This is a genomic window from Streptomyces sp. NRRL F-525, assembly GCF_000716605.1.
Classification (GTDB): domain Bacteria; phylum Actinomycetota; class Actinomycetes; order Streptomycetales; family Streptomycetaceae; genus Streptomyces.
The window spans coordinates 1-57,671 of the sequence record NZ_JNXE01000050.1 but is presented as its reverse complement, the minus strand read 5'-3'; the positions used below and the strand labels follow the sequence as shown (position 1 = coordinate 57,671).

46 protein-coding genes and 3 pseudogenes (1 of these 49 running past the window's edge) are annotated in these 57,671 nt (G+C 70.0%); 27 read left to right on the top strand and 22 right to left on the bottom strand.

Annotation, left to right across the window (positions count from 1 at the left end):
- The 4 genes from OO69_RS43510 to OO69_RS43495 all read right to left on the bottom strand — a co-directional run.
- Window positions 1-720: the 5' portion of an enoyl-CoA hydratase/isomerase family protein gene (locus tag OO69_RS43510; protein ID WP_033286520.1), read on the bottom strand. The gene continues 78 nt to the left of window position 1, outside the view; the window shows 720 of its 798 coding nt (coding positions 1-720); the start codon lies at window positions 718-720; its stop codon lies beyond the left edge, outside the window.
- Complete coding sequence (locus OO69_RS43505; RefSeq protein WP_033286519.1) at window positions 717-2,942, bottom strand: acetate--CoA ligase family protein; 2,226 nt, start codon at window positions 2,940-2,942, stop codon at window positions 717-719. Before OO69_RS43505 ends, OO69_RS43510 begins: the two co-directional genes overlap by 4 nt.
- Window positions 2,943-3,053: 111 nt before the next feature.
- Window positions 3,054-4,286, bottom strand: a complete 1,233-nt coding sequence (locus tag OO69_RS43500; protein WP_051801671.1) for a flavin-containing monooxygenase — start codon at window positions 4,284-4,286, stop codon at window positions 3,054-3,056.
- A gap of 216 nt (window positions 4,287-4,502) precedes the next feature.
- Window positions 4,503-6,119: a subtype B tannase gene (locus OO69_RS43495; RefSeq protein ID WP_033286518.1), complete on the bottom strand. Its 1,617-nt coding sequence runs from the start codon at window positions 6,117-6,119 to the stop codon at window positions 4,503-4,505.
- A gap of 232 nt (window positions 6,120-6,351) precedes the next feature.
- On the opposite strand from OO69_RS43495, the gene OO69_RS43490 reads away from it, so the two are divergent.
- From OO69_RS43490 to OO69_RS43460, 7 genes are all read left to right on the top strand, one after another.
- On the top strand, window positions 6,352-6,801 hold the full coding sequence (locus OO69_RS43490; RefSeq protein WP_033286517.1) for a hypothetical protein: 450 nt from the start codon (window positions 6,352-6,354) through the stop codon (window positions 6,799-6,801).
- The gene (locus OO69_RS43485; RefSeq protein ID WP_033286516.1) at window positions 6,801-7,226 is read left to right on the top strand and encodes a Zn-ribbon domain-containing OB-fold protein; all 426 of its coding nucleotides are present in this window, start codon (window positions 6,801-6,803) and stop codon (window positions 7,224-7,226) included. The genes OO69_RS43490 and OO69_RS43485 overlap by 1 nt, the downstream gene beginning before the upstream one ends.
- Window positions 7,227-7,238: 12 nt before the next feature.
- Entirely contained in the window at window positions 7,239-7,838 is a 600-nt protein-coding gene (locus tag OO69_RS43480) for a GNAT family N-acetyltransferase (protein WP_033286515.1), read from the top strand.
- Entirely contained in the window at window positions 7,835-8,713 is an 879-nt protein-coding gene (locus OO69_RS43475) for a GNAT family N-acetyltransferase (protein ID WP_033286514.1), read from the top strand. The genes OO69_RS43480 and OO69_RS43475 overlap by 4 nt, the downstream gene beginning before the upstream one ends.
- 10 nt (window positions 8,714-8,723) lie before the next feature.
- Window positions 8,724-9,410 (top strand): pyridoxine/pyridoxamine 5'-phosphate oxidase, encoded by a 687-nt coding sequence (locus OO69_RS43470; protein WP_078652841.1) that lies wholly within the window; start codon window positions 8,724-8,726, stop codon window positions 9,408-9,410.
- Window positions 9,411-9,754: 344 nt separating this feature from the next.
- A complete protein-coding gene (locus OO69_RS43465) occupies window positions 9,755-11,110 on the top strand; it encodes a DUF11 domain-containing protein (protein ID WP_106971220.1) in 1,356 nt (451 codons plus the stop codon).
- Between the two features lie 79 nt (window positions 11,111-11,189).
- Window positions 11,190-12,389 carry an acyltransferase family protein gene (locus OO69_RS43460; RefSeq protein WP_033286513.1) on the top strand — a complete coding sequence of 400 codons (1,200 nt, stop codon included), beginning with the start codon at window positions 11,190-11,192 and terminating at the stop codon, window positions 12,387-12,389.
- Here the strand turns inward: OO69_RS43460 and OO69_RS43455 are convergent.
- Window positions 12,287-13,459, bottom strand: a complete 1,173-nt coding sequence (locus OO69_RS43455) for a thiolase C-terminal domain-containing protein (protein ID WP_033286512.1) — start codon at window positions 13,457-13,459, stop codon at window positions 12,287-12,289. The two genes, OO69_RS43460 and OO69_RS43455, sit on opposite strands and share 103 nt — an antisense overlap.
- 76 nt (window positions 13,460-13,535) lie before the next feature.
- On the opposite strand from OO69_RS43455, the gene OO69_RS43450 reads away from it, so the two are divergent.
- Together OO69_RS43450 and OO69_RS43445 are read left to right on the top strand one after the other, a co-directional pair.
- Window positions 13,536-14,726: an acyl-CoA dehydrogenase family protein gene (locus tag OO69_RS43450; RefSeq protein ID WP_033286511.1), complete on the top strand. Its 1,191-nt coding sequence runs from the start codon at window positions 13,536-13,538 to the stop codon at window positions 14,724-14,726.
- Window positions 14,723-15,208, top strand: coding sequence for a nitroreductase/quinone reductase family protein (locus OO69_RS43445; protein WP_033286510.1), 486 nt, complete (start codon window positions 14,723-14,725; stop codon window positions 15,206-15,208). Before OO69_RS43450 ends, OO69_RS43445 begins: the two co-directional genes overlap by 4 nt.
- 45 nt (window positions 15,209-15,253) lie before the next feature.
- Here OO69_RS43445 and OO69_RS43440 read toward each other — a convergent pair whose 3' ends face one another.
- The gene (locus tag OO69_RS43440) at window positions 15,254-15,889 is read right to left on the bottom strand and encodes a TetR family transcriptional regulator (protein WP_019075507.1); all 636 of its coding nucleotides are present in this window, start codon (window positions 15,887-15,889) and stop codon (window positions 15,254-15,256) included.
- Between the two features lie 134 nt (window positions 15,890-16,023).
- On the opposite strand from OO69_RS43440, the gene OO69_RS43435 reads away from it, so the two are divergent.
- From OO69_RS43435 to OO69_RS43425, 3 genes are all read left to right on the top strand, one after another.
- Complete coding sequence (locus tag OO69_RS43435; RefSeq protein WP_078652840.1) at window positions 16,024-16,758, top strand: VOC family protein; 735 nt, start codon at window positions 16,024-16,026, stop codon at window positions 16,756-16,758.
- Between the two features lie 189 nt (window positions 16,759-16,947).
- Window positions 16,948-19,287 (top strand): PQQ-binding-like beta-propeller repeat protein, encoded by a 2,340-nt coding sequence (locus OO69_RS43430; protein ID WP_033286508.1) that lies wholly within the window; start codon window positions 16,948-16,950, stop codon window positions 19,285-19,287.
- Window positions 19,288-19,323: 36 nt separating this feature from the next.
- A complete protein-coding gene (locus tag OO69_RS43425) occupies window positions 19,324-19,827 on the top strand; it encodes a hypothetical protein (protein WP_033286507.1) in 504 nt (167 codons plus the stop codon).
- A gap of 3 nt (window positions 19,828-19,830) precedes the next feature.
- Here OO69_RS43425 and OO69_RS43420 read toward each other — a convergent pair whose 3' ends face one another.
- Genes OO69_RS43420 through OO69_RS43410 form a run of 3 tightly spaced genes read right to left on the bottom strand, consistent with a single transcriptional unit; the run spans window position 19,831 to window position 22,202 of the window.
- Window positions 19,831-20,622, bottom strand: coding sequence for an enoyl-CoA hydratase/isomerase family protein (locus OO69_RS43420; RefSeq protein WP_033286506.1), 792 nt, complete (start codon window positions 20,620-20,622; stop codon window positions 19,831-19,833).
- The gene (locus tag OO69_RS43415; RefSeq protein WP_033286505.1) at window positions 20,619-21,035 is read right to left on the bottom strand and encodes a Zn-ribbon domain-containing OB-fold protein; all 417 of its coding nucleotides are present in this window, start codon (window positions 21,033-21,035) and stop codon (window positions 20,619-20,621) included. Before OO69_RS43415 ends, OO69_RS43420 begins: the two co-directional genes overlap by 4 nt.
- Before the next feature lie 18 nt (window positions 21,036-21,053).
- Entirely contained in the window at window positions 21,054-22,202 is a 1,149-nt protein-coding gene (locus OO69_RS43410) for a lipid-transfer protein (protein ID WP_033286560.1), read from the bottom strand.
- Window positions 22,203-22,315: 113 nt separating this feature from the next.
- Here OO69_RS43410 and OO69_RS43405 point away from each other — a divergent pair, with 113 nt between their 5' ends.
- A complete protein-coding gene (locus OO69_RS43405; protein ID WP_033286504.1) occupies window positions 22,316-23,908 on the top strand; it encodes a FadD3 family acyl-CoA ligase in 1,593 nt (530 codons plus the stop codon).
- A 70-nt stretch (window positions 23,909-23,978) separates the two neighbouring features.
- Here OO69_RS43405 and OO69_RS43400 read toward each other — a convergent pair whose 3' ends face one another.
- Complete coding sequence (locus OO69_RS43400) at window positions 23,979-24,176, bottom strand: hypothetical protein (RefSeq protein WP_033286503.1); 198 nt, start codon at window positions 24,174-24,176, stop codon at window positions 23,979-23,981.
- 243 nt (window positions 24,177-24,419) lie between these two features.
- Window positions 24,420-27,375, bottom strand: a pseudogene (locus tag OO69_RS49090) (BTAD domain-containing putative transcriptional regulator).
- Window positions 27,376-27,585: 210 nt separating this feature from the next.
- On the opposite strand from OO69_RS49090, the gene OO69_RS43390 reads away from it, so the two are divergent.
- The 3 genes from OO69_RS43390 to OO69_RS43380 all read left to right on the top strand — a co-directional run bounded on the left by OO69_RS43390 (window position 27,586) and on the right by OO69_RS43380 (window position 30,518).
- Window positions 27,586-28,839: an amidohydrolase family protein gene (locus OO69_RS43390; protein ID WP_051801669.1), complete on the top strand. Its 1,254-nt coding sequence runs from the start codon at window positions 27,586-27,588 to the stop codon at window positions 28,837-28,839.
- Window positions 28,836-29,759, top strand: coding sequence for an LLM class F420-dependent oxidoreductase (locus OO69_RS43385; protein WP_033286502.1), 924 nt, complete (start codon window positions 28,836-28,838; stop codon window positions 29,757-29,759). The genes OO69_RS43390 and OO69_RS43385 overlap by 4 nt, the downstream gene beginning before the upstream one ends.
- A 108-nt stretch (window positions 29,760-29,867) precedes the next feature.
- Entirely contained in the window at window positions 29,868-30,518 is a 651-nt protein-coding gene (locus OO69_RS43380; protein ID WP_033286501.1) for a response regulator transcription factor, read from the top strand.
- Window positions 30,519-30,559: 41 nt separating this feature from the next.
- Here the strand turns inward: OO69_RS43380 and OO69_RS43375 are convergent, their stop codons facing one another.
- Window positions 30,560-31,354, bottom strand: coding sequence for a hypothetical protein (locus tag OO69_RS43375; protein WP_033286500.1), 795 nt, complete (start codon window positions 31,352-31,354; stop codon window positions 30,560-30,562).
- 61 nt (window positions 31,355-31,415) lie between these two features.
- Entirely contained in the window at window positions 31,416-32,150 is a 735-nt protein-coding gene (locus tag OO69_RS43370; protein ID WP_199811144.1) for a hypothetical protein, read from the bottom strand.
- 201 nt (window positions 32,151-32,351) lie between these two features.
- Between OO69_RS43370 and OO69_RS43365 the strand changes: the two genes are divergently transcribed.
- The 4 genes from OO69_RS43365 to OO69_RS43350 all read left to right on the top strand — a co-directional run bounded on the left by OO69_RS43365 (window position 32,352) and on the right by OO69_RS43350 (window position 37,629).
- Window positions 32,352-33,128, top strand: coding sequence for an SDR family NAD(P)-dependent oxidoreductase (locus tag OO69_RS43365; protein ID WP_033286498.1), 777 nt, complete (start codon window positions 32,352-32,354; stop codon window positions 33,126-33,128).
- A gap of 87 nt (window positions 33,129-33,215) precedes the next feature.
- Window positions 33,216-34,334, top strand: coding sequence for an LLM class flavin-dependent oxidoreductase (locus tag OO69_RS43360; RefSeq protein ID WP_078652839.1), 1,119 nt, complete (start codon window positions 33,216-33,218; stop codon window positions 34,332-34,334).
- Window positions 34,335-34,420: 86 nt separating this feature from the next.
- Window positions 34,421-36,157, top strand: coding sequence for an N-acyl-D-amino-acid deacylase family protein (locus tag OO69_RS43355; RefSeq protein ID WP_420707961.1), 1,737 nt, complete (start codon window positions 34,421-34,423; stop codon window positions 36,155-36,157).
- Window positions 36,154-37,629, top strand: a complete 1,476-nt coding sequence (locus OO69_RS43350; RefSeq protein ID WP_051801665.1) for an aldehyde dehydrogenase family protein — start codon at window positions 36,154-36,156, stop codon at window positions 37,627-37,629. Before OO69_RS43355 ends, OO69_RS43350 begins: the two co-directional genes overlap by 4 nt.
- A 15-nt stretch (window positions 37,630-37,644) precedes the next feature.
- Here OO69_RS43350 and OO69_RS43345 read toward each other — a convergent pair whose 3' ends face one another.
- The 3 genes from OO69_RS43345 to tnpA form a co-directional block, all read right to left on the bottom strand.
- Window positions 37,645-38,082 carry an SMI1/KNR4 family protein gene (locus OO69_RS43345; protein WP_033286495.1) on the bottom strand — a complete coding sequence of 146 codons (438 nt, stop codon included), beginning with the start codon at window positions 38,080-38,082 and terminating at the stop codon, window positions 37,645-37,647.
- 19 nt (window positions 38,083-38,101) lie between these two features.
- Complete coding sequence (locus tag OO69_RS43340; RefSeq protein ID WP_033286494.1) at window positions 38,102-38,494, bottom strand: nitroreductase/quinone reductase family protein; 393 nt, start codon at window positions 38,492-38,494, stop codon at window positions 38,102-38,104.
- A 145-nt stretch (window positions 38,495-38,639) separates the two neighbouring features.
- Window positions 38,640-39,068 carry an IS200/IS605 family transposase gene (gene tnpA / locus OO69_RS43335; protein ID WP_078652838.1) on the bottom strand — a complete coding sequence of 143 codons (429 nt, stop codon included), beginning with the start codon at window positions 39,066-39,068 and terminating at the stop codon, window positions 38,640-38,642.
- A gap of 12 nt (window positions 39,069-39,080) precedes the next feature.
- Here tnpA and OO69_RS49085 point away from each other — a divergent pair.
- A pseudogene (locus tag OO69_RS49085) lies at window positions 39,081-40,167 on the top strand (RNA-guided endonuclease InsQ/TnpB family protein).
- Between the two features lie 93 nt (window positions 40,168-40,260).
- Window positions 40,261-41,094 carry an endonuclease/exonuclease/phosphatase family protein gene (locus OO69_RS43325; protein WP_033286493.1) on the top strand — a complete coding sequence of 278 codons (834 nt, stop codon included), beginning with the start codon at window positions 40,261-40,263 and terminating at the stop codon, window positions 41,092-41,094.
- A gap of 1 nt (window position 41,095) precedes the next feature.
- Here OO69_RS43325 and OO69_RS43320 read toward each other — a convergent pair whose 3' ends face one another.
- Entirely contained in the window at window positions 41,096-42,625 is a 1,530-nt protein-coding gene (locus tag OO69_RS43320; protein ID WP_033286492.1) for a CehA/McbA family metallohydrolase, read from the bottom strand.
- 250 nt (window positions 42,626-42,875) lie between these two features.
- Here OO69_RS43320 and OO69_RS43315 point away from each other — a divergent pair, with 250 nt between their 5' ends.
- Window positions 42,876-45,461: a bifunctional FO biosynthesis protein CofGH gene (locus tag OO69_RS43315; protein ID WP_033286491.1), complete on the top strand. Its 2,586-nt coding sequence runs from the start codon at window positions 42,876-42,878 to the stop codon at window positions 45,459-45,461.
- Between the two features lie 93 nt (window positions 45,462-45,554).
- Window positions 45,555-46,106 carry a hypothetical protein gene (locus tag OO69_RS43310; protein ID WP_033286490.1) on the top strand — a complete coding sequence of 184 codons (552 nt, stop codon included), beginning with the start codon at window positions 45,555-45,557 and terminating at the stop codon, window positions 46,104-46,106.
- On the opposite strand, the gene OO69_RS43305 is transcribed toward OO69_RS43310, so the two are convergent.
- Window positions 46,099-46,599, bottom strand: a complete 501-nt coding sequence (locus OO69_RS43305) for a DUF2165 domain-containing protein (protein ID WP_033286489.1) — start codon at window positions 46,597-46,599, stop codon at window positions 46,099-46,101. The genes OO69_RS43310 and OO69_RS43305 overlap by 8 nt on opposite strands.
- 67 nt (window positions 46,600-46,666) lie before the next feature.
- Between OO69_RS43305 and OO69_RS43300 the strand changes: the two genes are divergently transcribed.
- Both OO69_RS43300 and OO69_RS43295 read left to right on the top strand, forming a co-directional pair.
- Window positions 46,667-49,441 carry a tetratricopeptide repeat protein gene (locus tag OO69_RS43300; protein WP_420707962.1) on the top strand — a complete coding sequence of 925 codons (2,775 nt, stop codon included), beginning with the start codon at window positions 46,667-46,669 and terminating at the stop codon, window positions 49,439-49,441.
- A 252-nt stretch (window positions 49,442-49,693) separates the two neighbouring features.
- The gene (locus tag OO69_RS43295) at window positions 49,694-50,815 is read left to right on the top strand and encodes an ADP-ribosylglycohydrolase family protein (RefSeq protein ID WP_033286488.1); all 1,122 of its coding nucleotides are present in this window, start codon (window positions 49,694-49,696) and stop codon (window positions 50,813-50,815) included.
- A gap of 6 nt (window positions 50,816-50,821) precedes the next feature.
- Here OO69_RS43295 and OO69_RS43290 read toward each other — a convergent pair whose 3' ends face one another.
- On the bottom strand, window positions 50,822-52,411 hold the full coding sequence (locus OO69_RS43290) for a sodium:solute symporter family protein (RefSeq protein WP_033286487.1): 1,590 nt from the start codon (window positions 52,409-52,411) through the stop codon (window positions 50,822-50,824).
- Window positions 52,412-52,546: 135 nt separating this feature from the next.
- A complete protein-coding gene (locus OO69_RS43285) occupies window positions 52,547-53,335 on the bottom strand; it encodes an SDR family oxidoreductase (RefSeq protein WP_033286486.1) in 789 nt (262 codons plus the stop codon).
- Window positions 53,336-53,416: 81 nt separating this feature from the next.
- Here OO69_RS43285 and OO69_RS43280 point away from each other — a divergent pair, with 81 nt between their 5' ends.
- Window positions 53,417-54,256, top strand: coding sequence for a hypothetical protein (locus tag OO69_RS43280; RefSeq protein ID WP_033286485.1), 840 nt, complete (start codon window positions 53,417-53,419; stop codon window positions 54,254-54,256).
- 17 nt (window positions 54,257-54,273) lie between these two features.
- Here OO69_RS43280 and OO69_RS43275 read toward each other — a convergent pair whose 3' ends face one another.
- Together OO69_RS43275 and OO69_RS43270 are read right to left on the bottom strand one after the other, a co-directional pair.
- Window positions 54,274-56,130: a hypothetical protein gene (locus tag OO69_RS43275; protein WP_033286484.1), complete on the bottom strand. Its 1,857-nt coding sequence runs from the start codon at window positions 56,128-56,130 to the stop codon at window positions 54,274-54,276.
- A 198-nt stretch (window positions 56,131-56,328) separates the two neighbouring features.
- Window positions 56,329-57,671: pseudogene (locus OO69_RS43270) on the bottom strand (D-alanyl-D-alanine carboxypeptidase); the annotation flags it as partial.

Below are 57,671 nucleotides of genomic sequence, written 5' to 3'. Positions count from 1 at the left end.
GATCTCCTGCGCCGCCGCCTCCGCCGCGAACGCGGTCGTACGGTCGCTGTCCAGGGACGCGTTGACGAGCTGCTTGGTGAGGGCGAGGGCGCGGGTCGGCCCGGTGGCGAGACGCTCCGCCCACTCCCGGGCCGTCTTCTCCAACTCCCCGTCCGCTACGACCCTGTTGACGAGGCCGATGCGTTCCGCGTCCGCCGCGCTCACCGCGTCGCCGAAGAACATCAGCTCCTTCGCGCGCTGCGGGCCGATCAGGCGCGGGAGGAGATACGCGCCGCCGCCGTCCGGGACCAGGCCGCGGCGGACGAACACCTCGATGAACCGCGCCGATTCCGCGGCCAGGACGAGATCGCAGGCCAGGGCCAGGTGGGCGCCGAGGCCTGCCGCCGTGCCGTTCACCGCCGCGAGCACCGGTTTCTCGCAGTCCAGGACGGCGGCGATCAGGCGTTGCGCGCCCTGGCGGATCACGCGGGCGACGTCACCGGGGATCCGTTCCGCGGACGCCCCGCCGCCCCGAAGGTCCGCGCCCGCGCAGAAGCCCCGGCCGGTGCCGGTCAGGACCACCGCCCGTACGGAGGGGTCCGCCGATGCCTCTCCCAACAGGGTTATCAGGCGGTCCCGTTGGGCCGGGGTGATCGCGTTCAGGGCCTCGGGGCGGTTGAGGGTGAGGTACGCGACACCGCCCGCGACCGTGTGCGTGACCTCGGCCGTCGGGTCACTCATCGGCACACCGCCAGCGCGTCCAACGCCACCGCGCCCTGCCCCCTGGGCAGCACCATCAGCGGGTTGATGTCCAACTCCGAGAGCACATCGCCCAGTTCGAGGGCCATGCGCTGCACCCGGAGGATCACCTCCACCAGGGCGTCCAGGTCGGCCGGGGGGCGTCCCCGTACCCCGTCCAGCAGCGGCCGCCCGCGCAACTCGCCGAGCATGTCCCGCGCCGCCTCCTCGCCGAACGGCGGCACCCGTACGGCCACGTCCCGCAGGACCTCCACCAGCACCCCGCCCAGCCCGACCGTCACCGTCGGCCCGAACAGTTCGTCCTGCGTGACGCCTACGACCATCTCGACACCCCGTTCGACCATCTGGCAGACGAGGACACCGTCCAGGGTCACGTCCTCGTACCGGGCGATGTCCGTCAACTCGCGGTACGCGTCCCGGACTTGACTGGCCGACGTCAGGCCCACCTTCACCAGGCCGAGTTCCGTCTTGTGCGCGATCTGCGCGCCGGACGCCTTCATCACCACCGGGTAGCCCACCAGCCCCGCCGCCCGTACGGCCGCCGCGGCGCTGGTCACCAACTGCTCGCGGGGGACCCGGATCCCGTAGGCGCGCAGGAGTTGTTTCGCCGCGTGTTCGCTCAGCTGCCGGCCCGGGCTCATCAGGGCCTGGGCCTTGCGGAAGGAGGGGGAGACGGTGCGGGGGGCCTCGTCGAAGGGGGAGCGGTAGGCGTGGACGAAGCGGTGGTGGGAGAAGTAGGCGCGCAGGGCGGTGATGCAGTTGCCGACGGTGCGGAAGGTGGCCACCCTCGACGAGCCCAACAGGCGCTCGCGGTACGCCGGTTCGGTGCCCACCGGGGAGCCCCACACCACGCACACCAGCTTGTCGGTCTCCTCCGCCGCGGCCACCAGATCCTCCACCAGCTTGTCGCTCAGCGGGGGGAACGGGCCCGTGACGGGGCAGACCAGCACCCCCACCTCCGGGTCGTCCAGGATCGCGTCGATGATCTTCCGGCCGCGCCAATCACCCACCGGGTGACCGCCGTTGTCCACCGGGTTCGCCACGCTCAGGTACGGCGGTATCCACTCGTGGAGTTCGGACTGTTTCGCGTCCGACAGTTGCGGGAGGCGCAGTCCCGCCTCGCTCGCCAGGTCGGCGAAGTGGGCGCCCGTGCCGCCGGAGATCGAGTAGACGACGACCCCCTCGGCCACCGGAGGCTTCGCGCGCGCCAACAGGGCCGCCGTGTCCTGGAGTTCGTCCAGGCCGTCGACGCGGATCACGCCGTACTGGCGCATCGCCGCGTCCACCACCGTGTCCGCGCCGGTGAGTTTGCCGGTGTGGGAGGCGGCCGTGCGGGCGCCGGTCTCCGTGCGGCCGACCTTCACCGCGACCACCGGGACCTTGCGGCGGGCGGCGCGGTCGGCGGCGAGGAGGAAGGAGCGGCCGTCCTTGAGGCCCTCGACGTAGCAGGCGATGGCGCCGACCTCGGGTCGTTCGGCGAAGTAGGAGATGAAGTCGGCGGTCTCCAGGTCGGCCTCGTTGCCGGTGGGGGCCCAGTGGGAGAGGCGGATGCCGAGTTCCTGGAGGGCGAAGACCGGGCGGCCCTGGTGGCCGGACTGGGTGATCAGCGCGATCGCGGGGCCGTCCAGGTCCTCGCGGAAGTTCTCGAAGGCGTTGAGGTTGGTGTTCGGGCCGAGGAGGCGGAGGCCCGACCTGCCTACGGCGGCGGCCAGTTGGGCCTGCGCCAGCGCACCCTCCTCGCCCGTCTCCGCGAAGCCCGACGCGAAGGCGACCGCGAACTTCACCTTCGCCTCCGCGAGTTGCTCGATCACGGGGAGGGGGTCGGCCACCAGCACTACGGCCAGGTCGACTTGTTCGGGCAGGTCGCCGATGGACGGGAAACAGGGGACGCCGAAAACCGTCGTACGGGTGGGATGGACCGGATGGAGACGGGCCCCAACTCGGCCTGCCCAGGCCATGAGTTGGCGGGTGATGCCCGTGTTCGGGCGGCCCTCCGCGTCCGAGGCGCCGATCACGGCGACCGACTCGGGGCGGAAGAAACGGTCCAGGTCGGGTACGCCCGCGTACAACGGCCGCCCGCCGACGTCGAGATCGTCGACGTCGGCGGGCCTGCCGTGGACGGCGGGGCCGGGTTGCTCACCGCAGGCGATGACCCGGGCCCGGCGGGAGTCGGTGGTGAGGGTGCCGTGGGTTGATCCAAGCATCGGTCCGCCCCGCTCCTGTGTGACGGCATAATCAACTGACGCACTGTCAGATTACTGAACTGACACAGCGTCAGGAACTGTCGTGCACGCAAAGAACGGACGGACCCCGGGTCAGGACGCGGCCGGGACCCCCTTCGAGGCCTTCTTCGAGGCTTTCTTCGAGAGCTTCCTGGTCTCCTTGGCGACCGCCTTCGCGATCTTCTCCGCGTCGATGGCCAGTTCGCGGAGCATGCCGCTGATGGGGTTGGTGAAGCCGGTGAAGTACAGGCCGGGCGCGTCCTTCGGGGTGCGCGCGCCGTGCGCGACCGGCTTGCCCCGGGCGTCCAACACGCCCAGGTGGCCGACGAGTTGCTCCAGGGAGCGGACGTAGCCCGTGGCCGCGATCACGGCGTCCGGGCCGATCCGGCCGCCGCCGGCGAGGACGACCTTGCCGTCCTCGAAGCTCTCCACGGCCGGCACGATCTCGACCCGGCCCTTGCGCACGGCGTCGATGAGCCCGACGTCCTGGACCGGGATCGAGCCCTCCTTCACCCGGCTGTACAGCCCGGTGTCGGGGCGCGGCAGCCCCTGCGCCGCCAGGTCCGGCACGCTGACCTTGGACACCGGCCCCGCGAGCCGGTCGACCAGGCCGACCGGCAGCCGTCGTACGAGAACGCCTGTGTACTGGGTCGCCCAGCCCGCGGTCGAGCGGCGCAGGATGTGCGGGGCGGTGCGGACGGAGAGGCGGACGCGCGATGCTCCGCCCTCGATCAGGTCCACGGCGATCTCCGCGCCCGTGTTGCCGATACCGACGACCAGGACGTCCTGGCCGGCGTAGGGCTGGGCGTTGCGGTAGTCGGCGGCGTGCAGGAGCCGGCCGGTGTAGGTGTCGCGGCCGGGCCAGTCGGGGATGCGGGGGGTGTGGTTGGTGCCGGTGGCGACGACGACCGCGCGGCCGGTGAGTTCGCGGCCGCCGGTGGCGTGCAGGAGCCAGCCGGTGCCGTCGGCCGAGCGTTCGACGCGGGAGACCTCGACGCCGGTGACGATCTCCAACTCGTGGACCTCGGCGTACTTCTCCAGATAGCGCACCACGTCGTCCCGCGAGACCCAGCGGCCGAACCGGCGCGGCATCGTGAGCCCGGGCAGGCTCGAAAGCCGCCGGGTGGTGTGCAGGTGCAGGCGGTCGTAGTGCCTGCGCCAGGACGCTCCGACCCGGTCCGACCGCTCCAGTACGACGGCACGGATGCCCTGCGCGCGCAGCGCGTACGCGGCGGCGAGACCGCCGGGGCCGCCGCCGATGACGTACACGGGACGGTCTGCGTGGTTCTGCGCCGCGGGGGTCGGGGACGCTGTGGAGTCGGCCATGAGCGCGAGCGTAATCACGTCCCACGTTGATGGGTCTCGGTCAAGCCCGGAATTGGTTGCGGATCGATCACGGGTGTGGAGGAGTGGGTGAGGTCGGTGGCGTAGGGGCTCTGGTTGTGGGATGCGCGGGAGGGCGCCGCGGCCGGGAAACGTGGACGACGCCGAGCCCGCACGGTGCGCGGTGGGGCTCGGCGTCGTGGTCGCGGCGGGCGGGTGCTACTTGCCCTTGCCCTTGGCCTTGTGGCCCGTCACCTGGGCGATCCAGGTGATGAAGTCGCCCGGGTCGGTGTTGGCGCCGTGGCCCTCGTCCCAGTAGTAGATGTGGTTCACGTCGTCGCCGAGGTTGTCGAGGCGGGCGGCGAGGTTGGCGGCGACCGTCAGCGCGGTGTCCGAGTCCTTGGTGCCGAGGCGGATCCACCAGTGCTTGGAGCGGTTCGGGTTGACCTTCTCGACCAGGTGGTACATCGGGTTCATCAGGTCGAGCTTGGCGGGGACGTCGCTCGGAACCCGCTTGCTGCTCAGCCCGGTCGAGTCGTTCTTCGCGCCGTACGCCGTGAAGTGGCGGGCCAGGGTCTTGCCCGTGCCGAACTCGTTGTTCTCGCCGGCCGACAGGTCGAAGGCGTCGAAGGCGGGGGCGTCCTTCTTGCGGGCGCCGACGTGGGTGAGGAAGTCGGCCCAGGTGAAGGTGGCCTTTCCGCCGGACCAGGTGATGAAGGTGTTGGCCTTCAGGTAGGTCGCGCGGGCGGAGTCCGAGAGGGCGGCGAGGTACGTGGTCGCCGAGGGCTCCAGGTACTGCTTGACCATGTACGCGTCGAGGTTGCGGGCGTTCAGCGGCCCGAAGCCGCCGAGGCCGCGCAGCTTGAGGCCGGCCTGGTACTCGGCGAACTGGGCCTGCAGCGCCTTGGAGACCGTCTGGTCGACCGTCTTGCCGGTGCTCAGGTCGTTGGCGCCCCAGTTCCACTCGTAGGCGCCGTCGGCGTGCTCCAGGTCGGTGATCGGGCACCAGGCGCCCGTCGCGAAGATCGCGTCGGAGGCGTCGGCGGCGCCCAGCGCCTTGAGGTACTTGTCGTAGATCGGGCTGTCACCGGACGCGCCGAGGAGCGAGGACAGCGCGCCACCGGCACTGGTACCCGCAGAAACGATCCGCTCCACATTGCCGGGGATGCGGCCCTTGTTCGACTTGATGTAGCGGACCGCGGCCTTGAGGTCGACGATCGCGGCGGGGGCGGTGCCGTAGTACTCGCCGCTGGAGTTCTTGAGGGTACGGCCGCGGGCGCCGGGCTCGATGACGACGTAACCGGCGGCCAGCGCGAGGAGCTGGTTGCTGGAGGTGGCGCCGCCGGTGGCGTTGGTGTTGCCGTTGGCGCCGGGGGCGCTCGCGGAGGCGGAGGCGCTCGGGGCGGCCGAAGAGCTGGTCGAGCCGGTGGGCGCGCCGCTGGGGGCCGCGCCGCCGCCCATCGCCGAACCGCCGCCGCCGACCTCGGTGGCCGTCGACACGGAGGCGGGCAGGTAGCCGCCGACGGAGTTGGCGAGCAGGATCGGGGCGTTGCTCGCGTCGACCGCCTTGCCGTCGATCTCCACCGGGGCGCTGACGATCAGCGACTGGTAGGTGGCGTCCACCGGCTTGGCGACGTACGTGATCGCCTTCCAGAAGTGGTAGACGACCGTGTGCTTGGTGCCGGCGGTGTCCGTGACCGACTTCGTCAGCTTCGTGTAGGCGTCCGGGGCGAAGACCAGGGCGTCCGAGGAGGAGGACTTCGAGTCGCTCGACGCGTTCGCGCTGAGCGCGATGCCGCCGACCGCCGCGACACCCGCGGTCGCGCCGATGCCCATGACTACCGTCCTGCGCTTCACTGCCCTGTGCTTCACCGTGCTGCCTCTCGTCTTCCCGACCGCGTCTTCCTGACCGCTCCTTGGCCTTGCGCTTGCGAACGTAATCGGGCCCGAACAAAATCGTCAACAATCTGCCGGGCATTCATGGGGGACCCACAGCGGCACGGCCGGACCACAGGATTTTCATGGCCGGCTCTCGGCTTTCTTCAGCTTCTGACGTACCGTCAGATTCATGGATGCGATCTGGCTCAGCGGAGCGGACTGGCTCGCGGTCCTCCGTATAGGACTCGGGCTGTGGTGGCTGGAGAGCTGGCGGCACAAGGACAAGAAGGCCTGGTTCGAGCGCGGCACCGGCATCGCGTGGGCGGCCGACGTCGCCGCCAAACACCGCTGGACGGCGGTCCGTTCGGGCTTCGACGTGATGGTCGCGCCGCGCCCGCGCACGATGGCGTACGTCGTCGTCTACGCCGAGCTGGCGGTCGGCCTCGGCCTGGTCGTGGGCTTCCTCACCCCGGCCGCGCTCGTCGGGGGCCTGCTCCTCAACGTCCTCTACTTCACGCTGATGATCCACGACTGGGCGGAGCAGGGGCAGAACGCGATGATGGCCCTCATCTCCCTCGTGGCCCTCTTCGCGATGTCCTGGCAGGTGTGGTCGGTGGACGCGGCCCTGGGCTGGTTCTGATGACCGCCTCCCCGCGCTACGACGTCCCCGAGCCCGACGCGTTCACCCGCACCTACTGGGAGGCCGCGGCGCAGGGCCGCCTGCTCCTCCGCCACTGCGCGGACTGCGGCCGGGCCCACCACTACCCGCGCGAGTTCTGCCCGCACTGCTGGAGCGAGAACGTCACCTGGCGGCCCGCGACCGGCCGCGCCACCCTCTACACCTGGTCCGTCGTCCACCGCAACGACCTGCCGCCCTTCGGGGAGCGGGTGCCGTACGTGGCGGCCGTCGTCGACCTCGCGGAGGGCCCGCGGATGATGACGGAAATGGTGCAGGCAGGCCCCGCCGAACTGCGCGCGGGGATGGCGGTCGAGGTGGCGTTCCGGGACGGGGTGCCGGTGTTCAGGCCGAGGGGAAATGACGTACCCGGTGCGCGCGACGCTTGATTCAATGGCGCGATGGCCCACATACGCGAGCGGTCTCTCCAGCACCCCTTCCCCGAGCTGAACGGTCATGGACTTCGGCTGCGCCCCTGGGACGCCGACGACGACACCGATGTGACGGACTGGCTGCGCGGGGTGTCCGACCCCGAGTTCCAGCGCTGGAACACCCCCCTGCGGCCGGTCACGGACGTCACCGGCGCCCGCAGCTCGCTGCGCTCCCGCGCCGAGAACGCGGAGGACGGCGTCAGCGCGTCGTTCTGCGTCACGGACGCGGTCAGCGGTACGACGCTGGGGCACATCGGCGTCAACGACATCGACCACGTCATCCGCGTCGCCCGCGTCGGCTACTGGACCCTCCCCGAGGCCCGCGGCCGCAACGTAGCCACCCGCGCCCTCACCCTCGCCGCCCGCTGGGCCCTGACCGACCTGGGCCTGCACCGCCTCGAACTGGGCCATGCCCTCGGCCACGACGCGTCCTGCCGGATCGCCGAGCGCTGCGGGTTCCCGGCCGAGGGGACGTTGCGCGGGGCGATGTTCGAGGCGGGCCGGCGGGACGCGTTCCGTGACGTCCACCTGCACGGCCGGCTGGCGACGGACCCGGAGGTCCAGCTGTGACGACCGACGACTGGCACATCACCGGTGACCTGGACCAATTCCTCACCCGGGCAGGGGAGTTCCTGCGTTCCCGCCCCGCGCTGCACACGGTCCACCTCACGGTGACGGCGGCGCTGAGCAGCCGAGGGCTGCGGGTGTACGGCGAGGGCGACCCGGTGTTCGGCACCCTGGAACGCGACGGCGAAGTACGGGCCGCCTTCTTCCGCACACCTCCCGGCCGCCTGATGCTGACGCCCCTCACCGCCGAGGAGGCCACGGAGCTGGCCGCCCAATTGGCCTTGCGGGGCGACGAGTTGCCGGGAGTCATGGGCGAACTGGACACGGCAGCGACGTTCGCGGAGGCATGGGCGCGACGGACGGGACGGTCACCCGCACTCCACGCACGCCAACGCCTGTACCGACTCGCCGAGTTGACGACCCCACAACCCGCCCCACCGGGCCGCCCGAGAGTCGCGACGGCAAACGACCGCGAGCAACTCGTGCGCTGGTACGTCGAGTTCACCGAGGCGATCGGCGAGAGCGGCACCTCGCAGGACCCCGGCGAGTGGGCCGACTCCCGGATCGCGTACGGCGGGATCACGCTCTGGGAGACCCCGGACGGTACGCCGGTGTCCATGGCCGGGCTCACGCCGAAGGTGGCCGGCCAGATCCGGGTAGCCCCCGTCTACACCCCGGCGGACCTCAGGGGCCGGGGGTACGCGGGCGCGGTGACGGTGGATGTCAGCGCAATGGCAAGGGCGGCGGGCGCGGACGAGGTACTCCTGTTCACGGACCTGGCCAACCCCACGAGCAACGCCCTGTACCAGCGCATCGGCTACCGCCCGGTGGAGGACTTCGCGGGCTACGACTTCCACCCCGCCCCGGCCCCGAGGTGATACTCACCCCATGGCAACGGGAACGGACCTCCACGAACTACTGAAATCACTACGCGTATGGGCCCCCGAGCTGACCAAGCTCCCACCCCTGGACCCGACGGCAACCCCGGACTCCCCCCTCCCCCTCTTCACCACCTGGTTCGCGGAGGCAGTGGCGGCGGGTGAGCCCGAACCCCACGTGATGTCACTGGCGACGCGGGACGGCGACCCGGCGACAGAGGGCGGCGGCCTCCCCGACGTACGGATGGTGATGCTGCACGGCGCGGACGAGGAGGGCTGGTCCTTCGCGACCCACTCCACGAGCCGCAAAGGCCACCAACTGAAGGGCTTCGCCTACGCCGCCCTCGCCTTCTACTGGCCCCGCCTCGGCCGCCAGGTCCGCCTACGAGGCCCGGTCCTCCCGGCAACCCCGACCGAATCCCAGACAGACCTCCACGCCCACTCGACAGGCGCCCTGGCAGCAGCCCTGACCGGCCACCAGAGCGAAGTCCTGCCGTCCCTGGACGAGTTGACGCAGGCGTCTGAGGCGGCCTGGGAACTGGCACAACGCGAACCGGAAACCCCTGCCCCGTCCTGGACCCTGTACCGCGTGTTCCCTGACGTCGCTCCACCCTTGACTAGGGCCGCTCCAGCCCGTTTCAGAAGCGAGCGAGCGGCCCGGAGGAACGGGTGGCCAGGCAGACATCCCCCTGCCTGAACTGTCTTGCTGGCCGGTGCAGCGGGGCGCGCTCGCGTCTCGCCAGCACGCCGGGTGGGCTAAGCGGCTACCGGCCGGTGGGGGCTTCGCGGGGGACACCTTAGGGGGATGTCTGCCTGGCCACCCGTTCCTCCGGGCCGCTCGCTCGCTTCTGAAACGGGCTGGAGCGGCCCTAGTCAAGGGTGGAGCGAAGCGGAATCGGCGGAGCCGACGCGACCGCAGGGAGCGCCCTTTACTCGGGCCGTGGAAGCCCGACACTGGCCAAGAAGCGAGTGGCCCAACGTCCACTGGTGAACGGAGTACGTTGATCCCCCAAGCTCATCGGAGGGAAAACGGGGGAGACAGTGAACAGGCGTCGTCCGCTGAAGCGCACGGTCGGCGCCGGAGCAGCCGTCACCTTCCTGTTCGCGGCGGTCACATCCTGTGGCAGCGGGGAAACCAACAAGGCACCCTCCATCACCGCGCCCGAGGTGTTCTACTTACGCCCCGTCGGCGACAAGTCCGGCCCTCAGGGCAAGGACCCGTTCCACTTCTCCGTCGACGACGGCAAGGTGCACGCCGGTGGCAGGGGACCCGTCGATCACACCCTCACCGTGGACGTGCTGCCCGGTGCGGAGAGCGCGGTCGTACTGCGCAAAGGCGGGAACTGTACGGGCAGCCCCACGCATATGACGTGTGCGGTGCGTTCCGAGTACGACAGCAGGTCGGATGGAGGTGTCTCTCTGGTCGCGGCCAAGGGAAGTAAGCCGGGAGATGCGGGGGAAGTCCGGTACACGTACACGGGCCGGAGCGGGAAGAAGGTCACGGCGCGGACGAAGGCTGTCGTAGGCGAGCCGGTGGTCGAGGTACTGACGACGAAGTCACTCGGCGGAGTTCGTCCGGGGGCCGTGCTGAGCGAGCCGATCGTGGTGCGGAACACCGGCGAGGTGCCGGCCAGGGGGCTGGTGCTCGAAGTCGGCCTCGAACGCATGAAGTTCGAGGAGCGGTACGCCAACTGCCGTTATCCGGGCTTCTACAAGGGCCACATCACGGTCTGCGAGTTCCCGGATCTCCGCATCGCGCCCGGGCAGACCGTGACCGTCCGGCCCGCGCTCCGGCTCCGTACACCCAAGACGCAGATGTACGCCTCCTTCAACAGCGAGGCCCGGGCGCTGGACATGAGGCCGGGAGATGGGGGTGTCATGGCCGGTGGGGACCACGGTGACGGTCCGGCCCTCCGTCCTGAAGCCACCGCTGCCAGGAAGGGCACCTACGCCAAGGGCGGCGGCTGGACGAACGTGGTGCTCGACACCTACGCCGACTACTCGGTCTCCGACGTGAACCTGTACGGCGCCCCCGGCACCGAGCGGACCTTCAAGCTCACCGTCCGCAACAACGGCCCCGCCGACGCCGGCGCCACGGAGCAACTGGTGTTCAGCCCGCCGCTCGGCATGGAGATGGTGAAGCAGCCCATGCAGGAGTACGACGAGGACGCCTACGAGCCCTACTGCGAGAACGGCGCCTTCACGTACACCTGTGACATCAAGGCCCTGGAGCCCGGCAAGACCCAGACCTTCACGTTCACGATGCGCCTCGGCGAACCGGGCGAAGGCACCCTGACCCTCCAGGACAAGAAACCGGCCCAGGATTGGTACGTCGGCGACCGCGATCCGGACCCGGGCAACGACAAGGCCGTCGTCGCGGTCCACCCCGACCGTTGAACTGCCCGGCCGGACGCCCCGTACCACTCGCTGAGGGTGGCGTCGGAGAAAGGGTCGAGCGATTTCAGTTTCAGTGGATGTGAGAGCGAGCGAGGCACCCGTACGTCGGCAGGTGCTGGGGCTGGACGGTCTCCGCGGGCTGGCGGCGCTGTACGTGGTGCTTTTCCATTGCTGGCTGTACGCCTTCCCGGGGTATCCCGACAGTTCGGCGCCCCGGGTGCTGGACGTGCTGATGTTCGGGCGTATCGCCGTCGTCTTCTTCCTGGTGCTGTCCGGCTTCTCGCTCGCGATCTCCCCGGCCCGGCACGGCTGGCGGTCGGGCGGTGTCGCCCAGTTCCTGCGCCGACGCGCCTGGCGCATCCTGCCGCCGTACTGGGCGGCGCTGGCCCTGAGCCTCGCCATCTCGCTGTTCGTGGTGCCGGCTTCGCACTACGGGCCGCCTGACGGATCATCACTTCTCGTCTACGGCCTTGTCCTTCAGGATGTGTTCTTCGCCCCGACCCCGAACGGCGCCTTCTGGTCGATCGGAGTGGAGGCCGAGTTATATCTCCTCTTCCCCCTCGTCCTCCTTGTCCGGCGGCGGTTCAGCGCGGCCGCCGCGGTCGCGTGCGTGACGCTCCCGGTGGTCGTCCGCGGACTGCTGGCCCCCGGCTCGAACCCGGTCGAGGGCGACAACTGGCTCGCCCCGCATCTCGCCCCCGTGTTCGTCGCCGGAGTCGTGGGTGCGGGAATCGTCGTCGCGTCGGAGCGGGTTCGGCGTCTGCCGTGGGGGTGGTTCGCCGTCCTGGCCGCCCTGCCGGTGCTGGCGCTCGGCTTCGTCCAGGGTTCCGTCTGGACGGTGCGCCACTACTTCTGGATCGACCTCGCTATCGCCCCCGCCATGACGATGCTCATCGCCGCGGTCGCCACCGGCCAACCTGCCTTCCTCGTACGGCTGTTGACCACGCGCCCCCTTCAGCGCCTCGGCGATTTCTCCTACAGCCTCTACCTGATCCACCTGCCGATCGTCCTGGTCGTCATCCGCCGAGTGGCCCCGCATTTCGTCGCGCCCGGGCTGCACACCTTTTGCTTCACGCTCCTCCTGGGCCTGCCCGTGTCGGTGCTGACGGCATGGCTCTTCTCCCAGATCTTCGAACTGCCCTTCAAGCGGAACCGGTCCTGGAAGTCCCTGATGGCTCAGTCCCGGCCCAGCACCACCGTCCCTGAAGAGCAGAACCAGCCGCCCGTCCCGGAGGCGACCCCCAGTCGTGGCAAGTCGCCGTCCGCGCCCGTCACTTGACGAGCCCCGGCCTCTCCCCGCAACTGCCGTACCGCCTCCACCAGCAGGAACAGCCCCCGCATCCCGGGATGTTGGGCCGACAGCCCACCCCCGTCCGTATTTACCGGCAGCTCCCCGCCGGCCACCCGCAACCGCCCCTTCTCCACAAAGGCACCCCCCTCACCCTTCGCGCAGAAACCCAGGTCCTCCAGCGTCACCAGCGTCATGTAGGTGAACGCGTCGTAGATCTCCGCGAAGTCGATCTCCGACGGCTCAACTCCCGCCCGCTGGAACGCCAGTCGCCCGCTCACTGCCGCCGGTGACACCGTGAAGTCCGGCCACTCCGACATCGCGGCATGCGACACGTGCTCCCCGGTGCCGAGCACCCACACCGGCGCGGTACGGCAGTCCCGTACGTACTCCTCGGCCGCCAGCAGGATCGCCGCCCCGCCGTCGGACCGTATGCAGCAGTGCAATTTGGTGAACGGGTCCGCGATCATCGGGCCGGAGAGGACGTCGTCCACGGTGATCGGGTCGCGGAACATCGCCTCGGGGTTCAGGGCGGCGTTCGCGCGGGCCTGTACCGCCACCTCCGCCAACTGCTCGATCGTCGTGCCGTATTCGAGCATGTGTCGGCGCGCGGCCATCGCGTACTTCGCGATCAGCGTGTGGCCGTAGGGGACCTCGAACTGGAGCGGGCCTCGCGCGCCGAAGGAGAGGTTGCCGGTGCGGCGGCCCGCCTTGATGTCGGCGCGGGCCGTCGAGCCGTAGACCAGCAACACGGCGTTCGCGTGGCCCGCGGCGATCGCGTCCGCCGCGTGCGCCGCCATGACCTCCCACGTCGAGCCGCCGACCGAGGTGGAGTCGACCCAAGTGGGGCGCAGGCCTAGGTATTCGGCCACCTCCACCGGGGCCAGGGTGCCGAGACCCGCCGACGCGAAGCCGTCCACCACCGACCGGTTCAGGCCCGCGTCCGCCAGTGCGCGGCGGGCCGCCTGGGCGTGCAGGGCGTAGGGGGTCGTGTCGTCGACCCGTCCGCAGTCGGACAGGGCCACGCCCACCACGGCGACCTTGCGGCTCCCCACTGGCATGAGGGGCCTCCTCCCTCTGTGCATATCGTGCCCGGACTCCTAATATGACGGACCGTCAGATCTGGAGGGAAGTGCCATGGACGCCAGCTTCACCGCCGAGCAGGACGAGATCCGCCGTACCCTCCGCGAACTGCTCCAGAAGCGGTGCGGTTCCGCCGAGTTGCGCGCCGCCGTCGACACTCCCGCCGGATACGACCCCGCCCTCTGGACCGCCCTCGCCCGGCAACTCGGCCTGCCCGGACTCGCCCTCCCCGAGGCCTACGGCGGTGTCGGCTGCTCGGCGACCGAACTCGCCCTCGCGGCAGAGGAGACGGGACGTTTCCTGGCCCCCTCCCCGCTCCTCGCCACCGCCGTGCTCACCGCGCCCCTCGTCCTCGCCCTCGGCACCGACACCCAGCGCGCCCGCCTCCTGCCCCGCATCGCCGCCGGCTCCCTCACCGCCGCCCTCGCCGTCCCCGGTACCGCCCTCACCACCGCCCTCACCCTCACCGGCCCCAACGGCGGGGAATGGGCGGGGGGTGGACGCGCGGGCGGGGTGCAGGCCCGGCAAGTCGGAGACAGCGGGTGGCGGTTGTACGGGCAGGTCGCGCAGGTTCTTGACGGGCACAGTGCCGAGGTGCTGCTCGTCGCCGCTCATGCTGGGTGCTTCGCCCGGTCGCGGACGCTCCTCTTCCTCGTCGCGGGGGACGCGGACGGGCTCGTACGCGTACGGCACACCGCACTTGACGCCACCCGGCCTCAGGCCCGGCTCGAACTACGAGACGTGGAGGCCGAGTTGCTCGGCGCGGACGACAGTCTCAACGTCCTGCGGGAACTCTCCGCCACCGGCGACACCGTCGCCGCCGTACTCGCCGCCGAAGCCGTCGGGGCCGCCGACCGGGCGCTGGAGCGGACCGTCCACTACGTCAAGCAGCGTGAGCAGTTCGGGCGGGCCATCGGGTCGTTCCAGGCGGTGAAGCACCGGCTGGCCGATGTGTATGTGCAGGTCCAGGCCGCCAAGTCGGCTGCCTACTACGTCGCTTGGGCGACCGGCCAGGGCGAACGGGTCGGTGGGCTCGCGCTCGCTCAGGCTCTGGAGGCCCTGCGGACCGCCGCCGCCGAGGGGATCCAGCTGCACGGCGGGATCGGGTTCACCTGGGAGCACGACGCCCATCTCTACTTCAAGCGCGCCGCCGGTGACGAGCTGCTGTTCGGGCCGGTGCACCGGCTGCGGGCGTACGCCGCCGAGGGTGCGCACCTTTTCGAGAACCGCGAGGTGACGGTGTGATCGGTGTGCGTGCGGTGCAGAAGGTGTCGTCGACCCGGGCGTTCGCGCGGATCGCCCCGCATGTCATCCCCGCCATGGACCGGACCGTGCACCGGCTCACGCGCGGGAAGGTGCTGCTCAGCGCCCAGATGCTGCCGGGGGTGATCCTGACCTCGACCGGGGCGCGGAGTGGGCAGGCGCGGCGTAGTCCGCTTGCCTGTATGCCGGAAGACGGCGGCTGGATTCTCGTCGGGTCCAACTTCGGCCGCACCGGGCATCCCGCCTGGACGCACAACCTGATCGCCCACCCCGACGCCGAGATCAGCTGGAAAGGGGAGGAAATCCCCGTCACCGCACGGCTGTTGGAGGGTGAGGAGCGGGCCGGGGTGTGGAAGACCGCGCTGGCGTTCTGGCCGCCGTACGCCACGTACCAGAAACGGATCGAGCGGGAGATCCGGCTGTTCCGGATCACACGCAGGGCAGGCGGTGGTCCACCGGAGTGAACCACCGCCCGCGAGACAGGACTTGGGACCTGGAAGCAGGGACTCCTACTTCGTCGGCTTCTTGCCGGTCACGCCCAGGTGGACCAACAGCGCCAGGTTCGGCTTGAGTTCAGCCTGCTTGACGCCCCACGTCTGGAAACCCTTCTGGTGCGAGGCGACGGCCGCGAGCATCGCGACCAGTGAACCGGCGACCGCCGCCGGGTTCACGTCCTTGTCGACCCTGCCCTTGGACTGCAGCTCGGCGACCGCGTCCGAGAGGGAGTTGTTCACGGAGTTCAGGATCTTCATCCGGATCTTGTAGAACCGTTTGTCTCCCTCGGCGGCTCCGAGGTCGACGACCCTGAGGATCGCGTCGTTCCGGCGCCAGAACTCCAGGAATCCGTCCACGAGTTCCTGGGAGGTCTGCCAGCCCGCCTTGCCGACCCATGACCGGCCGGCGAGCAGTTCGGTCAACTGACCGCCCTCCGTGGCCATTTGCTCGGCGATCTCCAGGACGGCACCTTCGACGTCCGGGAAGTACTGGTAGAAGGTCGCGGGTGAAGTCCCCGCCTTCCGGGCGACATCGATGACTTTGACGTCCCGGTAAGGGGAGGAGCTGAGCATCTCGCTTAGGCAGTCGAGCAGCTTCTGCCGGGTCGCCTGCCCACGCCGGCCGGCCACGCGGCCGTCGACGGTACGCACTTGTCCTGTCATGCCGTCAGCTTACCGAGGGGTGATCGGAGCGCGATTCGGCCGACTGCAAATGGGGTGCACGAGGGTCCAGGGGGTGGTGTGCCTGGTCTGCGGGGTGCGTGCGTCGCCGTTACTTTGACGGTATGGCCGAAAACAGGGCATCCGCGAAGGAAAAGACTTACGGAGAGGGCGTCCCCTGCTGGGTGGACGCACAGCTTCCGGACCTCGCGGCGGGCAGGCGGTTCTACGGTGAGCTCTTCGGGTGGACCTTCGAGGAGGCGTACGGCGGCTCCGTATGGGCCCGCAAGGACGGCGAGGCCGTCGCGGCGCTCGCCCACAAGGCGGACGGGCGGATGCCGACCGTGTGGACGGTGTACTTCGCGACGCCGGACGTGGTGCGGCTGAGCGGGCGCATCCGGGAGGCCGGCGGGCAGGTGGTGATGGCTCCGGTGGCCTTGGGGGAACTGGGCACCGCTGCTCTCGCCGCTGATCCGGAGGGTGCTGTCTTCGGGTTGTGGCAGGCGGCCCGGCATCCCGGTTTCGGGACCCGGCACAAGCCCGGCACCTTCGGCTGGGCCGAGCTGTACGCCCGCGACACGGAGACCGCGAACAATTTCTACGGCGGACTTTTCACAGACGCCCTCTTCGGACCGGATGCCGCCCCCGATTTCGGGCGGGCGCCCGTCTCCGACGTCTTCCCGGTCGAGATGCCGCCGCATTTCCTCGTTCACTTCCGGGTCGAGGACATCGAGCCTGTTCTGGGGGCGGTGCGGCGGCTCGGGGGGCGGGTTCAGGTTCCGCTCTTCGAGACGTCGTACGGGAAAGTGGCGGTCGTCACGGACAATCAAGGGGCGTCGTTCGCACTGCTGCAACGCTGACCGCAACGCTGACACCTGGACGTTTGTCCGGAGATATGGCGAGACACCCCGATTAGTCGCCGGGTTCGCAACCTGTGGCCCGGCCAGGAAGAATCAGGGTGCGTGCCGCCATGGCGGTGCGGTGGTGAGACGCTGCACGGGGTCGCGTACATGTGGGTGGCGTGGCTCGTACGGGGAGGTGGCAGGCAAGTGGTGGATCAGCTGACGCAGCACGATCCGCGGCGGATCGGGCCGTTCGAGGTGCTGGGACGGCTGGGCGCGGGCGGCATGGGGCTGGTCTATCTCGCGCGCTCGGCGTCCGGCCGGCGGGTGGCGATCAAGACCGTGCGGACGGAACTCGCCGAGGACCAGCTCTTCCGGGTCCGCTTCACGCGTGAGGTCGAGGCCGCGCGGGCTGTCTCCGGGTTCTACACGGCCGCCGTGGTCGACGCCGATCCGCGCGCCGCCGTGCCGTGGCTGGCCACCGCGTACGTTCCCGCGCCCTCCCTCGAAGAGATAGTGAACGAGTGCGGGCCGATGCCGGCCCAGGCGGTGCGCTGGCTCGCGGCGGGGGTCGCGGAGGCGCTGCAGTCCATTCACGGGGCGGGGCTTGTCCACCGTGACCTCAAACCGTCGAACGTGCTCGTCGTTGAGGACGGGCCTCGGGTCATCGACTTCGGTATCGCCTCCGGTGTGTCGAACACGCGTTTGACGATGACGAATGTGGCCGTGGGGACCCCGGCCTACATGTCTCCCGAGCAGGCCAAGGACTCGCGCAGCGTCACCGGCGCGAGTGACGTGTTCTCGCTCGGCTCGATGCTCGTGTTCGCCGCCACCGGACACCCCCCGTTCCACGGCGCCAACCCGGTCGAGACCGTCTTTATGCTGCTGCGCGAGGGCCCCGACCTCCAGGGCCTCCCGGACGAACTGCGCCCCCTCATCGAGTCCTGCATGCAGATGGAGGCCACCGGCCGGCCCAACCCGGCCGACCTCCAGGCCCAGCTCGCCCCGCACCTCTTCGGCTCCGGCTCCGACGACAGCGGTACGGCCTCGGCCTGGCTGCCCGAGCGCGCGGTCACCCTGATCGAGACCCGGCGCGGTGGCCGCCCGCCCGTGAAACCGACGCCCACCGCGGGGCGCAGCGGTGGTGGCGGGCGCGCTGCCGTACCGCCGCCGCCCTCCCACGACCCCGTCGTGCCGGTCCCGGTCGGCGCCCCCGACACCGGGCCCGTACGGCTCGCGGGCGCGCCCGTGCCCATCGGTCCCGGCCCCCGGGTCGCCGACGCCCGCGCCGCCGCCGTGAAGGCACCCCCTCCGGAGGCCGGCCTGGTCGCCTCCTGGTCCCGGCCCCGCCCCGGCGTCAACGGCGCCGACCCCGCCGCCGTACCCCCGCCCCCCGCGCTGCCCCCGGAAACGGCCTCCGGCTGGCGCCCCTGGCGGTTCCGTATGTCGAACGACGTCTGGGGTACCCCGACCGTCGCCGGTGACCTCGTCTACGTCACCTCCTTCGAGGTGCACGCCCTGGACGTGCAGACCGGCCGCCGGTCCTTCAAGACCCGGGACGTCGCCTGGTCGATGGCGGTCGCGGACGGCCGTATCCACGCCTCGGACGGCCCCACCCTCTTCGCCCTGGACGCCCGCGAGGGCGGTGACCTGTGGCGGCTGTCCACCGACGCGTGGGTGTACTCCCTCAAGGCAGAGCGCGGCACCGTCGTCACCGGCACGCGCGGCGGCGGGGTGCAGGCCTGGGAGGCGTCCACCGGGCAGAAGCTGTGGCAACTGACCGGCGCGCAGACCGACTTCGAGTCCCCGGAGGCTGGCCCGGCGCTGCACGACGGCACCGTCTACGTCTGGCAGGACGCCCGCCTCCGCGCCCTGGACGCTCGGACGGGCGACGAGCGCTGGGCGTACCCGATCGGCGACGCGGCCTCCTGCGGCGGCGTCCCCGTACGGATCACCCCGGCCCCCGACGGTCAGGTCTACGTCTCCGCAGGCACCCGCGTCCTCTCCGTCGAGGTGGCGAGCGGCCGCGTCCGCTGGCACTTCGAGGCCCCGGCGGTCTTCCTCTGCCCGCCCACCTTCGCCCCCGGCCCCGCGGTCACGGGCGGCGGCGTCTACCTCGCCGACTACCTCGGCACGGTCTACGCCCTCGACGCCGCCGACGGCCGCGACCGCTGGCGCATCGCGACCGAGTCCCGGGCGTCGATCGAACCGGTCCTCGTCGCCGCGGGCCACGTCCACGTCGGCAGCGGCAAAGGGCTCTACACGCTCGACGCGGTCACCGGCACACCCAAGTGGCGCTTCCAGGCAGGCGGCGACATCGTGGGCACCCCCGCGGTCGCCGAGGGCCGCATCCACTTCGGCTCCACCGACCACCTCCTCTACACCCTCAAGTCCGATGACGGGCGCCTGCGTTGGAAGCTCGCCACCGGCGGCGAGATCACCGGGGCGCCGGTCGTCAGGGACGGGGTCGTGTACGCGTGCAGCAAGGACCGCTGCGTGTACGCCCTCGACGCGGAGAAGGGCACGGGCACCGCAAGGACCGCGTGAGCGGAGCCAGTTGGCGCAGGTGGGTACCATGATCGGATGCATACGCGGGGGCGCAGGCTCAAACTCACGGCGCTACTGGCACTGACGGTTCTCACCCTCACCGGCTTCTCCGACGGACGGCACCACAGCACCAGCCGTCACAGGAGCGGCAGTGGTGGGGGAGGGGGCGGGTGCAGCAGCTCCAGCCAGGACCACGACACGTCGACGAACCGACGGTCCAACTACCGTTCCACGCCTGCCGCTACGGCCTCCTCCGGCAGCGGCACCAGCAGCCTGCTGGACGGTACGGCGAGGCTGGTGAGCTGCGCGACGGCGACGAAGCAGTATGCGACGGTCGAGGTCAGCAACCCGAACGACCGCAAGGTCACCTTCTCCGTCGACGTCACCTTCGAGGACGCCCAGGACAACGAGGTCGACTACAACGACGCGAACGTCAAGGTGCCGGCCAACAGCAAGGCGACCGTGCGGGTGCGCTTCCTCGGCAGCTCCACCCCGGTGGACCACTGTGTCGTCGACCGCCGGGCCACAGCGGTGAGTTGACCCTCACCGGGTCCGGAAACCGCCGTTCTTCCGGCCGGCGAACAACTCCGCCTGCCGTTCCGTCGGGAGATTGCCGAGGGCGATGAGCGGCGGCGCCTGCGCATACGCCTGCGCCCGCGCCGCCTCCTTCGCCGCCCACAACGCCCGCACGGTCCCCTGGACCCCTTCGGCCGGATACCCGGCGATGACGGTCGCGCAGGCCACGGCGGCCTCCAACGCCCGCCCGGGCTCGGTGAGTTCGGAGACCAGCCCGAGCTCGTACGCCCGCCGCGCGGAGATCCGCTCCGCCGTCCCCATCAGCATCATCCGCGCGACCTCGCCGTACGGCATCCGGTGCGCCATCAGCACCGACTCGTAGGCGCTGACCATCCCGTACGTGGTGTGCGGGTCGAAGAACACGGCGGTCGGGTCGGCGACCACGAACTCGCTCTCGCCCAGCAGATAGAACGCCCCGCCGCAGGCCATCCCGCGCACGGCGGAGATCACGGGTTTCCAGAGGTCGTTGGCCTTCGGGCCGATGTGCAGCAGCGGATCGTCCTGCATGTAGGGCGAGTTGGGCTGCGGCACGACCGCGTCCCGGTCGAGCCCGGTGCAGAAGGCGCGCTCCCCGGCCCCGGTGAGGACGACGGCCCGTACGGAGTCGTCGAACCGCAACTCCCGCCACGTAGTGCTGAGTTCGGCGGCCGTGGCGAGGTCGATGGCGTTGAGCTTGCGCGGCCGGTCGAGGGTGACGACGGCGACGGCGGTGTCCTTGTCGACGGAGACGGTGAGAGTGGTCGGAGTGGTGGGAGTCATGACCGCTCCAGAACCCACTGCGGAAGCCCGGCCTCGTCGAACACGACCTGCACCCGCGCCCCGATCCGAACCCGTTCAGGAGCAAGGGAGTTGAGAGCGGCCCCCGGGGCGGTGACGAGGTTGCCGACCAGCCGGATGCGCGGGGCGTCGACCAGCTCGACGACGATCACGTTGTAGGGCGCGACGGCGGCGTAGTCGGGAAGCAGCGGGGGGTGGGGAAAGACGTAGGACCAGACCCGCCCCCGCCCGCTCACCTGCCGCCATTCACTCGCGAAGGACTGGCAGTGGGGGCAGCAGGGGCGGGGCGGGAAGCGGGGTTCGGCGCAGTCAGCGCAGGTCTGGACGCGGAGTTCGCCCTCGCGGGCGTACTGCCAGAAGGGGGCGCCGTCGTCGTCGGTGAGCGGAGTGAGCATGGCGGTCGACTCCTCATTTCACTTCGTGAGCAGCAGGGCGGAGGTGGGGACGCCCTCGCCCGCCGTCACCAGACAGGTGGCGGCGTCCGGGACCTGGGCGGTGCTGGTGCCGCGCAACTGCCGTACGCCCTCGTTGATCAGGTTGAAGCCGTGGACGTACGCCTCGGAGAGGCCGCCTCCGCCGGTGTTGAGGGGGAGTTGGCCGCCGATCTCCAGGGCGCCCCCCTCCGTGAAGGCACCCCCTTCCCCCCGTCCGCAGAAGCCGTAGCCCTCCAGGGAGAGCGGGACGAGGGCGGTGAACGCGTCGTAGATCTGGGCGACATCGACGTCCTGCGGGGTGAAGTCGGCGTGTTTCCACAGGTGTCGGGCCGCGGTCCAGGCGGGTCCGGTGAGGGGGTCGTCGTTCCAGTAGTTGACCATGCCGTGGTGCTGGGCGGGGAGGCCCTGGGCGGCGGAGTGGACGTAGACGGGGGTGCGCCGACAGTCGCGGGCGCGTTCGCGGGAGACGACCACGCAGGCCAACGCCCCGTCGGTCTCGAGGCAGTTGTCGAAGAGGCAGAGGGGTTCGCTGATCCAGCGGGAGGTCATGTACATCTCGCGGGTGAGCGGGCGGTCGTACATGATCGCGGCCGGGTTCTGGTTGGCCCTGTTCCGGCAGGCGAGGGCGACGTTGAACAAGTGGTCGCGGGTCGCGCCGTACTCGTACATGTAGCGGCGCGTGAGCATGGCTATCTCGTCCGCCGGCCGGAGGAGGCCGAAGGGGCGGGTCCACTGGGCGGGGGTGGGGAGTTGGCGGGTCGTGTTGGTCCACGGTCTCGCCCCGCTGCCGCGCTTCCGGGACCGCCAGGCCACGCCGACCGTCGCCTGTCCGGCGGCGATGGCGGTGGCGAGGTGGGCGACGGTCGCGCATGAACCCCCGCCCCCGTAACCGATCTTGCTGAAGAAGGTCAGGTCCCCGAAGCCGACGGCCTTCGCCAGCTCGACCTCGTCCGTCTCCTCCATCGTGTAGGAGGCGAGGGCGTCGACCTCGCTCGGGGCGATGCCCGCGTCGTCGAGGGCGGCGAGGACGGCACGACACGCCAAGGTCCGTTCGTCCTCGGGGAGTTGCTTGGCGAAGGAGGTCTGTCCGATGCCGACGATCGCGGTCGCGTCCTTCAGTCCCGCCATGTGCTGTCCGGCCATGCTCTGTGCACCTCCGCGTGACACCGGGGCTGCTGACAGGGCGTCAGGCTACAGCTAATCTGACGGGTAGTCAGCTAGTGGGTGTGGGGAGGCCGTTCATGGGCGGAGACGTGGAGTGGGACACCGTCCCGGGCCTGGTGCGCTCGGCCGCGGAACGGTACGCGGACGCCGAGGCGGTGGTGGAGGGCCGGACGCGGATCTCGTACGCCGAGCTGGGCGCCCGGGTGGAACGCGCGGCGGCCGCCTGCATCGCCGCCGGGGTCGAGGTCGGCGATCGGGTGGGCATCTGGGCGCCCAACTCGACGGACTGGATCGTCTCGGCGCTGGGCGCGGTGTCGGCGGGCGCGGTGCTGGTGCCGCTGAACACGCGGTTCAAGGGGAGCGAGGCCGCGTATGTGCTGCGCGGCAGCGGGGCGCGGTTGCTGTTCGTGACCGGGACGTTCCTGGGGACGTCGTACGTGGCGTCGCTGCGGCGCGCGGCGGGGGAGGGGGCCGGGGACGGTCCGCTGCCCGGGCTTCCGGCGCTGGAGCAGGTGGTGGTGCTGGCCGATGACGCGCCCGCCGACTTCCGTACGTGGAAGGACTTCCTCGCGGGCGGGGAAGGGGTCGCGGCGGCCGAAGTCCGTGAGCGCGAAGGGCAGTTGGACGGTTCGTCGGTCTCGGACATCATCTTCACGTCGGGGACGACGGGCCGGCCCAAGGGCGCGGTGATCACGCACGCGCAGACGCTGCGGGGATACGAGATCTGGAGCGACCTGGCGGGGCTGCGGCAGGGCGACCGCTACCTGATCGTGAACCCCTTCTTCCACACCTTCGGCTACAAGGCGGGCGTGATCGCCTGCCTCATGCGGGGCGCGACGATGATCCCGCAGCCGGTGTTCAACGTGGACACGGTGCTCGCGAACATCGCCGCGGAACGGGTGTCGGTCCTCCCGGGCCCGCCCACCCTGCACCAGTCCCTCCTCGACCACCCCGCCCGGGACGCGCACGACCTCTCGGCGCTGCGGCTCGTGGTGACCGGCGCGGCGGTGGTGCCGTTGCGGCTGGTGGAACGGTTGCGGGGCGAGCTGGGCGTCGGGACCGTCCTCACGGCGTACGGCCTCTCGGAGGCCAGCGGCATCGTGACGATGTGCCGGCGCGGGGACGACCCTGCGGTCATCGCGTCGACGTCGGGGCGGGCGATCCCGGGGACCGAGGTCCGGGTGGAGGCGCCTCCCGGCACCCCGGGCGAGGTGCTGGTCCGGGGCTTCAACGTCATGCGCGGCTACTACGAGGACGCGGCGGCCACGGCCGAGGTGCTGGGCGAGGACGGCTGGCTGCGCACCGGCGACGTCGGCGTCCTGGACGACGAGGGCAATCTCCGGATCACCGACCGGATCAAGGACATGTTCATCGTCGGCGGCTTCAACGCGTACCCGGCGGAGATAGAGCAACTCCTCGGCGTCCACCCCGATGTCGCGGACGTGGCGGTGATCGGCGTACCGGACGCGCGGCTCGGCGAGGTCGGCAAGGCGTACGTCGTACGGCGGCCGGACGTGACGCTGACCGCCGACGACCTGATCGCCTGGGCGCGGCGGGAGATGGCGAACTACAAGGTGCCGCGGGTGGTGGAGTTCGTGGGCGAGCTGCCCCGGAACGCCAGCGGGAAGGTGGTCAAGGGGGAGTTGCGGGGGCGGATCCGCACTCCCTGATGGACACACATCGGCCGCGACGGCTCCCCCCGGGGCCGTCGCGGCCGATCCCCCGTGCTGGGGAGATGGTCTAGCTGGGTTCGGACGTCACGTGGGTGTTGTCCGGGGTGTCGGTCCCGTCGTCCGCGAGCACCGTGACGTGGGTGTTCAGCGGCTTGATCGGGCTGCTGGTCACGTGGGTGTTGAGCGGAGTGATCTCCTCACCGGCGGGTTCGTCGGTGACGTGCGTGTTGTCCGGCGTGACCGTGTCGTTCTCGGTGTCGCTCATGGTGGTGCCTCCCCTGTTGGAGCAAGTCGGAACTGTGAGAGACCCGTCCGGTCACTCCCCCGAGGATGACCGGACGGGTACTCGGTCGCCCACCCTAGATGCAGGAAAAGGCGACCTCACCGGCGGTCCGTCTGCCCCCCGACGCGACGGATCGACTAAGGAAAGAGTGCCGGGCGGCGATAAACGAACGATGAACGCCGCCCGGGACCCCGGCCGGGCGGCGGGAGCCCCGGCGGAGGAGCCCTAGGAAGCCGGGACCGGGGTGAGGAGCAGGCGCACCTGAGCGGCCTCCGGCGAGTCCAGCCCCTCGTAGATCTCCAGGGCCTCGCGCCAGCAGACCTCGGCCCGCCCGGAGTGCCCGATGCCGTTCAGCGCCCTGCCCAGCACGGTGAGCACATGCGCGCGCCGCCACTCGCCGCCGATCCCCCTGAGGACGGTGAGCGCCATCTCGGCATTGCTCGCGGCGCTGGCCTGCCTGCGGGCGTCGAGGTCGACCTCCGCGAGCCGGCAGAGCGTCATGCCCTCCCACAGGCGCTGGCGGCTGGAGCGGAAGACCCGCAGGGCCTCCTCCAACTGCTCGGCGGCGTTGGCGTGTTGGCCCGTCTTGCCGAGGGCCATCCCGAGCGCGTAGTGCCCGTTCGCCCCCCCGCAGGGAGTGGCCGAGGTTCTCGTAGATGTCGACCCCCTGCCGGGCGAGCTCGACCGCCGATTCGGCACGGCCCGTCGCGAGGTGGAGCCGGGACAGGTTGCAGAGGGCGGCCGCCGCTCCCGCCATGTCGCCGCAGTGCCGGAACTTCGTGATGGCCCGGCCGAAGTGGTCCTCGGCGTCCTGGTGCCGGTTCTGGTAGAAGGCGATGCCGCCGAGGATGTTCGCCGCCCAGCACGACGGCAGCAGGTCGTCGGTGGTCTCCGCGAGCCGGAACGCCTCCTGCGCCTCCCGGTACGCCACGTCGAAGAGCCCCGAGAAGAGGCGCGCGTTGCTCAGCACGACCGACGCGCGTCCCTCCGCCCGCACGTCGCCCTCGGCCCGCGCGGCATCACGCAGGGCCGCCGCGGCCGTCTCGTACTCCTTCGTGTTGGCCCCCGACTCGGCGAGGTCGACCGACGCCCACAGAAGATCGATCGCGCGGCGCAGGGTGGATTTCTCGGTCGACTGCCGTACGCACGCCAGCAGCGGTACGGCCTCCAAGTAGAGCCAGTCCCACGCCGCTTGGCGGTTCGCGAACGTCAGGCCCTCGACGGCGGTCGGCTCCAGGTGGTCCACCAGCCGGTCCCCGGGGCGTTCGATCGCGTAGACCCCCGCCGCCGTCGCCAGATAGAAGTCCAGCAACCGCGAGAGCGCGGCCCCCCGCTCCGTCGGCGACGACTCGTCCCGCTCGGCACACGCACGCGCGTAGAGCCGCACCAGATCGTGGTACCGGTACCGCCCGGGAGCCGCCGATTCCACAAGTGACGTGTCTACGAGGGATTCCAGCACGTCTTCCGTGTCCTCGACCGGGAGGTCCAGCACCGCCGCGGCCGCCGCGAGGGAGATGTCCGGGCCGTCCGCCAGGCCCAGCAGACGGAAGGCTCGCGCCTGGGCCGGCTCCAACTGGCCGTATCCCAGCTCGAAGGTGGCCTTCACGGCGAGGTCGCCGGCCTGGAGCTCGTCCAACCTCCGGCGTTCGTCGGCGAGTTTGGCGGCGAGGACCGAGACCGTCCAGGTGCGGCGGGCCGCGAGGCGGGAGGCCGCGATGCGGATGGCGAGGGGCAGGAAGCCGCAGGCCGCCACCACGTCCAGGGCCGATTCCCGTTCGGCGGCGACGCGTTCGGCGCCGACGATCTTCGTGAAGAGCTGCAGCGCCTCCTCGGGGGACATCACGTCGAGGTCGATGAGATGCGCCCCGGCGAGGTCCACCATCCGCACACGGGAGGTCACCAGCGCCGCGCAGCCCTCCATGCCGGGGAGGAGGGGACGTACCTGGGCCGCGTCCCGCGCGTTGTCCAGCAGGACCAGCACCCGGCGGCCGTCCAGCACCGACCGGTACAGCGCGGACCGCTCCTCCAGGGAGTCGGGTATCGCGGAGTCCGGGGTGCCCAACGCCCGCAGGAACGCGCCCAGTACGGTCTCGGGTTCGGCGGCGCGGGAGCCCGCGCCCTGGAGGTCGACGTACAACTGCCCGTCGGGGAAGGCGGATCGGGCCTGGTGCGCCACGTGGACCGCGAGGGTCGTCTTGCCGACGCCGCCGATTCCCGCCAGCGCCGACACCGCCATCACGCGGCCCTCCGCCGAGGCCAGGACATCGCTCAGCTCGGACACGAAGGACACGCGGCCCGTGAAGTCCGGGACCGTCGCCGGGAGTTGATGGGGGCGGACCGGGGCCGCCACGGTCTCCGCCGCCGGGGCGGAGGGCTCCGCGAGGCCCGGGTCGGCCTGGAGGATGCGGTTCTGGAGTTCGCGCAGGCCGGGGCGCGGGTCCACGCCCAGCTCGTCGGCGAGCAGGCGCCGGGTGTCCGCGTACACGGCCAGGGCCTCCGCCTGGCGGCCGGAGCGGTACAGGGCGAGCATCAGCAGCTCGCGGAGACGTTCGCGGAGCGGGTGGGCCGCGGTGAGGGCGGTCAACTCGCTGACGGCCTCCGCGTGGCAGCCCTGCTCCAGGTCCATGTCGAGCCGGGATTCGAGGAGTTGGAGCCGCCACTCCTCCAGGCGGACGCGCTGCGCCTCCGCGTAGGGCCCCGGGAGTCCGGCCAGCGGCTCGCCGTCCCACAGCGCGAGCGCCCGGCCCAGCAGGTCCCGCGCATGGCACAGGTCACCCGCCGACTTCGCCTTCTCCGCCTCGTTCGCCAGGTCGTGGACCTCGGCCACGTCCAACGCGCCCTCGGGCAGGCCCCGTACGGCGTACCCGCCCGACTCGCTGACCAGCACCCCGGCGTCCAGCGCCTTGCGCAGCCGGGACGCGTACGTCCGCACCGCGGCCAGCGCCTGCGACGGAGGGTCGTCGCCCCATAGGGCGTCGATCAGCTCACCGGCGGTCGCCGTGCGGCCCTCGCGGAGCAACAGCGCGGCCAGCAGGGCGCGTTGCTGCGGCGAGCCCGTGTTCAGCGCAACAGGGCCCCGCCAGGCACGTACCGGACCGAGCACGCTGAAGCGCAGCGCGGTCGACTCCTCCGAGCCGGACCCGGGGCGCCGCTGCTCCGGTACTCGCGGTCCACCGTCCATCGCCGTTCCCCCTAGGCAAGCCTGTTAACTACGACAGTTTGCCTTGTCCGCGGCGGATGCGTCAGCTCTCGGAGACACCGCTCACACCTGGCCGCGCGGGATATCACAAGGCCCTCACACGGCCTGCGCACAAGTCCGCACAGAACCGAGCACCCCGAACCCGGATCCAGCTAGCTGACGGGTCGTCAGATCGGCGCTACCGTGAGCGCCATGGACACCCAGAACCCCCAGGAAACCGACCAGGCCACCCTCCCGCTGATCATCTCCGTCGACGACCACACCGTGGAGCCCGCCGACGTCTGGCAGCACCGGCTGCCCAAGAAGTACCTGGACACCGGCCCTCGCATCGTCCGCGCGCCGCTGAAGGAAATGACGTTCCTCGGCGGGCGGTTCAAGCCCGTGATGGGTGAGCCCGGCGACGACGGACCCATCGGCGACTGGTGGGTCTACGAGGATCTGCACCGCCCCCTCACCCGCCTCGACACCGCCGTCGGCTACAGCAGGGACGAGATCAAGCTCGAAGTCATCACTTACGAGCAGATGCGTCCGGGCTCGTACGACGTCCCGTCCCGGCTCGCCGACATGGACGTCAACCACGTCCAGTCCGCCCTGTGTTTCCCCACCTTCCCCCGCTTCTGCGGCCAGACGTTCACCGAGGCCGCCGACCGCGAACTCGGCCTGCTCTGCGTCCGCGCCTACAACGACTGGATGGTGGAGGAGTGGTGCGGCCCCGACGCGAACGGCCGCCTGATACCACTGCCTCTCATCCCGTTGTGGGACCCGGAGTTGGCCGCCGCGGAGGTCCGCCGCAACGCGGCCCGCGGCACCCGCGCCGTCGCCTTCTCCGAGATACCCCCGCACCTCGGCCTGCCCTCCATCCACACCGACGACTGGGACCCGTTCCTCGCCGCCTGCGCCGAGACCGGCACGGTCATCGCCATGCACATCGGCTCCAGCAGCCGGATGCCGTCGACCTCGGCGGACGCGCCGCCCGCCGTCGGCTCCACGATCACCTTCGCCAACTGCTGCTACTCGATGGTGGATTGGCTGATGAGCGGCAAGTTCGAGCGCTTCCCGGACCTCAAGGTCATGTACGCCGAGGGCCAGATCGGCTGGATCCCCTACATCCTGGAGCGCGCCGACGTCGTCTGGGAGGAGAACCGCGCCTGGGGCGGCGTCGCCGACAAGGTCCACCGCCCGCCGTCCGAACTCTTCACCGAGCACGTCTACGGCTGCTTCTTCGACGACGCGTTCGGCCTGAAGAACCTCGACTCGATCGGCGTCGGGAACGTCCTCTACGAGACCGACTACCCCCACTCCGACTCCACTTGGCCCAAGTCCCGCGAGGTCGGCGAGGCACAGATGGGTCACCTGGCACCGGACGTGGTCGAACGGATCGTACGAGGCAACGCGATCGAGCTGCTCGGGCTGACACCGGACGGACTGTGGGAGGGCCCCAAGTGAGCGGCCTCGCCTACGGGTTGCAGCTGCCTGTCCAGTCCCAGAGCACCATCTACGCCGAGCCCTGGGAGGCCGACGCGGGCCCCGCCGACCTCGTCGGGATCGCGCGGGCCGCCGACCGTTCGGGCTTCGCCTACATCGCGGGCTGCGACCACGTCGGCGTCCCGCGCCGCCTCGCCGCCGCCATGAGCACGATCTGGTACGACCCCGTCGCCACCCTCTCCTTCCTCGCGGGCGTCACCGAACGCGTCCAACTCCTCAGCCATGTGGCGGTCGTAGGCCTACGGCACCCCCTGCTCAACGCCAAGCAGTACGCCACCCTCGACCACCTCAGCGGGGGCCGGCTGATCCTCGGGGTCGGCGCCGGGCACGTGCGGGAGGAGTTCGAGGCGCTGGGGGTGGACTTCGAGCGGCGCGGGCCGGTCCTCGACGAGTCCATCGACGCGTTGCGTGCCGCGCTCGGGCCGGACGAATTCCCCGAGCACCACGGCAAGTTGTACGACTTCGAGGGGCTCGGGCAGCGGCCCCGGCCCGCGCAGGAACACGTCCCGCTCTGGGTCGGAGGATCGTCCCCCGCCGCCGTACGCCGGGCCGCGCTCAAGGCGGACGGCTGGCTGCCGCAGGGCGACCCGCGCGACAAGCTGCCCGCGCAGATCGAGCGGATACGGCGCCTGCGTGAAGAGGCGTCCATCCAGGGGCCGTTCGTGTTCGGGGCCATCACCGAGCCGCTGTACGTGGGCGATCCGGGGTGGGAGGTCGGGCGGCGCACGCTCAGCGGGGCGCCCGAGGTTCTCGCGGAGTCCCTGGGTGCCTACGAGGCGATGGGCGTGGACCAGATCCAGGTGCGGTTCCGCTGCCGTGACCGGGCCGAACTCACCGACCAGATCAGCGCGTTCGGGACCGAGGTGGGGCCGCTGCTCTGAGCGCGACTCTCATCACGACTTTGATCACGGCCTGTTTGAACACGGTTACGCCGAGCCGCGTATGTACGGACGTACGGACGTTTTGGCTCCGGCGGAAGGACCTCCGAAGTGCGATCCTCCGAGCGACTCGTGGTTGCCGTGGCCTCTGCGGGGGTCACCTGGCCGCACGAGAACTGGCCGCCCCCGGACGATCCGTACGTGGACCGTGTGGTGCATGTCCCCCCGCCCTACGAGGGGTTGGCGGAGACCGCGGCGGACGTCGTCGTGCTGCACTGCGAGGATCCGGCCGCGTCCTTTCCGGGGCTGCTGGAGGTTCTCCGCACCCGGCGGGTCCCGGCGGTCGTGGTCAGTCCGCGCCGGGACACCGAAGCGGTGGTCGAGGTGTTCCGGGCCGGAGCGGGCTATCTGGTCGAGGGCGACCACTGCCCCGAGATGATGTCCTCGGCGATGGTGGCGGCCACCGTCGGGCACACCTACCTCTCCCCGTCGGCGACCGCCGCCCTGCGCGAGGGGGCCCGGCGGATGGCCGCGACCGACGACGCGATGGAGCGGCTGCGCGCGCTGCTCTCGCCCCGCGAGCAGCAGATCATGGAACTGCTGTCGACCGGCCTGGGCGCTCAGCAGATCGGGCAGCGATTACGGCTGAGCGAGAAGACCGTGCGCAACAACCTCAGCAACATCTATGCCAAGTTGGACGCCAGGAGCGGCACGGACGCGGTCCTGCGGTGGCTGGGAGCCACGCCCGTGCTTCGCACCTGAGAACTGGATCAGGAACAGATCAGGCACAGATCAGGCACAGATCAGGGTGCCGGGATCTCCGACAGCGGTATTTCCACGTCGGTGACATTGGCGCCGCCCTGACCGAATCCGGCCTCTTCGGACTGGAGGGCCTTCGTGGAGTTCGGGACGGTGTCGGCCGCGGTGGTCGCGCATTTCACATTCCGCAGCCAAAGGCGCCCGTCCGGCGTTCCGTTGTTCAGGATCTGCGGATAGAAGACGTGCACGGTCGCGGCGCCCTCGCTCGGTGAGAAGAACACAGTCTGGCCGTCCTGCGCCTCTTTGTACGTGGCCTTCAGGAATCCGCTCACATCGGTGCGCTTGGCGGACCACATGTAGAAGGCGGTGCTGTCCGCCTGTACGGTGTCCGTCCGGCTGAACGCGAGGGTGGTCGTCTTGTCGTCACGCGTGATGTTGATGGTCGACGTGCTGAATTCCAGGCCGACTTCGAAGAGCGAGTTGCCGAGTTTCGTCCCGGCCTCGGTGACCGTTCCCTCCTCCAGCTGAAGGGTTCTCGTCACCGAGGTGCTCACGTTGAAGGTCTTCGACGCGGTGCTCGTGGAACCGCAGTTGTCGGACACCGGGGAGACGCGTTCATTGGGCCCGAGGCTGTTCGCCTTGAACTGCACGTCCACGAACTCGCAGTCGGCCAGCTTGTCGGAGTCCGCGGAGCAGTCGGCGCTCACTTCGGAGGGGGTGGCGGCGTTCGCCTGGTTCATCAGGGGGATGATCACCGCGAGCGCCGCGACGGGGGCCAGGGCGAGGGTGATGCGCTTCTTCTTGCTCCGGTGGCTTCTGCTGCGGCCGTTCCGGGTCATGAGTGTCTCCAGTGGGGTGAAGTGGTCGTGAGCTGGGGCTACTTGACGGCAGGCCGGAGTCTCAGCAGCCCTCCAGGACCGCCTTGGAGGTGCCGTCCACGACACCGGGAGCACCAGCGGCGCCGGGCAGGATGACGGGCCCTTCGACCACATCCGGCGCCACGAAGTTCTGCTCCGGGCTGGCCGGCAGGACGGTGGTCTGGTCCCGGGCGTCGATCCGCACCCGCCATTCCCCGGTCATGCGCTGCAACTTGGGCGTGAACTCCATGTGGAGCACCTTGCCGACCGGCACGTCACGCGCCTCCGTGTCGCCGGCCGTCGCCGATTTCACGGTCATGTCGAGGGTGCCCTTGTGCTTGGACCAGGACCCGCTGAGGAATCCGAAGAGGCCTCCTGCGGCGCCCTGTTGGGTGGAGACGTACTTGCCCTGTCCCTGGGCCGCCGTGGACGACCAGGTGATGGAGACCTTGGCCGGATCGGTGGCGTTGGGCTCGCAGTTGGGGAAGTCGATGGACGCCTTTTCGGTGGGTCCGTCGAAGGTCTCGAAATTCGTCTCCACGTAGTCGCAGTTGTCGGCCTGGAAACCGTCCGCGAAGGCGCCGCCGAAATCCTCCACGGACCGCTGTTCGCCGTTGACCACCGCGGACCGCTCGCACATGGTCATGATCTGGTCCGGCGTCTTGGCGTCGGCCGCGTTCGCCGACGGGAGCAGGGCGACGACCACTCCGCCGGTGGCGAGTGCCGCGCCGATCGCCACGTACCTGACTTTCCTGTTGCGCAATCTCCGCTTTGCCATGACAGGAATTGTTGGAGCCAAGCCGAGGTATGGCCAGGGTCAAATATCCCTACTCCACGGTCACTTGAAGTGCGCTTGTGCACTCGCGGCGTGCCTGCGGCGTGCTCGTGGTGTGCTTGTGCAAGGCCCTTCCCGCTATCTGACGCTCCGTCAGCTACGGCGCTACGATGCCCTGCATCCACCGATCCCGAGGAGGCCCGCATGGGCAAGCTGGACGGGCGTGTCGTCATCGTCACCGGGGCGGCACGCGGGCAGGGGGAGCAGGAGGCGCGGCTGTTCGCGGCCGAGGGCGCGAAGGTCGTCGTAGCGGATGTGCTGGACGAGCAAGGGGAGGCGCTGGTCAAGGAGTTGGGCGGGTCCGCGTCCTACGTCCATCTCGATGTCGGTGAGGAGGCGGACTGGGGTGTCGCCGTGCGGGCCGCCAAGGAGGCGCACGGGCGGATCGACGGGCTGGTCAACAACGCGGGGATCCTGCGGTTCAACTCCCTTGTGGACACGCCCCTTGAGGAGTTCATGCAGGTCGTGCGGGTCAACCAGGTGGGCTGTTTCCTGGGGATCAAGACCGTGGCGGCGGCGATGGAGGACGGCGGCACGATCGTCAACACGGCCTCGTACACGGCGGTCACGGGGATGGCGGCGGTCGGGACCTACACCGCCACCAAGCACGCGATCCTCGGGCTCACCCGGGTGGCCGCGCTGGAGCTGGCGAGCCGGCGGATCCGGGTCAACGCCGTCTGCCCCGGGGCCGTGGACACCGCGATGTCCAACCCGGCCCGGCTCGACCCGGACGCGGACCCGGAGGAGATGACCCGGGCGCTGGACGAGCTGTACCGCAAGCTCGTGCCGCTGGGGCGGATCGGGCGGGCCGACGAGGTGGCGCGGCTGGCGCTGTTCCTGACGTCGGACGACTCGTCGTACATCACCGGGCAGCCGTTCGTGATCGACGGGGGCTGGCTGGCCGGGGTCAGTGTCATCTGACGAGGCGTCAACTATTGACGAATCTGACGCTACGTCAGAAAGTCGTAGCACTCATAGGGACCATCTGGACTGGGACGGTGAACCTCCTTGGAATTCGGGCTCTTTGTACAGGGATACGTGGGCAAGCGCGCCGAGACGGACCCGCTGGCCGAGCACAAGGCGCTGATGGAGGAGACCGAGTACGTCATCCAGGCGGACAAGTCCGGCTTCAAGTACGCCTGGGCGTCCGAGCACCACTTCCTGGAGGAGTACTCGCACCTCTCGGCCAACGACGTCTACCTCGGCTACCTCGCCCACGCGACCGAACGCATCCACCTCGGGTCGGGGATCTTCAACCCCCTCGCGCAGGTCAACCACCCGGTGAAGGTCGCCGAGAAGGTCGCGATGCTCGACCATCTCACCGGTAATCGCTTCGAGTTCGGGAGCGGGCGCGGGGCCGGGTCGCACGAGATCCTCGGGTTCATCCCGGGGGTGACCGACATGAACTACACCAAGGAGATCTGGGAAGAGACCATCGCCGAGTTCCCCAAGATGTGGCTCCAGGACGAGTACGTCGGCTTCCAGGGCAAGCACTGGCAGTTGCCGCCGCGGAAGATCCTGCCGAAGCCGTACGGGAAGGCGCACCCCGCGATGTGGTACGCCGCCGGGTCGCCGCCGTCGTACGCCATGGCCGCGCGTAAGGGGCTGGGGGTGCTGGGGTTCAGCATCCAGAAGGTGTCCGACATGGAGTGGGTGCTGGAGCAGTACAAGACGGCGATCGTGAACGCCGAGCCGGTGGGGGCGTTCGTCAACGACAACGTCATGGTGACCACGACGGCGATCTGTGCGCCGACCCATGACGAGGCGATCCGGATCGCGACGAGTGGGGGGCTGCACTATCTGCCCTCGCTGGTGTTCCGGTACCACGACACGTTTCCTCGGCCTGAGGGGTTTCCGGTGTGGCCGGAGACGCTGCCCGAGTACACGCCGGAGTTCGTCGAACTCCTCGTGGAGGAGGAGCTGTTGATCTGTGGGGATCCGGATGAGGTGCTCACTCAGTGCAAGCGGTGGGAGCAGGCGGGGGCGGATCAGTTGAGTTTTGGGTTGCCGGTGGGGGTGCCCAAGGAGGAGACGTTGCAGACGATTCGGTTGATCGGGGAGCACGTGGTTCCGAAGATCGACACGGATCCTGTTCACCGGACTACGCGGTTCCGGGAGACGGCCTGAGGTTGTACGGCGGCCGCGGGTGGGTGGGGGCTGGTCGCGCAGTTCCCCGCGCCCCTAAAAAACAACGCCCCTAAAAGCAAGCGGAGTTGAGGAGGCGCCCCATGCTCGATCACGTCATCAAAGGTGTCACCGTCGTTGATGGGACGGGGGCGCCTGCTTACACCGCCGACGTCGGTATACGGGACGGGCGGATCGCCGTCATCGGGACGGTGGTTGAGGAGTCGCGGACGTCGGAGGACGCGAGCGGGCTTGTGCTCGCGCCGGGGTTTGTCGACCCCCATACCCACTACGACGCTCAGCTCTTCTGGGACCCGTATGCCACGCCGTCCCTCAACCACGGAGTCACGACCGTCGCCGCCGGGAACTGTGGGTTCACGCTGGCGCCGTTGATGCCGGAGGACGCCGACTACACGCGGCGGATGATGTCCAAGGTCGAGGGGATGTCGTTGGTCGCGTTGGAGGAGGGGGCGCCGTGGAGTTGGCGTGGGTTCGGGGAGTATCTGGACGCGCTTGAGGGGCGGATCGCTGTCAACGCTGGCTTCATGGTGGGGCATTGTGCGCTGCGGCGGTATGTGATGGGGGCGGATGCCGTGGGTGGGCAGCCGAGTGAGGAGCAACTCGGGGAGATCGTGCGGCTGTTGCACGAGGCGATGGACGCGGGGGCGTGGGGGTTCTCCACCACCCAGTCCTCCACCCACTCGGACGGGGACGGGAAGCCGGTCGCCTCTCGGCATGCGTTGCCCGCCGAACTGATCGCGCTGTCCAGGGCTGTTGGGGAGCACGAGGGGACGCAGATCGAGGCCATCGTCGCCGGGTGTCTCGATCAGTTCAGTGACGCGGAGATCGATCTGTTCGTCGAGATGAGCGCGGTGGCCGGGCGGCCGTTGAACTGGAACGTGTTGACCATCGATGCCGCTGTGCCCGAGCGCGTGCCTCGGCAGCTGTTCGCGAGTGAGCGGGCCCGGAAGGCCGGGGGCAGGGTCGTCGCGCTGACCATGCCGATCCTCACGCCGATGAACATGTCCCTCGGCACCTTCTGCGCGCTGAACCTGATACCCGGGTGGGGGCCGATCCTGAGCCTGCCCGTGCCCGAGCGGATCGCCAAGCTGCGGGAGCCCGACGTACGGGCCGAGATGCTGCGGAACGCCAACAGCAAGGAGGCGGGCGTCTTTCGGCGGCTCGCCAATTTCGGGCGGTATGTGATCGGGGATACGTACAGCGACGCCAACGAGGGGCTGACCGGGCGGGTGGTCAAGGACATCGCCGCCGAGCGGGGGCAGGAGCCCTTTGAGTGTCTCGTCGAGATCTGTGCGGCCGATGAGCTGCGGACGGTCCTTTGGCCCATGCCTTCCGACAACGATCCCGCCTCCTGGGCGTTGCGGGCCGAGACCTGGCAGCACGAGGACGTGTTACTCGGGGGGTCCGATGCCGGGGCGCATCTGGACCGGATGTGCGGGGCGCCGTACACGACCCGGTTCATCGGGGACTGTGTGCGGGGGCGGAAGTTGGTGGGGCTCGAGCAGGCCGTGAAGATGCTCACCGATGATCCGGCCCGGTTGTTCGGGCTGCGGGAGCGGGGGCAGGTGCGGGAGGGGTGGCATGCGGATCTGGTGCTCTTCGACCCGGAACGGATCGACGCCGGCAAGGCCACCCTGGTGCACGACCTGCCGGGAGACAGTCCGCGCCTCGACTCCAAGGCGATCGGCATAACGGCCGTGTGGGTCAACGGAGTTGAGGCCATCCGGGACGACGTGGTGAGCGGGAACGTGCCGGGGCGGGTGCTGCGGTCGGGGCGGGACACCAGGACGGTGAGCACGAAGTGAGCTCCCGAGCCGGTTCCCAAGTCGCGGGCGAGCAACCGTTGTTCGTCGGGGGAGAGTGGGTCGAGCCTGACGGCGGGTACTACGCCGTGGTCGATCCGGCCACCGAGGGGACCGTGGGGTGGGCGCCGGAGGCCTCGCGGGGGCAGGTGTTCGCCGCTGCCGCCGCGGCTCGGGAGGCGTTCGGGCCCTGGTCGCGTACGTCGGCCGAGGAGCGCGCGGCGATTCTCGGGCGCGCGGCGGACATCATCCGCGGCGGACTCGTGCCGTACGCCGAACTCGCCCAGGCGGAGAGCGGTGCCACGACGGGGACCGCGCGGGGCATGCAAGTGGGCGTCGCCGTGGCCCGGTTCCGGCGGTACGCGACCGTGGAGCCGGCCGAGTGGGCGATCGCGCCGCAGGTCAACGAGGCGGGGCCGTTCGGGCGGGCGGCTGTCATGGGCGCGATCGCCGTGCGGCAGCCGGTGGGTGTCGTCGCCTGCATCACGTCGTACAACAACCCCTGGGCCAATCCCGCCGGGAAGATCGCCCCCGCCCTGGCCATGGGCAACACGGTCGTCGTGAAACCGGCGCCGCAGGACCCGTTGTCCGTCTACCGGATGGCGGAGGTGCTGGAGGCGGCCGGGGTGCCGCGCGGGGTCGTGAACGTCGTCAACGGGCGGTCGGTGGAGGTGGGGGAGGCCGCGGTCGAGTCCGGAGACGTCGACATGGTCAGCTTCACCGGTTCCACGGCTGTCGGGCAGCGGATCGCCGAGGTGTGCGGGCGGGGGATGAAGCGGCAGTTGATGGAGTTGGGGGGGAAGGGGGCGGCGGTCGTCTTCGACGACGCGGATGTGGCGGCTGCCGTGTCCGGGATCGGGACCACCTTCTCCTTCTACAGCGGGCAGATCTGTACGGCGCCTACTCGGGTGCTGGCGCAGCGGGGTGTGTACGAGCGGGTCGTGGAGCAACTGGCCGGTTATGCCCGGGCGTTGAAGGTCGGCGATCCGCGCCTGCCGGACACGGTGGTCGGGCCGGTGATCTCGGCGGCGCACCGGGAGCGCGTCGAGTCGTACGTCGAACTGGGCCGGAAGGAAGGCGCGGTGGTCGTCGCGGGTGGTGAACGGCCGTCCGACGGGCCGGGGTTCCTCGTCGCGCCGACCGTCCTCGCCGACTGCACCGCCGAGATGCGGGTCGTCCGCGAGGAGATCTTCGGGCCGGTCGTCGTGGTCGTCCCCTTCGACTCCGAGGAGGAAGGGATCGCCCTCGCCAACGACAGCGACTACGGCCTCATCGACTATGTGTGGTCGGGGGATGTGGCCCGGGCGTTCCGGGTGGCGCGGTTGCTCCGGGCCGGTGGGGTGGGGGTCAACACCGTGGGGCGCAACATGGAGGCGCCGTTCGGGGGGTTCAAGAAGAGCGGGGTCGGGCGGGACGTCGGGTCGTACGCGCTGCACGCGTACAGCGAGGTGCAGGCGATCGTGTGGTCGGGGTGACGTTCTTCGGGGCGGCTATTGGTACCAGTCGTCGCCCTCGGACGTGAGCGATCGGCCGACGTAGTCCCGCAGGTCCCGGGCCACCCACCGGCGGCTGTCGTCCTCGTGCTCCCACACGAAGACGTCGGGCCGCCCGTCGGGGACGCGCACGAACGCGAACTGGTCGCCGCCGCCGTTGTCGCCGAAGAACAGCAGCGGCTCGAACGGCATGTAGAGGTCGGCGAACATCGGGTCCGACCAGAAGCGCAGGTTGTCCCCGATGATCCGTTGCAGGGGCCAGACGGTGTCGAGCCCGTATGGGCCGCGGATGCCGTTCGTCTCCTGGAGCAGGTCCGCGAGCGCGGCGGGGAGCCGCCGGCCGAGTCGCAGCTCTGCCGCGCGGAGGGCGGGCGCGTCGACGGGGACGTCGAACTCGGTGTCCGAACAGGCCTGTTGGGCAATGGCTCTCCACATACGCGCAGGCTAGACGGGCTCAGTCCCCCAGATCCACCCGCACCGTCAGCAGACTCGACCCCATCGCCTTCACCGCCGCGCTGTTGAAGCGGGGGAGGGTGCGCAGGCGGGCCTGGGGGTCGTCGTCGGGGAGGAGGTGGGCCGTGCCGGTGTGCCAGCGGCCCATGATGCGGACCCGTACCCTCGGGTTCGCCTTGATGTTGCGGACGTAGTGGGAGAGCTCGCCGAACTCCGAGACCAGCCAGAACGTGTCGCCGATACGGCGGCCGCCGAGCGGGGTGCGGCGAGGTTGGCCGGAGACGCGGCCGGTGGTCTCCAGGACGGTCTGGGTGGGGAGGTGGCGGGTGACCGAGTTCAGCAGGCGTTGGAATCTCGTGACATTGCGGTACTTGGACTCGGGGGTGCTTGGCATCGGTTTCCGGATCTCCTGTCGGCTGGCTGCGTTCGTGGACTTCAACATGATCTAGCCAGGAATCCCGGTCCTTCAGGGCTCGGGAGGGATGGCTTCTCTGGGCTGCTCTGACCCGCGCCGGAGACATGGGTCCGCGTTGGCTGCCTCAATCTTGGCGCTTTTGGTTCTCGATGTATTCCTTCACCGCAGCGAGGGGTGCGCCGCCGGCAGACGCTGCGAAGTACGAGGGTGACCAGAATTGCGCGCCCCACAGGTACTTGCGGATGTGATCTGCGTACTCCTTGCGCAGGTAGTGCGCGGAGACGCCCTTGAGCGAGCCGACCAGGGCGGACAGCTTGACCTGCGGCGGGTAGTGGATGAGTAGGTGCACGTGATCGCATTCGCCGTTGAACTGGCGAAGCTCGGCGTTGGCCTTGACGCAGACCTCCCGCATGATCTCCTCGCAGCGCGTCAGGATCTCATTGGTGAAGACGCCACGTCGGCATTTCGGTACGAAGACCAGATGAGTGTGGAGAGTGTGGACGACGCTACGGCCCCTGCGGATATCGGGGTTTGGTTCCCATCGTGGTGACATAGACACGATGTCATTGTGGCTTGCGTGAAGATCGTCGTGCAGGTTCGCCTTATGCCAACGCCTGAGGTGGCGTTGGCACTTGAGCGCACCCTGCACGCCTGCAACGACGCGGCGAACTGGCTCTCGGGCCAGGCCCACGAGCGCGGTGAGACCTCGCGCAAGGCGTTGCAGGGCTTTGCCTACCGGGACCTGAAAGGCCGGGGACTGTCGGCACAACCGGCGCTGCATGTGCTGCGCAAGGTCGCCGACGCCCGTCACCTTCCGGCCGGATGCGGCGCAGCCGTATGACGATCGCTGTCTCAGCTGGCAGATCGATGAGCAGACCGTAAGCATCTGGACTACCGCCGGACGTATCCGGGGTGTGCGGTTCACCTGCTCCGAGCAGGCCCGTAAGCCCCTCGCCGAGTACCGCAAGGGCGAGAGCGATCTCGTCCACCGTGACGGCATGTGGTTGCTGATCGCCACCTGCGAGGTATCCGAGGCCGAGCAGTATGAGCCTGATGGTTTTATCGGCGTGGACCTTGGCATTGCCAACATCGCCACCACCAGCACGGGTTACCGGGCGGCCGGGCGGGATCTGAACAGACGCCGTAAGCGGCACCATGACCTGCGCCGCAAACTCCAAGCCAAGCACACCAAGTCCGCCAAGCGTCGCCTGAAGAACCGGCGCCGCAAAGAACAGCGGCACGCTGCGAACGTCAACCACATCATCTCGAAGAAGATCGTGGCCGAGGCTGAACGCACCTCGTCCGGTATCGCCCTGGAGGACCTGGGCGGCATCCGGCAGAGGGCACGGCTGAGGAAGCCCCAACGGGTCACGCTCCACTCCTGGGCCTTCGCCCAGCTCGGCGCATTCGTCGAGTACAAGGCGCAGCGGGCCGGCGTCCCACTGGTGTACGTCGATCCGGCGTACACCAGCCAGGAATGCGCCGAGTGCCATCACATCGAGAAGAAGAACCGGGTCGATCAGGCCCTTTTTGTCTGCCGGAGGCGCGGGGTCGTTGCCCACGCCGACCGGAATGCTTCCCACGTGATCGGCCAACGCGGCGAGATCGTGTGGAATGCGGGGCGTGAGTCACGCGTCCCTGCCACCCCGTAGGGGTGTCTGGACGGAGGAGCCAACCCAGCAGCCAGTTGGGCACTACCTCCAAAGCTGCTGGCCCTTCAGGGCCGGGTCAAGTTGACTGATCGCGTGCGCGTAGTGACATGGAACCTGTGGTGGCGGTACGGGCCCTGGGAGGCCCGGCAGAAGGCGATCCTGGCCGTGTTGCGGGAGCTCGATCCCGATGTCGTCGGGCTGCAGGAGGTGTGGGACGCCGAGGATGTGAACCTCGCCGCCTGGCTCGCCTCGGAACTCGGGATGCACTGGACCTGGGGAGCCTCCCACGACCCCGGGTTCTGGCAGCGGCGACTCGGCGATACCGCCGTCGGGATCGGCAACGCCGTCCTCAGCCGCTGGCCCGTCGCCGAGCGGGCCGTGCTGCCGTTGCCGCCGGGCGACGGGGACGGCGGCCGGCTCGCGCTCTACGCGGGGCTGGACGCGCCGGGGTACCGCGTCCCCTTCTTCACCGTCCATCTCTCCTCCGCCACCGCCGCCTCGGCCGTACGGTGCCAACAGGTCACCGCACTCGCGGAGTTCGTCGCCGAGCACCGTGGAGAGGGGCCGTTTCCGCCTGTCGTCACCGGGGACTTCAACGCCTGGCCCGACTCGGACGAGGTGCGGTTGTTCGGTGGGTACCGGACCGCGCCCGCCGTACCCGGTCAAGTCCTCGTGGACGCCTGGGACTTCGCCGACCCCGGGACGCCTTCGGCCACCTGGGATCTCCGGAATCCGTACGTCGCGGGCACGTTCGGGCCGAGTGTCCGTGTCGACTACGTCTTTGTCGCGCCGACCGGGAAGGGCGGGCTCGGGCATGTGCGGGGCGTGCGGCGGGCCGGGGACGGGCCGGTCGGCGGGGTGTGGCCGACCGACCACGCGGCGGTTGTCGTGGAGCTGAGCGACGAACTCGGCGCGGAATCCGCCTAGTTCACCGCTTGGCCTCACCCAGGAAGATCGGGTTCGTGAACGCCGCCAGCGCCCCCGGTACCGGTCCCGCCGCCGTCTCGTGCCTCAACTCGGCCCGTACGTACGCCGCGTAGGCAGCCGTCGTATGCCACTCCAAGGTCCCCGCCCCATCCACCGGCAGCGGATCGCTGGTGAGCAGGACCCCCTGGTCGGTCACGAAGCGGACGGTGCAGCGCGGGGCGCCGGTGACTTCCAGCCGTAGCGTGACCGGGGTGTCCGCATCCACCTCCAACCGCTCGCCGATTCCCGCCTGTTGGGCGCGGCCGCCGGTCGCGGTGAAGGTGAGGGAGAGGTTCTTGGACTCGGCGACGTAGGAACGGCCCGCGCGGAGGCCGTCCTGGATCGCCTCCCGCGTCAAGTCGTCGGCCAGGACGACGGTTTGGGGCAGGCCGACCGCGTCGGGGTCGCGGTGGGCGTCGCTGTTGCCCATCGCCGGGAGCCACGCGCGGTTCTCGCGGACCGACGCCACCAGCGTCGCGTCCCAGGAGGCGAGGGCGACTTCGTCGTCGGGCGTGTAGGGGCCGTTCCACACCTCGACCGCGTCCGCCTCGCCGAAGCCGAACTTCCAGGCGCAGCCGATGCAGGCGGCGTGCGGGTGGGCGGGGACGACCAGGCCGCCGGCGCGGCGGATCTCGCGGGCGTACTTTCCGAAGCGGTTGTCGCGGGCCCGGTAGCGCCAGTCGATGAAGGTGTCGGGCTCGGTGCCGAGGGCGACGACGTGACCGTTACGGGTCGTGACTTCCTCGCCGAGCATGATCAGCAGGTCGTCGCCCGCCTCGGAGGCCCAATGCGGGTGCGAGGACTGGGTGTTGTGGTCCGACGTGTTGATGAAGTCCAGGCCCGCCGCCCGCGCCAGCGCCGCGATCTCGGCCGGGGTGCGGCGCCCGTCCGAGTACCAGGAGTGCAGGTGGCAGTCGCCCCGGTACCAGGCCCGGCCGCGTCCCGTCGCCCGCACCGGCGGGTACACCGGCCGCGGGGCGGTGCCCGGTTCGCCGTAGGTGAGCGTGATCGTGAGCTCGTACGACAGGCCCTGCGGGGAGACGGTGTACGGGCCCAGCGCGACGTGCCAGGTGCCGGCGCGCACCGGGCCGGGGATGTAGCCGGGCGTCGCGTCGTCGACGCGGAGGAAGAACTCCGTGCGGGCGCCGCCCGACCAGCCCCGGAAGCCCTTGCCGCCGAGGTCGGTGCCGTGCTGGTCGAAGATGCCGATGTCGAGGGCGTTGCCCTGGGTGCCGGCCGGGACGGAGGGCTTGTCGTACGTGTACGCGACCTTCAGCTCGCGGACCCCCGCGGGGACCTCGACCGGCACGTACACGTAGTCGGGCGAGCCGGTCGGGAGGGTGCCCCGTACCGTCCGGCTCTCCTGGTCGCCGTCTGCCGCGGCCGCGGCGCCGCTCGCGAAGGTCACGCTTCCCAACGTAAGCGCGGCGGCGGCGCCCGTCACGATCAGCGCGCGTCTGGTGGTGCCGTTTCCGTGATCGTCGTCGCACATGCTGCTGCTCCCGGGGTGTCGTGAGTGACAGGGATGGCGCGTACGACTCTGATAGTCGGCTGTGAACTCCCGTGCAAGGACAGGGAATCGCCGGGTGTCGGGAAACCGGAGTCGGCACGGACGAGGGCTGGAGGCGGTAGGGGGAGGGTGGGGTGCTCCCTCTGCCAGTGACACCGTGTAACGACCTGCCCGGCCGGAACGAATCGGGCGTCCCTCTTTGGCCTGATCAGACCGATCGTATGCTCGAAGGATGACGACTCCCGCGAGCTCCGGAACCGGCCCGACCGAGAACTCCATGCGTCGCGCCCTCAAACGCGCCCGTGACGGCGTGGCCCTCGACGTCACGGAAGCCGCGGTGCTGCTCCAGGCGCGCGGCGAGGCCCTCGACGACCTCACCGCGTCCGCCGCCCGCGTGCGCGACGCGGGCCTGGCGACGGCCGGCCGCCCCGGCGTGATCACGTACTCGAAGAGCGTCTTCATCCCCCTCACCCGCCTGTGCCGCGACAAGTGCCACTACTGCACCTTCGTCACCGTCCCCGGCAAGCTCCGCCGGGCCGGCCACGGGATGTTCATGTCCCCGGACGAGGTCCTCGACATCGCGCGCAAGGGCGCCGAACTCGGTTGCAAGGAAGCCCTGATCACCCTCGGCGACAAGCCCGAGGACCGCTGGCCGGAGGCGCGCGAGTGGCTCGACGCGCACGGTTACGACGACACGATCGCGTACGTCCGCGCCATCTCGATCCGCATCCTGGAGGAGACGGGCCTGCTTCCGCACCTCAACCCGGGTGTCATGACGTGGACGGACTTCCAGCGGCTCAAGCCCGTCGCCCCGTCCATGGGCATGATGCTGGAGACGACGGCGACCCGCCTCTGGTCCGAGCCCGGTGGCCCGCACTACGGCTCCCCGGACAAGGAGCCCGCCGTACGCCTGCGTGTGCTGGAGGACGCGGGCCGGTCCTCGGTCCCCTTCACGAGCGGCATCCTGATCGGCATCGGCGAGACGTACGAGGAGCGCGCGGACGCCCTCTTCGCACTGCGGAAGGTGTCCCGCTCGTACCACGGCATCCAGGAACTGATCATCCAGAACTTCCGCGCCAAGCCGGACACGGCGATGCGCGGGATGCCGGACGCGGAGCTGGACGAGCTGGTGGCGACGGTCGCGGTGGCCCGGCACATCATGGGCCCGGCGGCCTGCATCCAGGCCCCGCCGAACCTCGTCGACTCGGAGTACAAGCGCCTGATCGGCGCGGGCATCGACGACTGGGGCGGGGTCTCGCCCCTGACGATCGACCACGTGAACCCCGAACGCCCTTGGCCCCAGATCGAGTTGCTCCGCGAGCAATCGGCGGAGGCGGGCTTCGAGTTGCGTGAACGGCTGTGTGTGTACCCGGAGTTCGTGGGCCGCGGCGAACCCTGGCTGGACCCGCGCCTGTTGCCGCACGTACGGGCACTGGCGGACCCGGAGACGGGCCTGGCGCGTGAGGACGCGAAGGTCGAGGGCCACGCGTGGCAGGAGCCGGAGGAGGCCTTCGTGTCGTCCGGCCGTACGGATCTGCATGTGTCGATCGACACGGAGGGCCGTACGTCCGACCGCCGTGACGACTTCGACGAGGTCTACGGCGACTGGGGTGCCCTGCGCGAGGCGGCGGCGCCCGGCATGGTCCCCGAGCGCATCGACACGGACGTACGGCAGGCACTGGCGACGGCGGCCGACGACCCCACTCGCCTCACCGACGCGGAGGCGCTGGCGCTGCTGCACGCGGACGGTCCGGCGCTGGACGCGCTGACGCGGATCGCGGACGACGTGCGGAAGTCGGTGGTCGGCGACGAGGTGACGTACATCGTCACGCGGAACATCAACTTCACCAACGTCTGTTACACCGGCTGCCGTTTCTGCGCCTTCGCGCAGCGTCGTACGGACGCGGACGCGTACACGCTCTCCCTGGACCAGGTGGCGGACCGGGCCCAACAGGCGTGGGAAGTCGGGGCAGTCGAGGTCTGCATGCAGGGCGGTATCCACCCCGACCTGCCCGGGACGGCGTACTTCGACATCGCGAAGGCGGTGAAGGAGCGGGTTCCCGGGATGCACGTCCACGCGTTCTCCCCGATGGAGGTCGTCAACGGCGCGACGCGCACTGGCCTTTCGATCCGCGAGTGGCTGACGGCGGCGAAGGAGGCGGGCCTCGACACGATCCCCGGCACGGCGGCGGAGATCCTGGACGACGAGGTGCGGTGGGTCCTGACGAAGGGGAAGCTGCCGACGGCGACGTGGATCGAAGTGGTCACGACAGCCCACGAGTTGGGCATCCGCTCGTCGTCGACGATGATGTACGGCCATGTCGACCAGCCGCGCCACTGGCTGGGCCACCTCCGCACCCTGGCCGGGATCCAGCAACGCACGGGCGGATTCACGGAGTTCGTGACGCTGCCGTTCATCCACACCAACGCGCCGGTGTACTTGGCGGGGATCGCTCGCCCCGGCCCGACGATGAGGGACAACAGGGCGGTGGTGGCGATGGCGAGGCTGCTCCTGCACCCTTGGATCCCCAACATCCAGACGAGCTGGGTGAAGCTGGGCTCGGAGGGCGCGGCGGAGATGCTGCGCTCCGGGGCGAACGACCTCGGCGGCACGCTGATGGAGGAGACGATCTCGCGGATGGCGGGTTCGTCGTACGGCTCGTACAAGTCGGTGCGGGACCTGGTCGCCGTAGCGGAACTGGCGGGCCGGCCGGCGCGGCCGCGCACCACTCTCTACGGCGAGGTGCCGGAGGAGCGGCAGCGGACCGCTTCCGTCTCGGACGGACATCTGCCGGAGCTGTTGCCGGTGCTGGACTGAGCGGGAGGAGGGTTGGACGGGGGCCGGTACGATGATCCGACCCCTGTTCGATCGGGATGTGGGGGCTGTGAGTAGCTGAGGAGATGCGTGCCCGTGCCTGCCTCCAAGGTCTGGGTGACCGGTCTGACGGTGGGAGCGATCGCCGCGGTCACGGTCCTGGCCGTCCAGGCCAACAAGGGCCCGCACCCCAAGGCGTCCGCCGCCCGCCCGAGCGCCTCGGCGTCCGCGCACGCGTCCACGTCCCCGAAGCCGCACGCGACGGCCGCCGCGGTACCGGCCTCCTCCGGTACCGGGCGGCGCATCGTCTACGCCGTCGGCCAGAAACGGGTCTGGCTGGTCGACGCGAGCGACAAGGCGGGCCGTACGTTCGCGGTCTGGCCGGGCACGGTGAGTCCGGACCCGGGCACGTACACGGTGTCGGTCCGCAAGGACGCCACGACGGGTTCCGACGGCGTCCAGATCGAGAACATCGTCTACTTCGCCACCAAGTCCGGCCTCAACATCGCTTTCTCCAACGCGGTGGACGGCTCCTCGCCCCCGCCGGCGGCGGGCAAGGAGACGGGCGGCGTCCGCATGGGCAAGGCGGACGGGGCGGCGCTGTGGACGTTCGGGACGACGAGCACGAAGGTGATCGTGGTCAAGTAGCGGAACTCCTGGCCGGGAGCTGCACGACGAGCAGCACGACCCCGCTCAGCAGGAACACCCGGGTCGCGGCCTCGAGCCCGTTCCAGTCCTTCGACTGCCACATCGCGAACCACTCACCCCCGACGGCGATGAACCCGGCCCCGAACAACACCATCAGCATGAGCAGCCCGTACGTGGAGAACCGCCGAGCCCGCTCGTAGTCGTGCCGAACCCACAGCCAGGTCCCATACATGAGCACGAGCGCGGCAAGGGTCTCCCACACGATGATCACGACATAGACGGCGTCCTGCAGCCCTTTGCTGCTGACCGCCCGCCACATCAGATCGTCGTCCTTGAACGTCGTGTCCATGGCCAGCACATGCCGCACGAACTGCTGGTTGGTCCCGAAGTCGGTGATGTTCCCGAAGGCGACGAGGGCGATGTAGAGGGCGACGGTGGCGGTGAGGAGGGTGGCGGCGAGTGTCGCCGCGGTGCGTGGGGTAGGGGCGCTCATGACAGGTTCCTTCCCTGTGCGGGCGGGCTGAAGAGGGGGCGTACGGGTGGCGCAGGCGCGGCCGTCGATGCAGGAGCTGATCCGGCGGCGCAGGCGGGCCGGTTTCGTGGGGCGGGATGTCGAACGGGCCGCGTTCCGGGCCAACTTCGGGGTCGCGCCCGAGGACGAGCGGCACCGGTTCCTCTTCCACGTGCACGGCAACGCGGGGGTCGGGAAGACGTTCCTGGTACGGGAGTTGGAGCAGGTCGCGCGGGAGACGGGCGCGGTGACGGCGTACGTCGACGAGAGCGCCGGGAGCGTGCCGGAGGCGATGGCGGGGATCAGCCGTCAGTTCGCCGTGCAGGGACACAGGTTCAAGGAGCTGGAGCGACTGGTCGCCGCGCATCGCGAGCGGCGGCACGAGGCGGAGGCGGCTCTCGTGGCCATGCCCGAACCGGAGCCGGAGGGTCCGTCGGCGGGCAGCATGGTGGCGGCGCGGGCCGGATTGGCCGGACTCGGCATGGTGCCGGGGGTCGGCGCTTTCGCGGGTGCGCTCGACGCCGCCCAACTCGCCCAGGGGGCGGACCGGTTGAGGGCCGGGCTCAGCGCGCGTTTCCGCAATCAGGAGGACGTGCAGCTGGTTCTGGCACCGGAGCGCGTCCTCACGCCGGTCCTGCTCGGCGAACTCGCCGACTTGGCGTCCCGGGTGCCCTGGATCGTCCTGTTCTTCGATACGTACGAGCGCACGGGGCCGTTTCTCGACGGCTGGCTGCACGAGGTGATGACGAGCGACCTGTACGGTTCCCTGCCGGCCACGGTCGTCGTGGTGACCGCCGGCCAGCATTCCTTCGACACCGCTCGCTGGGGCGGCTTCGCGGACTTCGTGGCCGATGTGCCGCTCGGCCCGTTCACGGAGGCGGAGACGCGGGGACTGCTCGCGGGCAAGGGGGTGGTGGCCGAGCCTGTGGTCGAGGAGGTGCTGCGGCTCACGGGCGGACTGCCGGTGCTGGTGTCGACGCTGGCCGAACAGCGTCCCGCCGATCCGGACGACGTGGGCGATCCCAGCGCCACGGCGGTCGAACGCTTCCTGAGGTGGGAACACGACCCGGTGCGCCGGGCGGTGGCGCTCGCGTGCGCGTTGCCCCGGACCCTGGACATGGACGTGTTCCGGGCCGCCGTCGAATGCCCGGACGAGGAGGCGGAGGCGCTGTTCGCGTGGTTGCGTGGGCTGCCTTTCGTGGACGACCGGGGCGACCGCGTCCGCTACCACCACCTGGTGCGCGAGCCGATGCTTCGCCTGCAGCGCCGCCGTTCCCCACGCGGCTGGAGCGAGCGGCACGCACGTCTCGCCGAGGTCTTCGCCGGCTGGCGCGAAGAGTCCGAACAGACCAGGGAGCCCCACGAGTTCCGGTCGGACGAGGAGTGGCGCGAGTTGCGGCTGGCCGAGTCCTACCACTCCATGTGCGCGTCGCCCCGGACCGCGCCCACGACGGTGTCCGCCGACCTCGTCTCCGCCTGCTCCCACGGGGACGACGTGGTGCGCCGGTGGGTGCGGCTTGTGGCCGACGTGGGCGAGGACGCGGACGCGGAGGCCGTGCGGACGTACGGGCGAGCTCTGACGGAGGTGTTCGCGGACGGCGGTGTGGCCGGTCTGCTCCAGTCGCTGCTGAGCCGCGCGCGCGGTGACGAACGGTGGCGGGCGGACGCGTGGGCGCACCGGGGCGACGCCCTCGGCCGGGCCGGTGACTACGAGCAGGCCCTGGACAACTACGACCGTGCCCTCGCGCTCGACCCGGACCTCGTGCGAGCCCACCGGGCGAAGGCGGTGACCCAAGGCGCGATGGGTGACTACGACGCCGCGATCAGCGGTCTCGACCGGGTCACTGCTCTGGAGCCGGACAACGCGTACAACGTCATCCTGCGCGGTGAACACCACCGCATCGCACGCCATCACGCCGAGGCGATGCGGGACTTGGACGAGGGCATCCGCCTCGACCCGACGAGCGACTTCGCCTGGGCGTCCCGAGGCGCCACTCGCCTCTCCCTCGGCGAACTCGACCTGGCTCTGGCGGACTTGAACCGTGCGCTGGACCTCAAGCCCGACTACGCCTGGGCGCTTGCCCGCCGGGCGCGGGTGTGGCGGGCGTTCGGCGACCACGAACGCCAACTGGCCGACCTCGACCGCGCGATCCCGCTTCAACCCGACTGGGCCTGGGGCCTCTGCGAACGCGGCGACGCGCTCCGTACGGCCGGCCGCGACGAGGAGGCGCTCGCCGACTACGACCGTGCGCTCGCCCTCGACCCCGACTACGCGTCGGCGTACGCCAGCCGGGGCGCGAGCCTGGCCAATCTGGGCCGTGACGAGGAGGCGCTCGTCGACCTGGACCGCGCCCTGGAACTCAAACCGTCGTACGCCTGGGCCGCGGAGTGGAGCCGCTTCTTGTCAGTGTCGGGATTGCGGGAGCCGAGTAAAGGGCGCTCCCTGCGGTCGCGTCGCCTGCGGCGATGGCCCTGCGGGCCACCCTTGACTCGTCTCCCGCAATCCCGTTTCAGAAGCGAGCGGGCGGCCCCGAGGGATGGGTGGCCAGGCAGGCATGCCCCTGTCTGTACTGCGTTGCGGGCCGGTACAGCGGGGCGCGCCCGCGCCTCGCCAGCACGCCGGGTGGGCTTAGCGGCTACCGGCCGGTGGGGGCTTCGCGGGGGACACCTTGTCCGTAGAAGTGTGACGGTCCAAGCGAAAGTGTCACACTTCCCAGCCCCACCCCTCCCGCCCCCGGCCCTGCCCTCGGCTTCCAGCATCCCCCCAACCTCCCACTCGCCGTTGGCCGCTGAGCCGAGGCGGCGTGCTGGCGAGAGCTTCTGAAACGGGCTGGAGCGGCCCTAGTCAAGGGTGGAGCGAAGCGGAATCGCCGAAGGCGACGCGTAGCGCAGCGGAGCGCCCTTTACTCGGGCCGTGGAAGCCCGACACTGGCTGAGAAGCGAGTGGCCCAACGGTCACGTCTCAAGCACCGCGAGGTTCGACTCCGGCTATACCGATCCACCCCCTCAACCCACCGTCCCCGTTCGATTACAGTGCTGAACTGACTCGTACGTATGGACGCAGCCCGAGGAGGCCTTGGTGAGTACGGCAACCGCGGCCGTCTGGGGTCGGGTCGAGCAGCAGGATTTTCGTAGTCGGGTGCGGGGGACACTGCTCGGGGCCGCCGTGGGGGACGCGCTCGGCGCACCCGTGGACCTGCTGGCGATCGACGAGATCCGGGAGGCCTACGGTGCGGAGGGCGTCGTAGATCTCGCCTTCGGGTACGGGCGGCGGGGGGCCGTCACTCATCTCACTCAGCTCAGTCTCTTCACCGTGGACGGGTTGATCCGGGCGCAGGTGCGGCGTGATACCGGGGCCTGGCATCCGCCTACCGATCTGCATCGGGCCTACTTGCGGTGGGCCGCTACCCAGCATGACTGGGGGCCCGATGAGCGTCGTAAGGATGACGGGTGGCTTGCTCGGGAAGAGTGGCTTTACGCTCGGCGCGATCCAACTCGGGCCTGTTTGTTGGGGTTTGGGGATGAGCGGATGGGGACACTTGACGCGCCCAAGAATCCTGGTGAGGTGGGAGGGGAAGCCGCCGCTCGGTCCGCGCCTTTTGGGTTGCTCGTGGGGTGGGAGCCTCAGCTGGTGATGCAGCTCGCCGTGGAGTGTGCCGCTCAGACCCATGGGCATCCCGTCGGGCATCTCTCCGCCGGTGCCTACGCCGTCATCGTGCACGGGCTCGCCCGCGGTGAGAGTCTCGACGCCGCCGTGCAGCGGGCGCTCGGTCTGCTGGCCGCCCGGCCCGGGCATCAGCCCGTCTCCGTCGCACTCCAGCGCGCCCTCGGCGCCGTACGACAGGGCATGCCCACCTCCGCGCGGGTCGAGGAACTCGTGGGGGAGGGGAACGCGGACGGGGTGCTCGCGGGGGCTGTCTACTGCGCGCTCGTCGGTGAGGACGTACGGCATGGGCTGTGTCTGGCCGTGAATCACGGCGGGCCTTCCGGGACCGCGGGGGCGCTCACCGGTGGGCTGCTTGGGGCGTTGCACGGCGAGACGGCCCTCCCGCCGGCCTGGCTGGCCGAGCTGGAGGGCCGTCCTACGTTGCTTGTGCTGGCCGATGACTTCGCGGTGGAGATGACCCAGGGGCCCGCGTTGCACGGGCCCGCCGGGTCCGCCCCGGGGTGGATCGCCAGATATCCCAGAGGCGCGTAGCCGTAGCTACGACTGGCTGCCCACCACGTCGTCGCCCGCACCCGTCTGCGTCCCTGCCTGCGCCGGTACCGCTACCGCCGCCGCCTCCCCGTCGTCGTCCCCGCCGCCGTTGATCTTCTCGATCAGCGCGTCCCGTTCCGGGGTGTCCTCGGGCTTCACGTAGCCGATGAGGATGTAGAGGACCAGGGAGACCGCGAGGGGGATCGACACCTGGTACTGGAGCGGGACTCCGCCGTCGACCTCCCAGTTGATCGGGTAGTTGACCAGCCAGAAGGCGAACAGGCCCGCCGCCCAGCTCGTCAGCGCCGCCGTGGGACCGGACTTGCGGAACGGGCGGAGCAGACCCAGCATCATCGGGATCGCGATCGGGCCCATCAGACCGGCGACCCACTTGATGACGACCGTGATGATGTCCTTGAACGTGGGCGAGTTGATCTGGGTCGCCACCGACATCGACAGGCCGAGGAAGACGACCGTCGTCACGCGGGCCGCGATGAGGCCCGAACGGTCGTCCCACGCACGGGCCTTGGCCGATACGACCGGTGCTACGTCCCGGGTGAAGACGGCCGCGATCGCGTTGGCGTCGGACGAGCACATGGCCATCGTGTGGGAGAAGAAGCCGACGACGACCAGGCCCAACAGGCCGTGTGGCAGCAGCTGTTCGGTCATCAGGCCGTAGGAGTCGGAGCCGTCCGGTTTCTGCGCGTGGACCAGGAGCGGGGACATCCACATGGGGAAGAAGAGGACCGTCGGCCAGATCAGCCACAGCGCCGCCGACAGCCGGGCCGAACGCTCGGCCTCGTAGGGGCTCTTGGTGGCCATGTAGCGCTGGGCCTGGTTGAGCATGCCGCCGTTGTACTCGAAGAGCTTGATGAAGAGGAACGCGAGGAGGAAGACCGTGCCGTAGGGGCCGACCAGCGGTTTGCCGTGGCCCTGGAGGGCCGGTTCGTCCCAGGCGCCGAGGAAGCCGATGCCCTTGTCGTGCAACTTCAGTACGACGGCCACGAACATGGAGACGCCGGCCAGCAACTGGATGATGAACTGGCCGAGTTCGGTCAGCGCGTCCGCCCAGAGGCCGCCGATCGTGCAGTAGACCGCCGTGATCGCGCCGGTGATGAGGATGCCCTGGTTCAGGGACACACCTGTGAACACCGACAACAGGGTCGCGATCGCCGCCCACTTGGCCGCCACGTCCACGATCTTCAGCAGCATCCCGGACCAGGCGAGCGCCTGTTGGGTCTTGAGGTTGTAGCGGTTCTTCAAGTACTCGAGCGGGGACGCCACATGGAGCCGTGAGCGCAGCCGGTTGATGCGCGGCGCGAACAGCTTGGAGCCGATGGCGATGCCCAGCGCGATCGGGAACGACCAGGTGATGAAGGACGTGACGCCGTAGGTGTAGGCGATGCCCGCGTAGCCGGTGAACATCACCGCGCTGTAGCCCGACATGTGGTGCGAGATGCCGGAGAGCCACCACGGCATCTTCCCGCCGGCCGTGAAGAAGTCGCTCACGTTGTCGACGCGCTTGTGCGACCACACGCCGATCGCCACCATCACGCCGAAATAGCCGATGAGCACGGCCCAGTCGAGCCCGTTCATATGCGCCCTCCCACGATTGAGCCGGTTCAGCCCGGGGCTCATCGTGGGCGGTCGCGCGTGAGCACGACAAGTAAGCGTGCGGTCAAGGGGGAGTAAAATCGTTCGGATTGATGTTCCGCGTTCAGCTATGTGAACTCATCGCATCAGCTCACCGGCGTTGACCAGCAACGACTGTCCCGTGATCGCCCGCGCCCGTTCCGACGCCAGGAACACCGCCGCGTCCGCCACGTCCCCGTCCGTCGCCAGCTCCGGCAGCGCCATCCGGTCGGACAGCCGCTTCAGCACCTCCGCCTCCGGCACCTGCTCCGTGTGCGCGGTGAACTGCACGTACGCCTCCACCGGCGGCCCCCACATCCACCCCGGCAGCACGGTGTTCACCCGGATCCGGTACGGCCCCAACTCCCTTGCCAGCGAGTACATCGCGCTCGTCAGCGCCCCCTTCGACGCCGCGTACGCCGCCTGCCGTACTTGTGAGGGCGCGGCTACCGCCGACTGTGTTCCGATGAAGACGACCGAGCCGCCGCCCACCTCCTTCAGTGCCGGCAGGCAGGCCCGCGTCATCTTCAGCGTTCCCAGCAGGTTCACGTCGATCACCGACTGCCAGGTGGCGAAGTCCGCGTCCTCGACCCCGCCGAAGTAGCTGTCCCACGCGGCGACCTGGACCACCGCGTCGATGCGCCCGAACCGTTCCCGCGCCACCGCCACGAGCGCCTCGCACTGCCCCTCGTCCGTGATGTCCGTCGCCCGGTACGCCGTGTGCGTGCCGTCCGGATCGATCTCGGCGGCCGACTTGGCGAGATTCGCCTCCGTGCGCGTGCCGAGCACGGCGTTGCCTCCGTCCCGTACGACGGCCGCGGCGACCTGGTGGCCGAGTCCGGCCCCGACCCCCGAGACGACGACGGTCTTGCCCGCGAGCAGCGACATCCGATCCCTCCCGGGGTCTGGCGGTTTATCTGACGGGGCGTCAGAGTATGGGCGACCGGCGGAGGACGGAAGGGGAGCGACGTGAGCGAGGAAACCCGGAGCGACGAGTACGCCGAACTGGCCGCCGTAGGACCGTACGGAGTGCGGCCGGGGCATGCGCTGATCACCATGGTCGAACCGCGTCCCGGCCACGAGTACGCCTACAACCGCTGGTACGAGGACGACCACTACTACGCGGGCGCGATGGCCATGCCCTGGATGTACGCGGGCCGTCGCTGGGTCGCCACCCGGGACCTCCAACTCCTGCGCTGTCCCGAGAAGTCGGCGATCGCGCAGCCCGTCACCGCCGGCTGCTACCTCTCCACGTACTGGGTCACCGAGGGCCGCTACGACGACCACATGAAGTGGACCGTCGGCATCAACAAACGGCTCAATCGTGACGGGCGGGTGTACCAGGACCGTACGCACGTCTTCACCGCGTTCCAGGACCACGAGGCGACCGTGTACCGGGACGGCGCGGCGGGCCCGCGGGACTTCCACGCCCTCGACCACCCTTACGCCGGGCTGGTGTTGGAGGTCGTGGACAGTGAATCGGCGGACCAGCGCGCCGAGTTGCTGGAGTGGCTCCGCTCCCGGCACCTGCCCAAGCGGCTCGCCGGGTCACCCGCCGCCATGGTGACCGTCTTCCGGCCCACCCCCCTGCCGGGCGACCGCATGACCTACGTCAAGCAGGTCGAGGGGGTCGACACCCGGCTCACGTTGCTGTGGTTCCTGGAGGCGGATCCCCGGGAGTGCTGGGAGGAGTACTTCGCGGATCTCGAGACGCCGGTGGCCGAATCGGGGCTGGGGCGCGTGGAGTTGGTGGCACCCTTCATCCCGACGGTGCCGGGTACGGACAGGTACGTGGACCAACTCCGCTGACTGCTGCTTGAGTTCATCTACTTCAGTTCATCCGGGCACGGAGTTCCCCGGGGCAACTGGTACGGCGCCGCCAGCCGGTACGTTCCCGTCTTCGGTGCCAGCAGCATCGTCCACTTGTCGCCCTTGGAGTCCTCCTCCGTCTCCATCAGGCAGCCGTTGAGGTTGTCGTACGTCTTCGGCGTGCCCTCGGCGCGGTGCTTGGACGCGTCGGTCTCCTGCGGGGGCTTGAGGCTCTTGCCCTTCGCGTCGACGATGCTCAGCCACGGCGAGTACGGGATGCGGATGAGGATCCGGCCCTTCTTCTTCACCTCGATCGTCAACTCGCCCTGCTCCGCCCGGTCCACGACCGCGTTCGGCTCGGCGAGCGGCGCCGGGTCGGTGACTTGGAACAGCTGCCAGTTCGTGTCGCCCCAGACCTGCTTCAGGTACGGCATCCCGCGCTGGACCAGGGCCCGTTCGCGCTCGCCGCCGTCGCCGTCCGGCTTGTCCTTCGGCAGCACGACGTAGTGGACGGCCCAGCGCTGGAGCCACTCGTGGTAGTTCGCCGAGTTGAGCGTGTCGTCGTAGAAGAGCGGGTTGCGCTCCATGTCGGCCTGGCGGTTCCAGCCGCGCGCGAGGTTGACGTACGGCGCGAGCGCGGAGGCCTCGATGTGGGAGCGGGCCGGGACGACCTCGACGCGGCCGCGCTCGGCGCCGACCTCCTGGAGTTCGTTGACCAGGGGCGCGAGTTCGTGCGACCAGGACGCGGCCGGGGCGGTGTTGATCACGTCGTCGACCGACTTGAAGCCGATCCAGCCGTTGAAGCCGACGAAGGCCAGTGCGATCGCGTACCACTTGCGCGAGCGCGGCACCGCGAAGGGCAGCGCGGCGATCAGGGCGACCCCGGCGAACAGCATCGCCAGCCGGCTTATGTTCGAGCCGATCTGCGAACTGACCAGCCAGACCAGGATGACGCCGATGCTGTACACGGCCGACGTGATCCGTACGGTCGTCCACTCGCGCGGCACCAGGAAGTAGACGATCACCCCGGAGGCGAGCGGCAGGATCATCGAGCCGAACAGCATCGGCTGCGTACCGGAGAACGGGAACAGCCAGGCGGAGACCGCCACCACGGCCGCGGGCGCGAGGCCGAGGGCCCATGCGCCCGGGCGTCGCTTCTGCAGGAACAGGGCTACGGCGACCAGCCCCACGAACAGCCCGGCCACCGGGGACGACATGGTCGCGAGCGCGGCCAGCGGGGCCGCGCACAGGGCCTTCGCCCAGCGTTTGTAGCGCCAGCGGTACGGCCAGCAGAACACCACGGCCACCGCGCCGAGCCCGAAGACCAGGCCCAGGCCGTACGTCACGCGGCCCGACGCCGCGTTGCACAGCAGCGCGAAGACGCCCGCGAGCGAGGCCCACAGCGGGTTCCGCACCGCGCGGCTGCGGATCAGGATCATGGTGAGCAGGCCCGCCGAGATCGTCCCGGCGATCATCATCGTCGTACGGACACCGAGCACCGACATCAGATACGGCGAGACCACGCTGTACGACACCGGGTGCATGCCGCCGTACCAGGCGAGGTTGTACGCCGAGTCCGGGTGGCGGCCGACGAACTCCGCCCACGCGTCCTGCGCCGCGAGGTCGCCGCCACTGTTCGCGAACGTGAAGAACCAGACGACGTGGAGGACGCCGGAGAGGAGCGTGAAGCCGATCACCGGGTGGCGGAGGAAGGGGGCGCGGAGGCTGTCGATCAGCCGCGCCCACCGGCCGCTCCGCGAGCTTGCGCTAGCTGTTCCGTCGTCGTCCGTGCGGTGTGCGGGCAGCTGTATTCGCGGGCCGGCTACCGGGCCCGGATCGGCATCGTCGGCGCGTGTCGGCTCCGCTGTGGCCACCTGAAGGCACTCCCCGTGTCCCGTCTTCTGTTCCCGGCCGCGTTCCGTCCCGTTCCCGGCCTGTTCGACGCCGCGTCCGCTCGACCGGCGACGTGCCCCGATTCGCGACGCTAGCACGCACCCCGCCGACGGGCTCCCGGGTGGGGGCCCGCCGGCGGGACGCGGTGACGTGCGCGGTGACGTGCATCGCCTCGTGGGTCAGCCGAGGCGGGTCAGCTTGGACGTCAAGGCCGGTTCGGCGAGATCCTTCTGGAGGGCGACCGGCACCTTGACGGCACCGCTCGAACCGTCGCCCACGGTGAGCGTGCCCACCTTGGTGCCGGCCTTCGCGGTGTGCGGTACGGCGTCGGGGGCGAAGGACAGCTTCACCTTCAGGCCCGCCCAGCCGACGGCCGCGACGTCCTTGGTGACGACGACCGGGGTGTGACCGCCGAGCTGGTCGTCGACGTAGCCGACCACGGTCCCCTTCTTCAGGATCTTCGCCGAGGTCATCGCGTCCTGCGCCGCGAGCATCGCCGTCTTGCTGACCGCGTTGACGGTGTCGATGATCGGCGCGGTGTGCTGGCCGAGGATCGCGCCGACGACGACGGCCGTCTCACCGCCGACCTCCTTGGTGGCGGCGAAGAGCAGGTTGCCGCCGGCCGCGGTGGTGGTGCCGGTCTTGATGCCGAGCGAGTTGTTGTACGGCACCAGGCGGTTGTAGTTGGTCCACTTCTTGCCGGACGGGTCGACCCAGCTCGGCAGCTTGGTGATGTCCATCAGGGCCTGGATCTTGACCAGTTGGTTGCCGAGCTTCACCTGGTCCTCGGCGGAGGAGACGGTGGTCTCCTTGAGGCCGGAGGCGTCGGTGTACGTCGTGTTCGTCATCCCCAGTGACTTCGCGGTGTCGTTCATCTTCTTGATGAACGCGGCCTCGCTGCCCGCGTCCCAACGGGCCAGCAGGCGGGCGATGTTGTTCGCCGAGGGGATCATGATCGCCGAGAGTGCCTGCTTCTCGGTGAGGACGTCGCCGGCCTTCACGGTGTTGAGCGTGGACTCGCCGTCCTTGTCGTAGCCGCCCTCCTTCTCGGCGGTGGCGTCCACGGTGATCTTCTCGCCCTCCGTGCCCGCCTTCAGGGGGTGGTCCTTGAGGACGATGTACGCGGTCATCGCCTTGGCCACCGACCCGATCGCGACCGGGGTCTGCTTGCCGAAGTCGCCCATCGTGCCGATGCCGTTGACGTCCATCCAGCCCTGGCCCTCGCTGGGCCACGGGAGGTTCGCCTTGCTGCCGTCGAAGGTGTACGAGTCGTCGGCGGTGAGGGTGAGGGAGGGGGTGGGGAGAGGTCGTACGGCCTGTACTACTGCAAACACGATCGCCAGGAGGATGACCAGTGGGGTCCAGATCTTGACCCTGCGGATCGCTGTGCGGACCGGGGTTTCCGGGGGTGGCGGGGTGTTGGTCAGTTCGGCGAGGAGGTCCAGCGGGGGCTTCGGGGGGAGCGGTTGCTGGGTGGTGTGTTCCGGGCCGACCTGGGGGACGGGGCGGGTGGCGTCCGGTC

Bases quoted from the DNA above. Each gene is read 5' to 3' on its own strand.
- OO69_RS43455 (WP_033286512.1), bottom strand. From the start codon at position 13,459: ATGCCAGTGGGGAGCCGCAAGGTCGCCGTGGTGGGCGTGGCCCTGTCC.
- OO69_RS43370 (WP_199811144.1), bottom strand. From the start codon at position 32,150: ATGGCAAAGCGGAGATTGCGCAACAGGAAAGTCAGGTACGTGGCGATC.
- OO69_RS43435 (WP_078652840.1), top strand. From the start codon at position 16,024: ATGGCCGAAAACAGGGCATCCGCGAAGGAAAAGACTTACGGAGAGGGC.
- OO69_RS43300 (WP_420707962.1), top strand. From the start codon at position 46,667: ATGCAGGAGCTGATCCGGCGGCGCAGGCGGGCCGGTTTCGTGGGGCGG.
- OO69_RS43345 (WP_033286495.1), bottom strand. From the start codon at position 38,082: ATGTGGAGAGCCATTGCCCAACAGGCCTGTTCGGACACCGAGTTCGAC.
- OO69_RS43410 (WP_033286560.1), bottom strand. From the start codon at position 22,202: ATGGCGGGACTGAAGGACGCGACCGCGATCGTCGGCATCGGACAGACC.
- OO69_RS43320 (WP_033286492.1), bottom strand. From the start codon at position 42,625: ATGTGCGACGACGATCACGGAAACGGCACCACCAGACGCGCGCTGATC.
- OO69_RS43495 (WP_033286518.1), bottom strand. From the start codon at position 6,119: ATGGGCATCGGCGCGACCGCGGGTGTCGCGGCGGTCGGCGGCATCGCG.
- OO69_RS43505 (WP_033286519.1), bottom strand. From the start codon at position 2,942: ATGCTTGGATCAACCCACGGCACCCTCACCACCGACTCCCGCCGGGCC.
- OO69_RS43485 (WP_033286516.1), top strand. From the start codon at position 6,801: ATGACCGCCTCCCCGCGCTACGACGTCCCCGAGCCCGACGCGTTCACC.
- OO69_RS43285 (WP_033286486.1), bottom strand. From the start codon at position 53,335: ATGTCGCTGCTCGCGGGCAAGACCGTCGTCGTCTCGGGGGTCGGGGCC.
- OO69_RS43415 (WP_033286505.1), bottom strand. From the start codon at position 21,035: ATGCTCACTCCGCTCACCGACGACGACGGCGCCCCCTTCTGGCAGTAC.
- OO69_RS43490 (WP_033286517.1), top strand. From the start codon at position 6,352: ATGGATGCGATCTGGCTCAGCGGAGCGGACTGGCTCGCGGTCCTCCGT.
- OO69_RS43405 (WP_033286504.1), top strand. From the start codon at position 22,316: ATGGGCGGAGACGTGGAGTGGGACACCGTCCCGGGCCTGGTGCGCTCG.
- OO69_RS43315 (WP_033286491.1), top strand. From the start codon at position 42,876: ATGACGACTCCCGCGAGCTCCGGAACCGGCCCGACCGAGAACTCCATG.
- OO69_RS43480 (WP_033286515.1), top strand. From the start codon at position 7,239: ATGGCCCACATACGCGAGCGGTCTCTCCAGCACCCCTTCCCCGAGCTG.
- OO69_RS43425 (WP_033286507.1), top strand. From the start codon at position 19,324: ATGCATACGCGGGGGCGCAGGCTCAAACTCACGGCGCTACTGGCACTG.
- OO69_RS43305 (WP_033286489.1), bottom strand. From the start codon at position 46,599: ATGAGCGCCCCTACCCCACGCACCGCGGCGACACTCGCCGCCACCCTC.
- OO69_RS43450 (WP_033286511.1), top strand. From the start codon at position 13,536: ATGGACGCCAGCTTCACCGCCGAGCAGGACGAGATCCGCCGTACCCTC.
- OO69_RS43340 (WP_033286494.1), bottom strand. From the start codon at position 38,494: ATGCCAAGCACCCCCGAGTCCAAGTACCGCAATGTCACGAGATTCCAA.
- OO69_RS43400 (WP_033286503.1), bottom strand. From the start codon at position 24,176: ATGAGCGACACCGAGAACGACACGGTCACGCCGGACAACACGCACGTC.
- OO69_RS43375 (WP_033286500.1), bottom strand. From the start codon at position 31,354: ATGACCCGGAACGGCCGCAGCAGAAGCCACCGGAGCAAGAAGAAGCGC.
- OO69_RS43290 (WP_033286487.1), bottom strand. From the start codon at position 52,411: ATGAACGGGCTCGACTGGGCCGTGCTCATCGGCTATTTCGGCGTGATG.
- OO69_RS43500 (WP_051801671.1), bottom strand. From the start codon at position 4,286: ATGGCCGACTCCACAGCGTCCCCGACCCCCGCGGCGCAGAACCACGCA.
- tnpA (WP_078652838.1), bottom strand. From the start codon at position 39,068: ATGTCACCACGATGGGAACCAAACCCCGATATCCGCAGGGGCCGTAGC.
- OO69_RS43390 (WP_051801669.1), top strand. From the start codon at position 27,586: ATGGACACCCAGAACCCCCAGGAAACCGACCAGGCCACCCTCCCGCTG.
- OO69_RS43470 (WP_078652841.1), top strand. From the start codon at position 8,724: ATGGCAACGGGAACGGACCTCCACGAACTACTGAAATCACTACGCGTA.
- OO69_RS43365 (WP_033286498.1), top strand. From the start codon at position 32,352: ATGGGCAAGCTGGACGGGCGTGTCGTCATCGTCACCGGGGCGGCACGC.
- OO69_RS43420 (WP_033286506.1), bottom strand. From the start codon at position 20,622: ATGACTCCCACCACTCCGACCACTCTCACCGTCTCCGTCGACAAGGAC.